Here is a 57,671-nt window from a genome sequence, read left to right as displayed (position 1 = left end):
CGCCATGGGTCATGCGCCACCGCTACCAGAGCACCGTCGTCACCCCGCACGGGAAACGTCGGTGCTTCGAAGCGGTCCAGCGCACCCCGTCCGGCACCGTGTTCACCGCCAGGTTCGGAGGGATCCCGCTACGCCGCCGCCGACACGTCCGTCTCATCGACGGAGCGTGGCCGACACGGCGGGGAACCCAACTCATCGCCCGGCTCACCGCCGGGATCTGCGAACTCTGCGACGCACGCGACGGGATCACCGTCCACCACGTCAAAGGACTCGCCGACCTCAACCGATACAGTCCGACGGCCGCACCATCATGGGTGCAAGCCATGCGGGACAGCCGACGCAAAACCCTGATCGTCTGCGCCCGCTGCCACGGCGGCATCCATCAGCAGCCGCACACGCAGTAGCAGCACCGGAGAGCCGGATGCGGGGAAACTCGCACGTCCGGTTCGGGAAGCGGCTCAGGGAAACGGACCGGCCAACCGGCCGACACCGCGCCCTGAGCCGACTTCACGCCCAGCCTGCATCAGCAGCTGGCCGGCCTGCCCTGGCGGCTCGTTCCCGTCGCCGACCGGGACACCGACCGCGGGCACGGCCGCCGCGAGATCCGCACGCCGAAGATCCTGTCCGTCTCCACCGGCATCGACTTTCCCAACGCCGCCCAGGCAATCCAGATCCGACGCCGCCGACGCCGGCTCGACGAACCCAGACGCTTCACCACCGAAACCGTCTACGCGATCACGGATCTCCTTGCCCACCAAGCGAAACCGTTCCACCTCGCCGACTGGATCCGCGGGCACTGGTCCATCGAGAACAAGGTCCACTGGGTCCGTGACGTCACCTACGACGAAGACCGATCCCAGATCCGCACCGGCACCGGCCCACAGGTCATGGCCGCACTCCGCAACGCCGCCATCGGCGCGCTCCGCCTCGCCGGCGCCACCAACATCGCCGCCGCCACCCGCCACCACGCCCGCGACGCCACCCGACCACTGGCCCTACTCGGCATTCCCTGAACGATTTTGCCGGGACCCTGGATGCCGCATCGTGCACGCTCTTGCCGCTGTCCGATCTTTAATCGTAGGTTCAGGGTTCGAGTCCCTGGCGGCCCACCATCTGACCTGAGTTTTTACGCTGCCGATTTGTCCGATGTGGACAGTGGTTGCTCGCCGCTTGCTTCTTCCCGCTCCGGCCTTTCCGTGACCCTTTCGGACGTGGTGCGGGGCTTGACCTGCGGTTCACGCTTCGCGGGTCGTCCTGGAGCGCCGAGTGTTGCGGATCGGGTGCCGCGGTCGCCGTACTCGTTGCGCCGCTTCTTGATCTGCTTCCGGACGGCCCGTGCCGCGGTGAGGACAAGCTCGGCGGTGGCCGCGGCGGCTCGCCGCTGCGATTCGGGCAGGACGCTGGTGTAGGTGTCCGCGGTCAGCACGATGCTGGCGTGGCCGAGCTGGTCCTGGGCGGTTTTACAGTAAGGTCCGCGCCGGCCTGATGGGCGAGGGACGCCGCGCCGTGGCGCAGGTCGTGTAGGCGGACCGGTGGCAGGTCGGTCGTGCCGCGGAGGCGGCAGAACCGGTGCGTGACGTAGTTCGGGTGGAGTAGGCGGCCGTCGGGCGGGTGAAGACGTAGCCGGTGTCCTGCCACTTCTGCCCGGCGGCGAGAAGTTCAAGCCGCTGCCGGCGGGCGTGGTCTCGCAGGACTTGGACGATGTGCCGGTCAAGGGCGATGACCCGGCGGCTGGCGGCGTTCTTCGGTGGCCGATGAGGATCTGGTCGCCGATGCATGTGACCTGCTGGGTGATGGTGCCGTGGTCGAGGTCGACGTCGCGCCACCGCAGGCCGACCGCCTCGCCGCGGCGCAGGCCGCGCAGGGCGATCAGCCACCACAGGGCGTAGAGCCTGTCGGCGGCGACGTGGTCGAGGAACGCGGCGAGGTTTTCAGCGGTCCCCACGGCGACGGGTGCCCGGACACCGTGGTCCTGCTACGCCTCGATCCGCTGCCTGGTCCACACGACAGCGTGTGGGCGGGGTCGGCTGGGCAGTTCGACGCGCCTGGCGGGGTTGTCGGTGATCATGTCGCTACGGACGGCGGCGTTGAGCGCGCCGCGCAGGGTGGCGCAAATGCGGTGCAATGTCGCCGGGGCGAGGCGGTCACCCGTTCGGGCGGTCTGCTGTGCGAGGTCGGCAAACATAGCGGTGAGGTGCCGGACAGTGACCTCGGCGAGGCGGAGTCCGCCGAGATGTGGAATGAGGTACTGCTCCACGTGCTGGGTGTGGACCCCAGCGTCGTCGGCCGGATCGACGTCCTAATGGTCAACCAGTACCGCAGCCACCGCCCCACGGTCCAGCGCTGGCCGGTGAACCGTTCCAGGGACTGGTCCAGAACGCGGGTGGCAGCAGCCTGGGACGGCAATCCACTTCGGCGAACCTGGGTGGAACTGCCTCGGATGTCGCGGACGCGGCAGTCGAACTGCCGGCTGCCATGCCCGCGCTCGACCAGTCGGGGGCAGGTGCGGTTCCGGCGACGGCCGGCCTGACCGGTGGCACCGCAGGTGCAGGACTTGAAGATCACACCGCGACTGGCCATGAGGCATCTCCACATCGAGTGGGGTCGGCAGACACCACCCAGGCTGCGACTCGGGATACCAGCGCGGTCCGGGTTACCGAACTCGCACCCGATAGGGGATAGCAACCGCAGGACGCGTCACTGAGACCGCTTGATCGATACCACGGCTTGATCACATTTCCGCACATGCCGAAGAGTACATTTCCGATCTTGGTTGTGCCGCTTACCGGGCAGCATTGAGGATTTCCGGTTTCCACCCCAATTCGCCCGACCAGCTGGGATGCGCATGCCTGAGATTGGCCTGCTGACCGAGTTAACACCTCACGGTGTTACCGGAGCCTTCGGCGTTGCAGTCGCCTTGGATGTTGACGCTCGGCGGAGGACTGATCGACTGGTCCGACGCCCCGAGCATGGCAACAATCGCCAAGCAAGACCGACCGCGAACAGCTCCCCACTCGGACCATCAGCGCTCGCTCAACCACTACAGTATTCGATTGTTCGAGGACTGCGAGGTGAGATCGGGTGGTCCGGGAAACTGGCGGTGTCGGCTCAACGTCGGTCATCGGTGGTCAGCTTTCGAAAGATTGAAATCTTTGAGCCAGCGCTTGCCTCGGCGAGCCCTGAAGCAGCAGGAATGCCGTTGGGGCAGTCAGTCGCAGCGGCGGCGTACTCCAACCTGGGACCGAGCGAGCGCGACCAGCTGATCGGGTGGGCCCGACACAAGGAAGAGAGGGCGGCCGTCCGAACGGCGCGCCCCCTGAGGTTTCTAGTCACCACCCCCCGAAGGCTCGGGTCTAGAGCCGTCAGTCAGCTCAGGCGATGAGTCTTTCGAGCTCTGGTCAGAGCTCCCGAATACGATTCGGATCTTGCCACCGACTTTTAGCGCCGTCGCTTCCGCTTCGAACGTAAGACTCTGCCGGGTTCGTGTTCTGTTTAGGCTCGACACAAGAACCACAGCACCGAGGAATACGCCCAGAAAGAGAACCGCGGCAAATACCGCGATCTCTCTCATGCGGATGACTACCTAGCGCTGAAACGATGTTGCCACGCTAGATTCCCCCTTCCTTGTTCAATACCGCCCTGCTGGACTCCCAACTTCTGGAGGATGTACTCAAGGATAAGGGCTGAACCGATGCCAGAAACGCCGGTAAGGGAAGCTCCTACATTCTCGGAGTCCCCGACCGCCATTCGAGCCCCACATCGGTTACAGTGCACCGAGACGAAAAGTTTCCCCCGCTCGCGCGGGGCGGTCTCTTCACAGGCCATGCCCGTTAGCGCAATCCTTGAACAACAGTTTCCTTGTAAGCATTATAGCCGATGAGTTTAACACCCACTATGACGGCTGCCGCATCGAAGATGCCGGCTAGGCGCAGTCGCGTACCAACAATCGAGCGTAACGTCGCAGGGATCTGCTGATCACGTGCGCGATCGTAGCCGATAAGCGTGCACGTGACCTTGGCTGAGTGAGGGCTGTCCGTCAGAGTTAGACGGTGACGGGAGTTGCAGGTCGGTGAGCGCGCTGCTCCGGTTAGAAATCTCAGAAGGGATCGAATGAGCAACTGGTGGGAGCTGTGCGAGGCCGCGATCCCAGACAACATGGACCTTGCACCTTCGGCGGACACTCCCGGCGGGTTCCGCGGGTTTTTCATTTAATCCGTAGGTTCAGGGTTCGAGTCCCTGGCGGCCCGCTCGTTGACCTGCGGTTTTGCGTGCCCGGTCCGTCCGATGTGGACGATGGTTGCTCGCTGCGTGCTGTTGCCGCTCTTGCGTTTCTTGGGCCGAGCTGGGCGCGGTGAGGCGCCATGGCCTGCGGTTTCGCGGTTCGCTGGCCGTTCTGGAGCGCCGAGTGTCGCGGATCTGGCGCCGTGATCGCCGTACTCGTTACGCCGCTTCTTGATCTGTTTCCGGACGGCGCGGGCAGCGGTGAGGACGAGCTCAGCGGTGGCTGCCGCGGCTCGGCGCTGAGAGTCGGGTAGGACGCTGGTGTAGGTGTCGGCGGTCAGCACGATGCTGGCGTGGCCGAGCTGGTCCTGGATGGTTTTGAGGTCGGTGCCGGCTTGGTGGGCGAGGGACGCGGCGCCATGCCGGAGGTCGTGCAGCCGGACCGGTGGGAGTTCGGCGGTCTGGCAAAGGCGGTGGAATCGGTAGGTGAGGTAGTCCGGGTGCAGTGGCCGCCCGTCCGGGCGGGTGAACACGTACCCGGTGTCGTGCCAGTGTCGGCCGGCGGCGGTGCGTTCGAGGCGTTGCCGGTTGGCGTGGTCACGGAGGGCCTGCACGGTGTGCCGGTCCAGGGCGATGACCCGGCGGCTGGCCGTACTCTTCGGTGGTCCGACGTAGGTTCGCCGGCCGGTGCAGGTGATCTGTTGGACGATGATGGCGGTGCCGTGCTGGAGGTCGACGTCGCACCAGCGCAGCCCGGCTGCCTCGCCCCGGCGCAGGCCGCGCAGGGCGATGAGCCACCACAGCGCGTAGAGCCGGTCGGCGGCGACCCGGTCGAGGAACGTGGCGAGGTGCTCAGCGGTCCAGACGGCGACCTTGTCCCTGGTGCCGTGTTGCCGCCATTGCTGGACGCGTTCAGGGGTCCATACGACGGCGTGCGGCCGCGGCCGACCGGGAAGTTCGATCCGGCGGGCGGGGTTGTCGGTGATCAGGTCGTTGCGGATGGCGGCGTTGAGCGCGCCACGTAGCGTGGCGCAGATGCGGTGCAGGGTCGCCGGGGCGAGAGGTTCACCGGTGCGGGTGGTCTGTTTCGCCAGTTCGGTGAACATGGCGGTGAGGTGCCGGACGGTGACGTCGGCGAGGCGGAGCTTGCCGAGGTGCGGGATCAGGTACTGCTCGACGTGCTGGGTGTAGACCCGCAGCGTGGTCGGCCGGATCGAGGTGCGGGTGGTCAGCCAGTAGCGCAGCCACCGTTCGACGGTCCACCGCTGGCCGGTGAACCGTTCCAAGGACTGGTCGAGCACGCCGTCGCGGGCCCGGGTGGCTGCGGCCTGGGATGGGAAGCCGCTGCGGCGTACCTGGGTGGAGCGGCCACGGATGTCGCGCACCCGGCAGTCGAACTGCCAACTGCCGTGCCCGCGCTCGGTCAGGCGCGAGCAGGTGCGGTTGCGGCGCCGGCCTGGTCGACCGTCGATGTCGCAGGTGCAGGACTTGAAGATCACGCCGCGGCTGGCCATGATGCACCTCCACGCTGAGCAGGTCGCGAGCCGTCACCTCGAGGTTGCGCCTCTACGGCTCGACTCGCCGAACTTGCACCCGGCACAGCGTCCTCCCGTTCGTGGACTGGGGCAGTGTCAGCCATGAACAGCGCGAGTTCGTGTTGTGCGCGGCGGTGTCGGCGGTGCTGCCCCTGCCGCCCAATCCCCGGAGAGTGACTTCCGTGGATCCGTCCGTCAGTGAACGGCAAGATTCGGATCCCCGACGAAGGAGTTTCAGTGACGATCTCCGGCGCCAAGACAACTGGCAGCCCAGCCGCGACCGCGTTCTTCATCTTCGCCGCGTTCTGGGTCCTCGCCGCGATCCTGGTGGGTGTCGGCCTGTGGCAGGAGCCGCCGTCGACGCCGTACGGGGACGAGCCGGACGTCTTCGCCGAGAATGCCGGCGCGGTCACCGCGATCGCTGTGTGCGCAGTCGGGGCGAGTGTGTTCCTCATCGGCGGGTTCTCGCCGATCTGCTGGCGAAGCGACTGACGGTCATCACGAGTCCCTGACGGCCTCGACTCGCACCTGCCAAACCTCATCGACGAAAGGAGTCTCCGTGTCGTTCGCCCGTGTCCAACCGGCGGCGCGCAACACCCCGGGTGCCACGTCGGCCTTGTACGTGATGACGTTCGCGTGGGGGCTGTCCGGCCTGCTGCTGTGCGCGGTGCTGTGGCGGGACGGGAGCGGTCTGGACGAGGAACCGACGACGGTCGCCGACAACGCGTTCCCGCTGCTGGTGCTTGCCCTGTGCTGGTTCGCGGCGACGGTGAGCTTCGCGTCCGGGGCGATCCTGCAGCGGATGGCGACGTGGCAGGCGGCCGAGGTCGAGGTCGATCGTGGCTGATCATCCCGTTGTTCAGCAGCCAGGGGCCGCAAGGGTCGTGTCTACCAGTGCTCGCTGACGCTGCTGCCGCATCGAGGTCAGCAGTCCGAGCTTCGTACGTATCCGACGACAGCCGACCCGGACCCGAGCCAGATCCTGTCGGAACTCGCCGACGTAGGTTGGATTCCGGTTCGCTGACGACGGTCTCGTTCCCGGACTCGTCGGTAGTCCTCGGCGTCGACCTGTTCCGGCGCTGTACGAAGCCAGACACCCCCACGGACCTCAATCGTCGGACTCGCACCGTTGGCGCCGGCATTCCGCTGAGTAGGTTTCCGCACATGTTTGATATGCAGGCAATCGTGAGGCTCCTTATTCTTGGAGCGCAGCGCCTCGATTGCACTGCATATCACGCGTTATGCGGCCCGCCAGGGCGCAGGTAATCGAAGATTACCCGCATAATGCCGATGAGCGCGCACGTGACCTTGGCCGATTGTGTCTGTCCGTCAGCTGTCGGTACCCAGTCCGCAAGCCACTGACGCACACCAACCTGGCGTGCGGACAGGGCAAACGCACTCGAAGAACAACCGCATGTCACGATTCCCCAGCATCGTGAGGACAGTGGTCATCAACGACCGTCCTTCTGCTCGTCGGCGTATTCGTCGGCAGCACGCCCGCGTTCGCCGGGAGCTTCACGAACAACTACGACGGTCAGGACTCGTACATCGGCAGCGGCTCGACCACGCTGAACTACTCCAACGGTCGCGCCGCGTTCGACGAGACCATCTGGACCGACGCCGGAACGAATGTGGGCTCGCGGCCGAACTGGCCGTACATGATCCGCATGAAACAACGTGTCCGGCACGCAGGTGTGGAGCGCCTCGCAGGCAAGCTCGGCGTCGGCCAGGCCGTCGCCTTCCTCCGCGAGGTCGACGCCCTCAATCAACGCCGCTGCACCCGCACCGTCGACCTCGTCCGCGAACTCGCCGGCGGCTCCCTGACCGGCGTACGGGTAGCCGCCCTGGGCGCCGCGTTCAAACCGAACTCCGACGACATCTGCGACGCCCCGGCGTTGGACGTCGCCAACACCCTGCACCGCGCCGGCGCCCTGGTCTCGGTCTTCGCCCCGGCCGCCCTGGACAACGCCCGCCGCCTGCACCCGGACCTCGGCTGCGGCACCAGCGCCCTGGACGTCGCCTGCAATGCCGACGCCGTTGTCCTGCTCACCGAGTGGTCGAGTTCCGCGAGATCACCCCCGCAGCGATGGGCGCCGTAGTGGCCCACCGCCGGATCGTCGACAGCCGGCAGGCCCTCGACCCACATCGGTGATGTGCCGAGGGCTGGGAGTACCGTGCCCTCGGCCGCCCCTGAAACGGCGGTGGGCCGGGACTTCGACGAGTTCCGGCCCGCCGTGATTGCGTCGGCAGGTTGTCAGCGCGTGGTGACGCTCATCAGGCCGCGTTTGCCTCGTGCCTGCTCGTAGGCGCTGCCGCAGGTGTGGGCGGCGGCGGTTGCCAGTCGGTACGCAGCCGCCGCCTCGGTCATGGCGCCGGCCTGGCGGTAGGAGTCGCCCAGGGCGTTGAGCGTCATCGCTGTATCGAGCCGCAGATCGAGTTCGACGAACTCGGTCAATGCTTCGTGCAGGTGGGTGACCGCGTCGTCGAGTCGGCCGAGGTGCCCCTCTGCCAAGCCGATGCCGCGCAAAGTTATGGCCGCGTTCCGGCGCAGCCCGTGCTGCGTGTAGAAGGCCTGCGACGGCGCGATCTCAATGAGGAACTGGGCGAACCGGCCCTGCGAGAACCGCAGCCAGGCATGGTTGGCCTGGGCGGTCGCCGCGCCGTGGTGGTCGCCCGCGCCTGCGGCCAGGCCGATCGCTATCCGGTACTGCCGGCCCGCTGCGTCGAGCCTGCCGAGCTCCAGGTACGCCAGGCCGAGGTTCGTACGGGTGGACGCCTCGGCCCTCGCGTCTCTGATCCGTCGGGTGGCGGCCAGCGCGGCCCGATGGGTGATGAGCCAGTCACACATCGGCTTGGCCAGGTAGTAGTAGCCCCGCAGGGTGTACGCGAGTTGCCAGCACCTGGCGTCCAGGCCGTGCCGCTGCGCGGCCAGGCAAACGGAGACGAGGTTGCCACGCTCACGGTTCAGCCACTGCAGTGCTACGCGGTAGTCGCTGAGTTCGTCCGGCACCGCATGGTTGTGCGCCAGATCGAGCGGCATCCGGTACCGGTCCGGAGTGATCGCCGTATCAGCTCGTTCGGCAGCGCGTAGGTAGTACTCGGTCAGGCGCTGCCACGCTGGTTGCTGGTCACGTGCGGTTGCAACCACGACCAGCGGATCGCTGGCATCGGGGGTAGTGTCGAGCCACGCGGCCGCCGCAAACGGGTCGAGGACGATGTGTCCCGGCACGTCGTTCATGGGCGCCTCACGAACGCCATGGTGTGGGCAACGATCGAATTCCAGGCTTGCTCGTCAACCTTGCGGATGTCAAGGATCCGCCCCTCGGCGGCAAGTTCCTGGCCGCTCGGGGTGCGCTGACGGACCAGCCGAACCTGCTCCTCGACCGCTGCGCAGTGCTGTTGCCAGGCGCCGAGCACGTCGACCGAGACCCGGGTCAGCACGTTCATCTCGGTCATCAGCTTCTCGGCGTCGGCGTACAACTCGGCGACGGCCAGCTCGATCTGCGGGATCGCCTCCCGCTTCGCCTGCTCCGCGTGGATGCCGCGCATGACGGCGGTGTCACGGACCCGTTCGTACTGCCCCATTGGGGTAGCCAATTTCATCGTCATCGGCATGACGTCGACGAGCACGAACAGCCCGATCAGAAATAGCGATACCAGCCATACCTGCGGGTCCTTGCGCTCCAACTCCGCGAGGGCAGCGACTCTGGCCAGGTAGTCATCGCTGAACGTGGCCTCGATCGCGGCGATGTCGGCCTTCGACCGTCCACGGATCTCTTCGATCCTCTGCTGCCGGATCAGCTCCGCTGCGGCGTCGACCTTCTGTGCCGCGGCGATCTTTTCGTCAAGGATCCTGATTTCCTGCTGGACGTCGTCGATGCGGGTGCCGAGCTGCACACAGTTGCTCCCGCAGCCCGCCCGCCCGGATGAGATGCCGCACCCGGTCTCCTTGCTCGGTGCGTTGCTCTGCTCGTAGGTCTGCAACTTGACCAGACATTCCTTCTGCGCGACCTGCTTGTCGCGCGCCTCCTGCAGGGGTGCGGCCGTCGACTCGACCTCCGACACCGCGTCGACATCCGCGTCGGCGAGATCTACCCGGGTTGCGACGGTGGTCCTGCGGTGCTCGTCGATCGTCTGGGTGATGCTGTCCTCGAACCACAGCAGTGACAGCGGGTGCGCGACTGCGGTCCCGACGACCAGCGCGAAGATGAGCCGCAGGAGCACCGTCACCGTGGTGCTGACCCAGTGCCGGACCTCGGATTTGTGCATCGTCGAGACCAGGTACCGGTCGATCGCCAGGACGATCAACCCCCAGACGGTGCCGCCTCCGAGGCACAAGGATGCCAGGTCTGTGACCAACGACAGTGCGTACGCCATTCCGAGGCTGCCGAGAATGGCGGGAACCAGCACGAGCGCGCCGATTCCGGCGAGCCTCATGCGTTCGGACCTGTGAAGTGCGGCGCAGTTCCTCAGGACATCTTCGTCCGCGCCAGACAGCCAGAGAAAGGACCGCTGCATCGGTTACTGCCGTACCTGGCCGACGCGAGCGCTCAAGGACTGTGCGAAACCGTTCAGCAGCATGTCGGTGCTTTCGAAATACACTTTGATCTGCTGGTTGACCGACTTGTACGCGGGCTCGTAGAGCTCGGGGCGGCCGCGGAACTGCTCAATCATGTCGAGCTGCGGTGCCATGGCGTTGAGGAACCGCTCCCGTCCCTCGTTGACCGCCGTGTTGAGCAACGTGATCTTCTCGTTGGCGAAGCGGGTCAGTTCCGTCTGCATGTGCATGCCCTGTGCGGCGATGAGCGCGTCGGCGCGCTTCCGGGCGATCTCGATTTGGGTCCGGGTGTAGACCTCCAGCAGTTCCCTCCGGGAGTCGCTGAGCTGGCGCAGGTTCTGCACCCCGATGCGCTGACGCTCCCGTTCGAACTGGGTGGGGAACATACGCTGCCAAAGACCGCGCCGGTTCGCGGCCTCGAGTGCCGCCTGCCGCGACTCGGCGTTGGCCTGGCCGATGTAATCACGCATTCCGGCCGCGACCTCGCTGAGGTCTTCAAGGCTGGTGCCCGGCATCTGTGAGATTGGCTCGATGGTCATCGACATCACCGTTCCTCAGGTTCAATACAAGGATTTCTATTTCATCCCTGTCGCACTGGTGGGTACTTTGATAACGTGCCTGATATTGGCTTCGGAAGGGCCGTTGATCAGGCAATCGTGGCGCCCCTCAAGTGCCGCTGCCAGTGTTTCCTTGTTGCCGACAAGAAGAGGAAACAGCTCATGACTGCACCTTCCGATGGCAAGATCCCGAAGGACTCACCGGGAGCCCACCTTCGCCGCTTCCGGATCGACGCACGGATGTCTCTGGCCGACCTGGCCGGCAAGACGCACTACAGCAGGGGATATCTCAGTAAGATCGAAAACGGTCTCAAGCCGCTGAGCCGGGAAATCGCGCAGCGGTGCGACGACGCTGTCGGTGCCGGGGGCGCCCTGCTGCGGCTCGTGCAGGGCCAGCCTGCCGTCCGCCGGCGACGCCAGGTGCCGGTGATCCGAATCGTCGACCTGCCGCCCGCATCGACCTGGTTCTACGGCCGTGACGCCGAAGTGGCCCGGATCGTCGCATTGTTCAGCTCGGAACGCCCTCGCGCGTCGGTCATCGCGTTGTTCGGCCTGCCCGGCGCGGGCAAGACCGAGTTGGCCGTTCAGATCGCCACGCACCTGCTCGACGCGTATGACGGCTGCCTCTTCGTCGACCTGCGCGGCGACCAGGGGCCGCTCGCAACAGACGACGTGATGAACAAGGTGCTGCGTCGCTTGGGCCTGCCCGGTGAGCTGATCCCACACGACGCCGATGAGCAGACCGCGTTGTACCGGAGCACGGTCCGTGATCACCGGCTGCTGCTGGTGCTCGACAACGCTGGCGGCGTTTCCCAGGTCAGCCCGCTGCTGCCGCCGGGCGGGCGCTCCGACGTCATCGTCACCAGCCGCGTCCGGCTGTCCGCGCTCGATGAGGCGGAGCACATCCAGGTCGGCGAGCTCGACCCGATGGCCGCCCGCCGGCTGTTCGCGAGTGTCACCGGCATTGACGCTGCCTTTGACGACCCGGCGCGCAGCAAGCAGGTGGACCGGATCGCCACGCAGTGCGGGTTCCTCCCACTGGCGGTCCGGGTGGCGGCGGCTCGGGTGCGGGGCGGATCGGATGACGGCCTGGACCGGCTTGCGGTGCAGCTCGACGAGGCGCCACGGCTCAGCGTGCTCGACGACGGCACCCGCAGCGTCGGCGCGGCGTTCGCATCGGCCGTGGCGGCATTGCCGACCGAGGTCGCTCACGCGCTGGCTCATCTGTCGCTGTATCCCGGACGCGAGTTCGATGAGCGGTCGGCGGGGCTGCTCACCGGGGCCAGCACGGCGCCCGGCCACGACGTGGCCCGCCTGCTGGAAGGGCTGATCGATGCGTGCCTGCTCGAACGGCGGTATGCCGGCAGGTTCGCATTCCACGATCTGGTGCGGCTCTTCGCGGCGGAGCTCGCCCGGGCGCTGCCACCCGAGGGTGCCAAGGACCGGTTCTTGCAGGGGTACCTGCAGATGGCCCAGCACGCTGACCTCATCGTCACCCCGAGCCGGTTCCGGGCGGCGAAGGTGCAACCGGGGCCGGCCGACTGGTATGCGACGTTCGCGGACACGGTGGCGGCAACGCGGTGGTTCGACGACGAGCAAAGCGCATTTGTCCGTGTCTGCGAACTCGCCGCTGTGGATCGTCCCGACATCTGCTGGCGGCTCGCGTATGCGCTGCGGGACTACTACTTCCGGACGAAACGGTCGGCGCCGTGGGTGCGCACCCACGTATTGGCGCTCGACGCGGCCACGCGGTGCGACGACGCGTGGGCGATTGCCGTCACCTGCAACAACCTCGGTCTGGCATACGCCGAGACAGAACAGTTCGAGCAGGCCGCCACGCAGTACGCGAGGGCGCTAGAGATCTTCGTCAGCCTCGACGACGGGTACGGCGCGGCCAACACCATCGGCCACCAGGCCTGGCTGGCGCACTGTCTCGGTCACCAGCCGGCGGCGATCCGACTGGGCCTTGAGGCGCTGCGGTTCTACGAGCGCCACGATGTGAACCGCAACGCAGCCATCACCCTGCGGACCGTGGCGCTGGCCGAGGCCGCGGACCGCGAGTTCGATGCGGCGCTCGGCCACCTGTACCGGGCTCGAGAGATCTTCTCAGCCGCAGACCTGATGCTGGACGAGGTGATGACGCTCAACTGTATCGGTGAGGTCTTCTCACAGATGTCCGAGCTGGCGCGGTCGGCGAAGCACTTCCGCGCTGCACGCCGGCTGGGCCGTACCGTCGGAAGCACCTTCGAGCAGGCCAGGGCACTCTGCGGGCTGGCCGGCGTCGAGGCGGCCGCCGGCAGGGCTCAGCATGCGGCGCTGCTCGTGGACCAAGCCCACACCCTGCACACCGGCTACCGTCCCGTTCCCCGGCAGGCCACCCGCAAACGGGCGTCAGGAGTTGTTGATGAGCACCAAACGGTATGACGTGTTCCTGTCGCTTGCTGGGCCGGATCGAGACGCTGTCCGGCTGCTGTACGCCGCATTGAGCAGTGCGGGCCTGACCGTCTTCATCGACGAGCTGGAGATCCGGGAGTATCACGGCATCACCGCCGAGATCGAGCAGGCACTCCACCATTCGAAGGCGCTGATGGCGTACTACTCGAGGCATTTCACCAGCCGAACCGCGTGCCAGTACGAGCTGACCGCGGCGTTCCTGGCCAGTCAGCGGGAAGGTGACCCGACCAAGCGGGTCCTGGTGCTCAACCCGCATGAGGAGACCGATCATCTGCTCCCGGTAGAACTGGCCGAGGATAAGTTCGACCGGCTTCCCCCACCGCACGACGCCGCCACGATGGCGAAGGTGGCAGCCTTGATCGTTGCCAGGGTCCAGCCCCTGGACGGTTGTATCGGTGGGGTGCCGTTCGCGCAACGTCCCAGGTGGTACGGGCGGCGGGAGGGTTCATATGAGTTCGTCGGGCGGTATCGCGAGCTGTGGCTACTGCATTCCGCCCTGCACCGGCAGCGGTTCGGCCTGACGCAGTACGCCTCGTCCGGCCCGCTGGCGATGCTGATTGGCATCCCCGGGATTGGGAAGTCGGAGCTGGCGGCCGCCTACGCGTGGCACTTCGGCGCGGCGCACCTGGGCGGGGTGTACTGGATCTCTCTGGCCGGCAGCCCAGCCGACCCCGACGCCGTCTCCGCACGGTTCGTCGACGCGCTCCGGTCGCTGCTCGCCCAGGTCGGGCTCGACGTCGGCGAGGCCGGACCGGACCACGTGCGCGGCATGTTCGCCGAACTCGTGGCGGCGAAGGCGGAGCCAAGCCTGCTCGTCGTGGATGACTTTCCCGGCGTCGCGCTCGGCGATGAACTGGCGGTGCCCGCCGGCAGCCGCCTGCACACTGTGCTGGTCACCAATAGGGCTGCCTTCGACGGGCCGGCGACCCCGGTCGAGATCGGGCCGATGACACTGACGGACTCGGTGGAGGTGCTGCGACGATACCGGTCCGGCAGCGACGCCGAGGTGGAAGCGCTCGCGAACAGGCTCGATGGGCATCCGATGGCGCTCAAACTCGCCGGTCGTCAACTGCGGGATCTGAGCGGGATCCTGTCCTATCCCCAGTTTCAGCAGCGGCTCGACGGCGACGCAACTGCGATGGCTCCGGTACGAGCGCTGCTGCGGGACCGAATCGCCATGCTCGACGGCGCCGGCAGGCGGGCCTTGTGGCTGTCACTCGTGTGCTCGCCCGCGGCCGTGCCGACCGTCCTGCTGCAACGGATACTGGGCGCCGATGCGGAGGCCGCGGTCACCGCGCTGCGTCTGGGCTTGATCGGCACTCCGGCGGACGACGCCTGGCAGATTCACAGCTTGGTCCGAGACACGGCCGCAGAACTGTTGCTGTCCGCCCCGGCGGCTGCGTCGTTGGACACCGTGGCTGCAGAGACTGCCGACGCGGTGCTGGACCTGCTGACGGCGTCCGGCCTCAGTCCCTCCACGGAGTCACGGCTCGTGCAGCACGCCGGTCACCTGTCGGCCCGGCCCGGCCTCGGCTCAGCCGTCGTCGAGGCGCTGCTCCGTCGGGTCACCGAGCATTACGACGCCCGGGGCGAGGCGGTCCTCGGCATGCCGTTCCACGTCCGCTTGGCTTCGCTGCTACCCGCGGACAGCGACGTCCTGGCGGCCGCGTCGCGGTGTCTGCTCCGCAGCGGGGAGTTCACGCAGGCGGAGGAGTACGGCACCCGTGCTGTGGCGGCCGATCCGACCCCACGAAACCGGCAGCTCCTCGCGGAGGCGCTCGACGCTCAGGCCAGATACGTCGAGGCCGACCGGCTCTGGACCGAGCTGAACCCGCACTCGATCGCTCGGTGCCGGGCGCTGCGCCTGCGCGGCAGGCACACCGATGCCCGCCGGGCACTCGAAGCCCTCATCGCCGAATTGCTGGCCGAACCGGACCGATTTCACGACCTCCAGGCCGCGCAGCTGGAGCTGGGCCGAGCGGAGATGGAGACCGACGCGCAGCCGTCGGCACGCAAGCGGGCCCGGGCAGTGATGGCGGCCTACGAGGCCCGAGGCCTGCCCACCCACATGCACGCCGTCGAGGCAGCCAGGCTCTTCGCCGACACCCGACTGAGCCTGGCCTTCTGGGATCTCCGCACTGATCCACAGGTCTGGCGGGACGCTGCCGAGGACCTCCGCACGCTGCGCGACACCTACAACCGCACGCACGGGCCTCGCAACCATCTCACCCTCAGCGTCGCCGTCGCCCACGCCGAGGCGCTGATCGCCCTCGGCAAACCCGGCGAGGCGCGACGGGCCATCAAGGCCGTCGAGGCGGACCTGACCGACCGGCTACCCCTCCTCGATCCGGTCCTGCTGCGGTCTCAGGTGGTGCTGGGCTATGCGGCGGCGCAGTGCGGCCGCAGCGAGGACGCCACCGGCCACTTTCGCCGGGCGTACGAGGGCCAGCGCGACGTGCTCGGCCCGCAACACCCGCACACGCTCCGCACCCAGCTCAACCTCGCGATCAACCTGAAGCTGACCGGGCACTCCGCGGAGGCGAACCGGATCTTCCACCAGGTGCGTCGCGCCGCACCCAGCGCCGTCGGGCGCAGCACCGACCTATTCGGCCAAGCCTTCGTGGCCTCCGTGCTCGGCCCGCTACCGACCTCCCTCTGGCGGCTGCTCGGCAACAAGCCCAAACCTGCCGCAGACTGCTGACCGACGTTTTCCGCGTTTCCTCTTCGGCCGTGCGACATGCAACGGCTTCCTGCAGGCGAGCTGAGAGCAGAGTCTCGAAGAAGCGGAACCGACCGCCGAACATCGATCAGCACAAATACCGAGCGTCCGGTTGCCGCACCGCATCCACCGATCTGCAGGGAGTAGATCTATGTCCAACAGGACCACAACCCGCCGACGCCTGGCCCGGCTCGCCGCCGTCACGGGGGCCGCGGGAGTCGCCGTCGCACTGATGGGCGCGCCGGCGTTCGCGGCCGGACCGTACATCAGCTCGAACTCCGGCGGCGCCAACATCCGCAGCTGCCCGAACACCGGGTGCGGCACCTACGGCTTCTGGGGCAACGGCACCGGCGTGACGATGGTGTGCTACACCGACGCGCAGTGGGTGTACCCGCCCAACTCCAACTACGCCTCGAACCGCTGGTTCTACGTCAACAGCCCGACCGGCGGCTACATCCACTCCTCGCTCGTCGCCAGCCAGGTCTCCACCCCGCACTGCTGACGATGTTCGACGCGGGCCCGGCGAGCCATCATGGCCGCCGGGCCCCAGCATGTTCAGTCTGCTGGCACTTGTCGAACTGGCCGGCGTTGTCCGCCCCGATGCGCGTGCGGCGCCCTCGGCGCACGGCAGATGGCTGCTGACGGAGGGATGTGCACCGGCTCGGCGTCGCGGTCGTCGCCTACCCATCCGCAGTCGGCCGGTTGGTGATCGCGGGTTGCTCCATAGTCGCTCGGATGTTCACCAGCCTGGACGGACGCACGCGGACAGAAAAGGGAAAGCCCAGAGCTGCCGCCCCCCTTTAATCCGTAGGTTCAGGGTTCGAGTCCCTGGCGGCCCACCACTTGACCTGCGGTTTTGCGTTGCCGGTCTGTCCTGTGTGGACGGTGGTTGCTCGGTGCGTGCTTCTTCCCGCTCCTGCGCTTCCTCGGTCCTTTCGGGTGAGGTGCGGGGGCTTGACCTGCGGTTTCACGGTTCGCGGGCCGTTCCGGAGCGCCGAGTGTTGCGGATCTGGCGCCGTGGTCGCCGTACTCGTTGCGCCGCTTCTTGATCTGTTTCCGGACGGCGCGCGCCGCGGTGAGGACGAGCTCGGCGGTGGCCGCGGCGGCTCGCCGCTGTGATTCGGGCAGGACGCTGGTGTAGGTGTCGGCGGTCAGGACGATGCTGGCGTGGCCGAGCTGGTCCTGGACGGTCTTGAGGTCGGCGCCGGCCTGGTGCGCGAGGGACGCCGCACCGTGGCGGAGGTCGTGCAGCCGGACGGGTGGCAGGTCGGTCGTGCTGCGGAGGCGGCAGAACCGGTGGGTGACGTAGTTCGGGTGGAGTGGGCGGCCGTCGGGGCGGGTGAAGACGTAGCCGGTGTCCTGCCATTGCTGCCCGGCGGCGAGCCGTTCGAGACGCTGCCGGCGGGCGTGGTCTCGCAGGACCTGGACGGTGTGCCGGTCCAGGGCGATGACTCGGCGGCTGGCGGCGCTCTTCGGCGGCCCGACGAGGATCTGGTCGCCGGCGCAGGTGACCTGCTGCGTGATCGTGATGGTGCTGAGGTCGAGGTCGACGTCGCACCACCGCAACCCCACCGCCTCACCACGGCGCAGGCCACGCAGCGCGATCAGCCACCACAGGGCGTAGAGCCGGTCGGCGGCGACATGGTCGAGGAACGCGGCGAGGTGTTCGGCGGTCCACACGGCGACGGGCGCCCGGACACCGTGGTCCTGCCACGCCTCGACCCTCTGCCTGGTCCACACGACGGCGTGTGGGCGGGGTCGGCTGGGCAGTTCCACACGTTTGGCGGGGTTGTCGGTGATCATGTCGCCGCGGACTGCGGCGTTGAGCGCGCCCCGCAGGGTCGCGCAGATGCGGTGCAACGTCGCCGGGGCGAGGTAGTCCCCTGTGCGGGTGGTCTGTTGTGCGAGGTCGGCGAACATGGCGGTGAGGTGCCGGACGGTGACGTCGGCGAGGCGGTGTCTGCCGAGGTGTGGGATGAGGTACTGCTCGACGTGTTGGGTGTAGACCCGCAGCGTCGTCGGCCGGATCGACGTTCTGGTGGTCAGCCAGTGCCGCAGCCACCGTTCCACGGTCCAGCGCTGGCCGGTGAACCGTTCCAGGGACTGGTCCAGGACGTCGTCGCGGGCTCGGGTGGCAGCGGCCTGGGACGGGAACCCGCTGCGGCGGACTTGGGTGGAGCGGCCTCGGATGTCGCGGACGCGGCAGTCGAACTGCCAGCTGCCGTGCCCGCGCTCGACCAGGCGGGGGCAGGTGCGGTTCCTGCGGCGGCCGGCCTGGCCGGTGGCGCTGCAAGTGCAGGACTTGAAGATCACACCGCGGCTGGCCATGAGGCATCTCCACATCGAGCGGGTCGGCTGACACCACCCAGGCTGCGACTCGCGACGCAAGCACGGTCCGGGCTTCACCGAGCTCTACCCGATGGTGTCGGCAACGCCGGGCACGTCTCCGTGATCGCCTGCCCAAAGACCGGGGTTCGCTTGATCACACCTCCGCACATGCCGATGTCCGGAAACGTGATCAGGGCACGCAAGCCAAAAGCGGCGAACCGCTTCCCGTGCTCTACCGGCCGATGGGCACGCTGTCCGTCAGATTCGCTACGGGCGCACCGGTGTCGTCGGGGTTGAGCATGATTCCGTTGCTCGGCGCTACGCCGGTTGGGCCGCTCGCCGCGCAGATCCGCCTGCGCTTCGCCGGTGGATTACCGCCACCGGCGACGTTCCGTACGCCGTTCAGTTGGGAGGGAATCTCGTGACCGACGATGTCGACGCCGGCCTGCCCCGGATTCGGGTGCTTGTCCTCGGCGCCTCGGGGTCCGGCAAGACCGTGTATCTGGCCAGCCTGGGTCGTCGGCTGGGGGTGCAGTACCCGGAGGTCGGGTTCTATCTACGTTCCCCGCTGACGCAGGCCGGTCGGCTGCGCGACGTGTACTCGCAGGTGGCCGACTCGGGCCGGCCGTGGCCGCCGCCGAGCAAGGTGGCTGACGGGGAGGTCTTCAGCTTCACGTGTGCCATCCAGCACGAGGGCGCAAACCGGCCGGTGTTCACCATCGACTACCAGGACTACGCCGGTGAACTCATTTCGGCCGACGGCGACGCCTCGGAGGCCACGGCCGAGTTCGACGCCGACATCGAGCGAGCACACGTGCTGCTGTGCCTGCTCGACGGCCAGCGCATGGTGGAGTTCCTGGCCGACGAATACGACGGGCGCCGCTACTTCGAGGAGACGATGCAGCCGGCCTATCAGAAGCTCCAGGAGCACTCGACCGGTAAGCCGATGCACTTCGTTCTGACCAAATGGGACCTGGTGGCCGCGGACTGCGCCGGTGACCCGGACCAGCAGAGCGCGAAGCTGGCGCTGGTGGCCGACCGGCTGCGCCAGATCCCGGAGTTTCACCAGTTGGCCGGCGGCCATGCGGCGCCCGTGCGGCTCATCCCGGTCAGCGCCGTCGGGTTCGGGTACGCGCGACTGGAGGACGGCAAGGGTGCCGTGAAGATCCCGGGTCGATCGGCCTATCCGGTGGACGTGGAGATCCCGCTCACGGCGATCATGCCGGACCTGCTCGACCAGGCGCTGGCGGCGATTCAGGAGAGGGCCGGCCGACACATCGCAGCGCTGTCCCCGGGCGCCGCGCAGCAGTGGGCCGAGCGGATCGCCTGGAAGGCCGGCGAGTCCCGGGCCAGCATCGCGGCGGTCGCCACCGGCCTGGTCGAGCGGCTGAGCGGCCGGCCGGCCGGCGCCGCGACCAGGATCGCGGTGGACAGCGTGGTGCAGCAGGTGATCGACGGGCTGATGCGCGCCCTGAGCCGCCGCCAGAAGGCGATCGACGACATCCACGGAACCCTCGACGAGGCGGAGCAGTTCCGGAAGCTGGCAATCGAGCGTTTTCGTGCCGCGATGCAGGCGTACGAGGGCCGGATGCCGGCCAGCGTGCTGCGGTCGGTGGTGTAGCCCATGTGGCCGTTCCTCGTCGCCCGCGGCAAGTCCCACGGTCAGCGGACACTGCTCTGCCCAGATTTCCTGATGGAACACCGGATGTTGCTGCGCGACCGGATTCCGTCAGCCGACGGGCGGATCAGGACGCTCGAATTGAGCCCGCCCGGCACCGACCCGGTCACCGTATACCTCAGCGAGGTCCAGGCACCCGGCCAGGTCACTGACCAATACGGCCGGGAACTGACCATCTCCTACGGCGTGATCGACCTCAGTGATCGCGACCGCCCAGAAGACCTGGACACCCTGATGGCGGCCGCGCTCGACCAGGCCAGCACGGTGTACCGGGAGTTCCTGGCCGACGAAGACAACTTCGAGACCCGCCCGTCCAAGCCGCTGCTCGATGTCGTGCCGGCCGGGGCTCCTGCGCCGGTACGGCCGAAGTTGCCCAAACCGAGGCCGGACCAGACCGATCCGCGGATGCTGTTGTGGATGCTGGTGCTTGCCGCGCTCGGCGTCCTAGCCCGCCTCTTTCACGATGAGTTGATCATGCTGGTGTGACGGGCTGTTTGGGTCGGTTGGTTGCCGTGGGCAGGTTGAGGTGCCCGATGCTGGATCGGGTTCCTCCGTGGCTTTCGCTAGTTGGGGCTGGGGTTGCTGGTTCAGGTGATCGGTCGTGGGAGTTCGGCGAGCTGGGTGAAGGCGTTGACCAGATCTGTTGCCCAGGGCCAGGTTTCGGCGATGCGGAGCCGGGTTCGGCGGCCGCTGCGGGTGATTCGGGCGGCGACGTGCAGGAGCCGGTAGCGCAGCTTCTTCGGTTCGGCGGTGGCCAGTTCGTGTTGGAGCAGCAGGGTTTTGGTCCATGCGAGGAGGTCGATGGCGGTCAGGGCGAGTTCGAGCCAGGCGGCGTTGATGGCGAAGTCGCGGGAGGGGAAGCGGCCCAGGCCGGTGTGTTTGCCGCAGCGGATGCGGTCTTCGACACGGGCGTGGCCGCGGTGGCGGGCTTCGAGGTACTGGATCGGGCCGCCGCCGCTGGTGGTGCCGTGGGGGGTGTCGGTGATGACGAGCTGGTGGCGCCAGCCGACGATGTGGTCGAACAGGGACAGTTGCGCCCCTGGGTGAGGCAGTTCGCGGCGGACGATGACCCGGGTGCCGTCGGGGTGGGCGGTGGTGTCGATCAGGTCGGTGATCTCGCAGATTTCGGCGTGGTCGCGCAGGTCGGCGTCTTGGTCGAGGGCTGGGATCCACAGGTCCGGCTCGTCGATGATGCGGGCGAGGACGGCGCGGACGGGTTCGGTGATGGCGAGACCGACGGAGAAGCGGATGTCCAGACCCTGGTGGCGCAGCGCGCGGATGTGGGCCAGGAACTGGCTGCTGGACCCGGCGGTGTCGGCGCGGACCAGGATCGGCTGACCGTAGCGGTGCTCGTCAGGGATCTGGGCCAGGCACGCGTCCAGGACCGTGATGTGGTCCGCGGCGGTGTTGCTGCCGGCGTTGCCGGGCCGCAGGATGCCGGCGAGGGCTTCGTTGGTGTTGTCCAGGAACCCGAAGATCGGGTGGTAGCCGTATGTGTGCTTGAACGTCGGCGCGGCGTGTTCCTTCTCGGAGTGGCAGATCACCACGCTGGCGTCGATGTCGATGACCAGGCCGGGGATGTCGCGGCCGGCGGCGCGGGCGGCCGGGATCGCCCGGCCGGTCTCAGCGGCCTGCGCCCACGCCAGTTCCCTCGCCTGGGCGCGGGCGGCGCGCAGTGCGGCCAGTTGCGGTCCGCCGGTCCCGGCCAGGACCCGCCACGCCGTCGGGGTCGAGGCGACCGGCCCGAACACGGCCGGCTGCTGACGCAGCACGGCCAGATCGCTGATGCATTGCCCGCCGTCGGCGAGCATCACCGCCACGTCGACGGCGACACGGCCCGGGTCGTGGCCGGTGTCCCGACGCCGCAACCCGATCAGGGCGTCGCTGAACGCCTGCGTCAGACCTGTCGCATCGGCGAGTTCGGCCAGGAGCCGGGTCCCGGCGTGGGAGACCACGCCGGTGCCGTCGGCGGTGACAGTGAGTTTCGGTCGGGTCCGGGTAACCTGCATCCAGAAAGTGCCTTCCGTACGGGCGTGATGAGACCTTCGACAAGCCTCATTGTCCCAGTTCAGAAGGCACTTTCGCGTTCCACGTCCACCTGGTGAATCACCGATCCTGAAACACCCGGGCTAGCGGTCGTAGTGATCCTGATGTGGCTCTACCTACGGGCGCGGCGCAGCTGACCCCGTCCAACTCGCACCGGCGCCGAGCTCGGCATGTTCCTGCCGCTCGCCGTGAGCGTGACCGGCGCCGTGTTCGGCGTCGAGGACCCGTACACGACCAGACCTGCGATCTGGCGAGCCGGGGCCGCGACGTCGCTGCCGCTGCTCGACCCGGAACGTTCGTTCTTGCACTACGGCAACAGCGTCAGGCCGTACGGCTGCATGAATGCTGCCGGAACCGCGGCGGTCGGCACGCCGCTCGCGACGTTGACGAAGGACTCAGGAGAGGCGAAGTGCCCGTACGACATGGGCGCCGGCGGTGTTGAGGGTGTCTGGCCGACCTTTGACGCTCGCCGGCTTCGCGCAGTCTTCGCCGAGATCATCCAGCGCAGATGCACCGACGCCGAGGCCGGCCTCGTCCTCGCCGACGGCTGATCCGGCGGCATCGGAGGCTCCGTCCGTCAGTTCGGTTGCGACGGCCCTCAGGTCTGTCATGACCGAACCGAGCGCTGCACTCGGCGAGAGCAAGCCAGGAGGCGTGCATGGCAACACGGGTCTGGCAGGCACCCAAACAGAGGACCGGTTCCTCCCCGGAGAACACGCTGGACCTGGCCGGAGTAGCACCGCCGATCACCACCGCGGCCCCGGCGCCGGCGTGGCGGGTCAGCCGCAACCCGCTCACCCGCTTGTTTCTGTGGAGCGCCGGTGTCGACCCGACTCTGCTGCACAACCGGGTGGAGCAGTACCGCTACTCCGCCACCGGCATCTTTCTGGTGCTGGTCGCGTCGGTCTCGGCCCTGATGTTCGCCGTGTTCGGCTCGGTCATCCATGGCGCCTTCAATCGGTGGCTGCTGGCGGCCGCGGCCGTGTGGTTCATCATCATCTTCTGGACCGACCGGTCGATCGTGGCCGACCCGGACTACGGTGACCTGAGCGACGCCGACTCCGGTGACCCGGAGGCCAAGCGGCGCCGGTTCCCCCGCCCCGGCCTCTACTGGCTGCGGTACTTGTTCCGGTTGACCATCGCCCTCGGCGGCGCGTTCCTGGTCACCGAGGCGGCGCTGCTGCTGATCTTCGCTGCTGAGATCCAGGACCAGATGGCGGCCGAGAAAGTACCCCGGCTAACCGCGGCCCGCGATCCGGCCCGGCGGCCGGAGACCGCGCAGATCAACACTATCCAGCAGCAGATCGACGCCAACAACGCGCGCCTGACCACGGCCGAGGCGAAGGTGACCGACGCCAACCAGCGGCTGGCTGCCGAGTCCCGCGGAGACGGTGGCTCCCGTCGGCGCGGCTTCGGCCCGGTCGCCATGGAACTACAGAAAGAGGTCAAGGCACTGTCGGCCGCCCGCGACCAGGTCCAGGCAGAGGTCACCAGCCAGAACGCCCAGCTGGGCCAGAATCGCAAGGCCCTGGAGGCGACCCGACAGCAGAACATCGACCGGCAGGTCACTGAGATCAACCAGAACCAGGGCTGGATCGAGCAGGAAGCGGCCCTCCAGGCGTTCCTGCACGAGCACCGCGGCGAACCGGTGGTGCAGGCGGTGCCGTGGGCGCTGCGCGGCATGTTCGTGGCGCTCGACCTGCTTCCGCTGTCGCTCAAGCTGTTCTCCCGCCGCACCCTCTACGACCGTCGGCTGCGCGCCGACGCGTGGCTTGAGGCGTACCGGCTGGAGCGATTGCGCCAGGCCGGCAAGGACGCCATCCTCCTGACCGCCGACCTGGCCCGGGTCCGGGCCAACACGATCTACGACCTGGCCCGTGAGCAGGAACAGTTCCGCCGATCGAGCCGCATGAACCATCTCGGCCCAGCCGACTGGTAGACCGGCCGGCGTCTCACCGAAGGAGTAGAGGTGTCCCCAGACAGTGTCCCGACCGCGCCGTTCCTGCGGCTGGTCGAACGGATCCGGGCACAGGCCCAGCACGCCGACCTGCCCGCACACCTGCGAGCGCAACTTCCGGCGCTGTTGCGGGCGGCCGACGACCTGGAAATCGCCTGTGACGAGCCGATCTCGATCGCGTTCGTCGGCGAGTACAGCACCGGCAAGTCCTTGCTGCTCGGCACGTTGCTGGGCACGCCGGAACTGCTGCCGGTGGCGAACGAGCCGACCACCGGCAACGTGACCGCATTGCAGCTGGTGCCCGGCCCGGCCGATGCGCCAGTCGAACTGCGCGACGCGTCGCTCAGCCTGCTGTCGTTGGAGCAGATCAGCGCCTGCGCCGCATTCATCCTGCGCAAGATGACCGCCGTGGTCGCCGCGCGCGGACTGCGGATCGAGACCGATACCTTGCAACGCTACGACCCGGTGAGCGAAGGCTGGTCCCGGTTCGAACAGTGGTGCCGCAAGCATCTGTGGCCGCCGCCCAGCGACACCACCACGCCGGCCGAGGCTCGCATCGAGCTGCGTGACTCCGCGCTTGAGCTGGTCCGCATCCGCGACGCGCTGCAGCGCGGCAAAGAGCTGGTCGGGGCGACCCGGCCAGGCGCGCCGATCCCGATCACCCGCGAGGACATGGGGGCGGCGCTGCGGATCGGCGGCACCCGGCAGATGGTGGACTCGTTCCCCGAACTGGTGCCAGCGGCACCGATCAGCGTCGGCGCCGGACTCAACCCGAGTCGGATCGCCGAACTGTTTCCGCTGATCCGGCGGGTGACGTTCCGGGTGCAGATACCGGCCAACCGGTGGCCGGCGGTCGGGCTGATCAACGGGCACAGGGTCGAGTTCCTCGACTTCCCCGGGCTGAACGCGCGCGGCGCGGCCCGCGACGACTGGCTGGCCGCCAGCCAGCTCGACGGGGTGCACACGATCGTGCTGGCGGTCCGGGCCGATCGCCCCGAAGTGGAGGTGGCCACCCGATTCCTCGGCCTGCTCGACGGGCACGGCCGGACGCGAGCCGAACTGGGCGACGCGGTGCTGACGGTGGCGAACCTGTTCGACTTGACCCGGCCGCCGAACGAGCCGGTCAGTACCGTCGAGCGGCTGCGCGACGGCAACTTCGGTTCGGTGTATCGGACCGTGCGCGACCTGACCGGCGGCAAGCTGGACCGGGTGGCCTTCACGTCCTCACTGGTCGCCATCGAGCGTTACCGGATGCCGGTCGACCCGCGCGGTGAACTGGCCTACACCTTGGGCGCCATCGGCAAGGACTTGCAGGACAGCAGGAACCGGTGGACCTCGGCGGCCCGGCACCTCGCGATGGGCAGCCCACAGCACCCGCTCACGCGGGCAATCGAGCAGTTCGCGCAGGACGGCGGTGTCACCGCGCTGCGCGAGCTGCTGAGCGACCACGTGCGCCGGCACGGCGCGCAGCTCAAGGTGGCCGGCCTGGTACGCCGCTCGGCCGGCCTGCGGCAATTGGTGGAGCGGTTCGCCGCGGCCGACCAGCCTCGCGCGTATGCGGGTGCGCCCAGCTCGTACGACGAACTGTTCGCCGACCTGGCCCAGGCAGCCGACGACCTGGTGTACGCGGTGGAGGACTTGCGCGCCGACACGCTTCGCGAGACGTTGACGCTCAGCGTGGCCGCGCACGTCCACCGCTGGTCGCTGTGGTCGGCCACACTCGCCACCGCCAACGGCAGCGGTGTGCTGAGCGGCATCGCGGCGGCACGCCAGCAGGCTGCTCCGGTCGAGAACGACTTGCGTAACCGCCTACGCCCACCGGCCGCCGGCCAGACCGTCGAGCCCGTGCAGTCGCACGGCACCGCCGCGCCCCAGCTGCTGCTCAGGACCGAGGATCTGCGCAAGCCATTCCAGGACGGGCTGGTCGCCGCGGCCAGCCAGGCCGAACAAGCGATCGGCGATCTGTTCGACGGCTGGATCGAGACACAGAACAAGGCCCGGAACCTCTTGCACGAGGCACTCACCGAGCCGGCTGCCCGCAGGGCGCTCCAGGCCCAGTTGGCCGTGGTCGCGCCGGTCGACGGCGGCGCCCGGCGGATGGAGAGCCTGGCGATGATCGCCGAACTGAGCTGGACCAAGCAGGCGGTCGAGGGCACGGCCGACAAGATCTGCGCCACGCTTCCGGTAGGGCCCGAAATGGTGGACGGCGTCGAGCTGGACGACCTGTTCCCGCTGCGGCCGCGGCATCTGATGCCCTGGCACGAGCATGCGCCGAAGTTCGACACAGTGCGGCAGAACCAGGCTCATCGGCACGAGGTCCGGCTGCTGCGGGCACGGCAGGAGGTCGTCGACGCGTTGGTCCACCTGGTGACCGCGCGGGCCGTCGACGAGCTCGATCGGATGCGCGACGCGGTCCGGGACGTGGTGCGCGGCGCCAAGGCCGACATCCCTGACGACGCTCAGTTGCTGGCCATCGCCGACGCGATGGCGGACACGGAAGCGACCGGACCGACCGGCCGATCACCCTGGCGCGACCTGCTCGACGACTGGCCAACCGACGACTCCTCGAACCCGGAGGCAGACCAGTGACCCTCGACCTCGTTTTCGCGCCCGACGGCCCGGCCGAACGGCTGGACCGCAACTCTTACCGGCTGTTCGCCCGGGACGGGCACTACTCCCTGCCAGCGGTGGCGGTCCAAGTCCAGGACGGCCGCGCCGAACGGGTGTGGGACGTGTTCCTCGCCGGGATCGCGCCTGAGACCGGTGCGCTCGGGCAATTCATCCGGCGCAACTACCCGGCCGTGCCGTGGCAGACCCGAGATGTTCGCGGCACCGTGACCGCCGCTGAGGCGATCGCGGTGCCGGTAGAGCTGGTCCTGGAGCCGGGCCGCCGCCAACCTCCTCCGCGCGCGATCACACTGACCTGGCGGGCCAGCATCGGCGGTCCCCAGCCGTCCATGGTGGACTTCCCGCTGACCATCGACTTCGCCTCCGTCGGCGAGGCACCATCCGGCGCGGGCGTGGTCAATGCCGACCACGACCTGAACCCGCTGCCGGTGCTTCGACCGCGCGACGGTGGCCCGTTCATGAAGCCGATCGCCATCGACTTCGGCACGTCGAGCACCACGATCGCGATCGCCTTCGTGGAGGACGAGACGGCCGCCGGGCTCAGCGAGGAGCAGGATCTGGTACTCCGCAACGAGTTGGCCGACCTGTTGCTGGCCGAGGGGCCGAACGAGCCGGAGCTGGAGGCTGAGTGGAGCACGCTGCGTGGCCGCTGGGCCGAGACGGTGGGCCGGGCGGTGCGCACACCGCACAAGCTCACCGCCGCGCAACTGGCCGAAATGTTGTTCAGCAACGACGAGCGCAACGGCATCGTCACCGGCCAGGACGAGAAGCGCGACGAGCTGCGCGACCGGCTGTGCGCGGTGCTGGCGCCTGCTGTGAACACGTCCGACCAGCTGCGAACGTGGCTTGCCGGGCGGCTGCACCAGTGCTTCGAGCGGACGTTCGACACGCTGCCCGTCGAGGCACTCGGCCTGCGCTTGGTCCGAGTAGACGAGGACATGACGACGTCCGGCGAGGGGTACGAGATCGGCAGCGTGGCCAGCGTGGTGGCGGCCGGCCGGGCCGCGCCCGACGTCCATCTGGGCGAAACCCGGCGGCGTACGCACGAGCGGGACGTGGTCGAGGTGTATCCGTCGCTGAAGCGCTCGCTGCTCGCCCCGGCCGAGCTGGCGCCGGAGGTCAGCGGGCTGGCCTGGAACCCGGCGCCGCGGCCGCCGGTCACCACCGACTTCCTGCTGGCGCACGTGTACCGGCGGCTGATCGAGCGGGCTGTCGGCCACGACGCTGAGCTCAACAAAGGCGTCCGGCGAGGCGTCGAGCAGGTCCTGGTGACCTACCCCACGACCACCCCTCCGGTACACCGAGAACGGCTGCGGAAGATCATCACCGACAATCTCGGCGTTCCGTTCGCGAACTTCACGTTCGACGAGGGCGTCGCCGCCGCGATGTTCTTCCTGCTCCGCGACCTACGTGGCAGCGTGTCCGACGGGATCGAGCGCTACCGGTCGCGCTCCCGCCGTGTCGCCGAGCGGCCGGTCACGGTCTGGCGCCGCAACCTGCTGGTTCTGGACATCGGCGGCGGTACGACCGACGCGGCGCTGCTCGCCATCGATCTGGAGGACCGCACGCCCGATCTGCCCGAGCCCGCGAAGGCCGGCCGGTTCTACCTGATCCGGCCCCAGGTGCTCGGGTCGACCGGGCACCCGCAGCTCGGCGGCGACCTGCTCACCCTGCGGGTCTTCTACTGGCTGAAGGCCCAGTTGGCCGACCAGCTCCACAAGGCGCTGCCGGAACCACGCCTGGCCGAGCTGATGCACAGCTGGCCTGGTGCCAGCCAGGCGGCCGACGGCGGCTACCGCCCATTGACGCCGCTGTTGCTGCGCTACCAGAAGCCGGGCGTGGGCAACGAAGACGTGATCGCCGCACTCCGCGAGCTGCTGCCCACGCATACGCCCGGCGCCTCACCGGGTCTGCTGTTCCGGCAACTGTGGAGCCTGGCCGAGCGGCTGAAGGTGACGATCGGCCGGTCCGACGACCCGAGCGACAAGGCCGAGCCGAACCCTGGCGACGTGCAGGCGTTCCTGCGCGGCGCGGCGAGCCGCAACTCGATCCTGCTCAAGGACGGCATCCCGGACGTGCAGATCGTGCTCACCGGGGCCGATTTCGAGCAGCTGATCCGGCCGGTCATCAGCCGGTCGGCCGAGATCGCGGCCGACCTGGTCGCCTCGCGACTGCGCAACGAGCGCCTGGACCAGGTGGCGCTGTCCGGCAAGTCCAACGGCATGCCGCTGGTCAAGCGGATCGTGACCGAAACGCTCGAGAAGCGCTTTGCTGAAGAACGCCAGCAGCACGGCACCGCCGCCAGTTGGGACGGCGAGGTGGTGGTCGAGCACCGGTACGCCAAGCAGGCCGCATCGCTCGGTGCCTGCTGGGCCCAGGAGCAGCACGGCTCGCTACAGGGCAAGGGCGAGGCCGGCGAGAACGTGCGGGCCACGCTGCTCAAGGGCGTCACCCGGATCGACATCGACGTGGACAACCTGCTGCTGAGCTTGCCCTGCTCGTTCGAGCTGCACCAGGGCGCCGGCACAGCCGGGCTGCCACTGCTGGCGGCTGGCACCCCCTACTCGATCGGCGACCGACGGGGCAACCTCTGCGTCCGCAGCCCCTGGTTCGAGCTGCCCCGCGACGCCCGCATCCGGCGCGTCCTCGGCGCCGGGCACACCATCGAGTGGGGCCGGTTCGTGTTCCAGGAGAAGGCCGACGCGCTGCGCCGCAGTCTGGGGCTGGACATGCCCAACGAGCCGCCCAGCGACCTGTACTTCCAGCTGCAGATCGACCAGAGCCTCAACCCGCTGCTGTTCCTGACCCGAGGCCAGGTGCCCTTCTACGTTGCCCACGAGGCACCGCACGACCTGCGGCCACAGCTCGACAGCGGCTGGGTCGACCGGAACGGCTGGCTCGAAAAGCAGACCACCCCCATCTTCGCGGTACCGCTGGCCGATCCAATTGCCAGTGCCGGGCCGGAGCAGCCGCCGACAGCCATCTTCCCGACCGCCCCCGGCGGCGCGCCCCGGTTCACCACCTCGATCTTCGAGTTGGACCCGCGTAGCGCATCGATACGCGTCGCGATTGCCGAGACGCCGCTGCCGGGTCTGGCCGGCGCGGCCGAGGCCCGCGACCGGCTCAGCGGCTGGCGGTTCGAGGTACCCGATCGCAGCGGGCGGCACCGGGAGCTGGTTACCGTCGCGGTGCCGGACGGCGCATACGACCCGTCGGTCCGCTACTACGCGTCGCTGGACGCGGCCGGCCGGCTCCGGGTCCACCGGGGCTACCCCAGGTACCTGGTGACCACCCGGCTGGACGAGATGCTTCGGCACCCGGGTGCGGTGTACCGAACCGCAGTCGACTCCGGCGACCACCACCTCAACGCCGACTGGAACCCGTTCACGGGGGAGCACTGATGAGCGAGCTGGAAGATCTGGTGACCCGCCTGACCGGAGCGGTCCAGAAACACGGCGACACCGCCGACCAGATGCTGGGCGAACTCCTCCGCACGGCCGACCTGGTACGGACCCTTGCGTTTCAAGCCCGGCACGACGACGATCCGGCCGCGGCGGCCGGAAGAGCGTTGGCCGAGCGGCTGACCCAGCTCGCGTTTCTGGCCCCGGCACCGGACGAATCAAGAATTCCGGACGCGGACACCGCTGACCCGCCGCCACTGCTCCGGGAGCCGGTCAGTGCCGCGGACCAGGCGGCTTACCAGCTCCGCGAGCTGGTCGGCCGCTTCCATCAACAGCAACGGCAGTGGTTACCTGCGGCGACGCCGCCGGAGGAACCGGCCACGCTGTGGGTCTGGGCCCACCTGATGGCGCTGCGCGTCGGCGAGGCCGACCGGGTGCAGTGGTTGGCCGAGCTGCGCAACGTCGCCATCGACGGCATCGACGGCATCGATTTCCTGATCCCGTCGGCCGCCGTGTTCGGGGTTCAGCCGGTCGAGCGGCCTAACGAACCGTCGGCCGAGATGACGGCCATGCTGGACGCGCACCGCGAGGACTCGGCCGCTTGGCATCTGGGCACGCTGGCCAGCATCGTGCTGCTGCTCGCTCAGCACGACTTCGGGCTGCACACGGCGCTGCTGCCGGAGCACCGCGGCTGGGTCGAGGTGACAGACGAACTGCGTAGCTCCTACCGCGAGGCGTTCAAGCAGCAAATACCGACACGGCCAACGGACGTCCCCGGCGCCCAGGACGACTGGTACATCCGGGTCGACGAGGCGGTCCGGTCGCTGGCGCCCGACCCGTTCCCGGCACCGGACAGTTGGTGGCAGACCACCATCGTCGATGGATGCGACGATGGCATCCGGAAATACGTGCCCAGCGCGGTCATCCCGTCCGGCAGCTATCCGCCGAAGCAACTGAACCAGAACCTCGTCGACGAAAGCGAGGACGTGCCGGTGACGAGCGACCAGCACAGTCGGGTGCTCTGGGTACTGCGGACGGCGTATCTGGCCAACAACCCCTATGCAAAGGTTGGGCGAGTGGTCCACGGCGTCAAGCGGTGACGGTACAGTGCCGACTCCGCGTGTCCGTGCGTCACGCGGAGCCGACGGCACCCTCGCCCGGCATGCCCGGCGCGAAAATGTCTCGGCTTGGCTCGCCGGCCGCCGCGATGCCGAACTCGCTGCGGCGGTCCATGCCGCTCTCGTCGGTCATGGTCACATCATCGCCGCCTCGTAGGACAGGCGGCCAGCGGTTCGAGCATCCGCTTCTGCCGCTGTCCGATGCGCACTGGTCCGGCTTTAGTGCTCGTTTGCCTGCGCGTCCACGACTGGCCCCTTGGTGATCGCGGTTGCTCCGTGGTTGCTCGGATGTTCACCAACCTGGACGGACGCACACGGACAGAAAAGGAAAAGCCCCCCGAGGTCCCACCTCGAGGGCTTGCTACGCAGCGTCGACAGCGCCAGGATCAGCACGGATGCACCGGGACGATCATCGACTCGACACGGACGATGCTCCGTTACCGTCTGAACCCATCTAAATATTCAAAATTCGGACTTTTAATCCGTAGGTTCAGGGTTCGAGTCCCTGGCGGCCCACGGGCTTGGGCGCCCCCTGCTCGCTCGTCCCTTCGGGACGGCTCGCCGGGGCGCCCGTCATTCCCCGCGCACGGCTTCGCCGGGCTCCCCATCGGGGGAGCTGCGCTCCACCCGCGCCCCCTCAAGACCGTCCCCACCCGGACCTGTCTCAGCGGCCCGACTCTGTGATCCGGGTAGGACGCTCGCCTGGGCTGAGTCGTGCGATCGCAAGGTGGTGGGTTGCAGGCTGGCGCAGCGGCTCGCTGGTGGGTGGGTGGCTGGGTCGGAGCAGTACCGCAGGATGGTGGGCTCGGGGAGCTTGCGGGGGCCGGATCTGAATGCGACGACCAGCACCACCGTGATGACGACCAGCATGGCGACTGCCGTGAGGATGGCGCCGGCGATGAGCCAGCGCGGCGCCGGGCGGCGTGCATCGGTACGCATGCGCCTAGTTTTTCGCTCATCGGGTCGGGTGCGGGGCACGCCACGCGCCTGGTCGGGTGGGGGTCCGGCCAGGCGCGTGGTGGGTCGTGTTGCGGCGGTCAGCCTGGGTAGCGGATCAGGCCGATCGGGCTGGACGCATGGGTGACGGTGCGCAGGGTGCCGGTGTCGCGGGCGATCAGCTCGATGGTGACGGAGCCGACGTGGAACGGGTCGGTTTCGCTCGGGGCGAGGTGTAGCAGGAGCGGGCCTTCGGGGTGGACGCCGAGGACGTAGCGGGCGTCCGGCTGGCCGTGCTCGAACCCGCCGTTGGAGGGGCGTTGGGCACCTGGGATGTCGTCGGGCAGTGGGTACCGGTGGGTGAGCCGGCCGGTCTCGAGGTCGAACCCGACGAGGAAGGTGTTCTGCCCGACGGCCGAGCCCGGGTCGGCCGTGTCGTGGGTGCGCATGAACAGCGTGCGGTCGTCCGTGTCCAGGATCGGTGCTCCGAAGGACTCGGGCAGCGTCTCCGTGGGGCGCAGGCCCAGGTCGGTCGTGGGGATGTCGCGGATGATCCGCCCGGTCGTGCCGTCGGCCAGGCGCAGGCCGGAGAAGGACGACTCGGGCAGCGGGCACAGCAGGAGCTCGCCAGAGTTGCGCACCGCGCACACCCGGGCGGTGCGCGGCAGGTCCGGCGGCGCCGTGCTGCGGGCCCCGGTGGTGAGGTCGACGGTGTACGTGACGCCGGACCGGCTGGAGGTCTGCACCACCAGCCGCCGGCTGTCCGGGGACCAGCTCGCGCCGGCGGTCGTGTCCACGCCGGCGAACTCCTGGCGTGCGGTGCCGGCGAGGTCCCGCAGCACCCACGATCCTTCGGAGCGGAGCACCAGCAGCCAGCGGCCGTCCGGCGACATCCCGTCCACGCGCAGGCCGTCCACCTTGTACTGGCGGCCGTCCGCGGCGACCAGGGCCCAGCGTCCCTGGTCGCCGTCGTCGTACAGGAAGGCCAGCGCGGCCGGGCCGACGCCGCGGTCCTCGGGGAGCGCCGGCGCGGACCTGTCCAGGGTCAGCTGCCGTGGCAGGCCGTCGGCGGCCGGCGACGGGCCGCCTCCGTTGCTGAGCGGCCAGGCGACGCCGACCAGGCCGGCGACCACGAGCAGGGCCGCCGCGACCGGCACCAGCCGGGTCAGCGTCCGGCGGCGCTGGACCACCCTTACGGCACGGTCGGTCACGTCGTAGACGCGTGCGTCGTCGGCCGCGTCGACCAGCGCATCCTTCAGGGACATCATGCCGGCACCTCCGAGTCCTCGATGAGTTCCACCAGTTCAGGAGCCACGACCCGTAGCCGGGCGAGGGCGTGATGGGTCTGGCTCTTGACCGAGCCCACCGAGCAGCCGAGCGTGTCGGCGGTCTCGGCCTCGGACAGGTCCTCGAAGTAGCGCAGGACGATCACCGCACGGTGTCCCGGCGCCAGCCTCGCCAGCGCGTTGCGCAGCACGATCCGGCGCACCGTGTCGGCGGACTCGTCCCGCCCGATGTCCCGCTCCGGCGGGTCGGCGGCCAGCACCTCCCGGCCGCGCCGGCTCCGCCACGACGAGACGTGTTCGTGGTAGAGCGCCCGCCGCACGTAGGCGTCCGGCGTGCCGCCTTGAACCACCCGGCGCCAGTGCCGGGCCACCTTGATGAGCGTCACCTGCACCAGGTCCTCGGCCGCGTGGTGCTCGCCCGTCAGCAGGTACGCGACCCGTGACAGGCGCCCGATCCGTGCCGAAACGAACTCCCGGAAGCTTGCCTCATCGTCCACCGGCACCCCCTCATGACTGTGTCGCCCCGGTACACGAGGGAAACGGTCTCTGAGGTTGGCAGCCCGTCCGACCAAAGCCGAACCGGACCTGGACGGCCAAAGCCGAACCGGACCTGGACGGCCAAAGCCGAACCGGGCCCGGACGGCCAAAGCCGAACGGGCCCGGACGGACGGATGGCCTACGCCTCGAGCAGCCACCACGCGATCGGGACGCCGCCGGCGGGGGCGGCGGCGTTGAGGTGCAGGCGGAGCTCGCCGGTGGCCGGGTTCGGCACCGCCGCCTTCACCCAGACGGCGGTGCTGCGCTGCGCGAGCGCGAGGGCGCGGGTCGAGGCGTACAGGTGCAGGCCGGTGACGGTCACGCTGCTGGCGCCGGCCGGCACGGTCGCCAGGCCGCTGCGGCTGAAGCGCGTCTGGCCGCGGACGGAGAGGGCGGTCTTGCTGTACTCGTCCGGGGCGGAGGCGACGACGCCGATGCCGCCGAGGTCGCCGGCGACGCCGATGACGCCGTAGCCGATGTCGCTGCGGCCGATGACGCCGTTGCCGTTCGAGGAGTACCCGAGGACGCCCGCGTCGAAGCCGGTGGCGTCGACGGCGACGGTGGCGGTGTTGCGGACGTCGAGCGTGGCGGCGTCGGAGGTCGAGCGCAGGACGGTGGACTCGGTGCCGGCGTTGTTGTCGGCGCCCTGGAGGACCGGGTCGCCGGGGGCGGCGGCGGCCGGGGTGGCGGTGGTCATCGCGGCGGCGACCGCGGCAACGCCGCCGGCTCCCGCTCCGGTGAGGATGCCGCGTCGGCTGAGCCGGTTCGATGGCTTCTGGTTGGCCATGACTGATGCTCCCCTCGTGTCGTGGTCATCGCGACCACGTCCAGCTTCCGGGTGGGGAAACCCGAGGTCGAGCGGCTATCCGTCTGCGTTCCCGGCGGAATAGTGGTTGCTTGACAATTCAAAGACTCCAATTCGAATTCAATTTTCCACTGTACCGGAATCATTCATGGCCTAACGATGGCGGCCCTGGACGGGGGCAGCTGGGGCCGCCGGCCCTGGGACGGGGGCCCCGGCGGGGTGGAGTTGCTCGGGTGGAGGAAAGGGTCGCCGGTCTTCCGCGCGTCGGGCGCGCCCGAAACGATCGGCGTGACATTGTTTGGCCCGAATCAACTGCCCGAATACACCCATTTGGGCAAATTTGGGAGGATTTGTGGAGAGAAAGACCGTGAAGGGGCTCGCCCTCTTCACCGCGGCGGCCACGGCGTTGGTCGTCGTCCCGGCGACCGGCGCCTCGGCCGCGCCCGGTGCGGACACCGCGGGAGCCGCCAAGATCACGTGGGGTCAGTGCGAGAGCCCGGGCCTGCAGCGGCGGGGCGCCGAGTGCGGCCTGCTCGACGTGCCGCTGGACTACAGCAAGCCCAACGGCAAGAAGATCCAGATCGCCGTCTCGCGGATCAAGGCGAAGGTCGCCGCGAAGGACTACCAGGGCGTCATGCTCGTCAACCCGGGCGGCCCCGGCGGCTCCGGGCTGACGCTGTCGGTGCTGGGCGAGTACGTCCCCAACGGCGCCGGCCAGGCGTACGACTGGATCGGCTTCGACCCGCGCGGCGTCGGCTCCAGTGTTCCCGCGCTCTCCTGCGACAACGACTACTTCAACGGTCCGCGTCCGGAGTACATCCCGTGGAACCAGAGCATCGAGAAGACCTGGCTCGACCGGTCCAAGAACTACGCCAAGGCCTGCGGTAAGGCCGGCGGCGCGCTGCTGGACCACATGACGACGGTGGACTCCGTCAACGACATGGAGTCGATCCGCAAGTCGCTCGGCGCCAGCCAGATCAACTTCTACGGCTTCTCGTACGGCACCTACCTCGGCCAGGTCTACGGCACGCTGCACCCGAAGCAGGTGCGCCGCATGGTGCTGGACGGCAACGTCGACGTGCGCAAGGTCTGGTACCAGGCGAACCTGGACCAGGACGTGAACTTCGAGCGCAACGAGCGCATCTGGTTCGACTGGGTCGCCAAGTACGACTCGGTCTACCACCTGGGCAAGACCGGCACCGAGGTGCAGCTGCGCTGGTACGCGGAGCAGAACAAGCTCCGCAGCAAGCCGGCCGGCGGCGTGGTCGGCGCGGACGAGTTCGCCGACATCTTCCTGTACGCCGGCTACTACCAGTCGACGTGGCTGGAGCTGGCCGAGGCGTTCGCCGGCTGGGCCAACGACAAGAACACCGACCTCATCGTCGCGGCGTACGAGAACTACGTCGCCCCCGGCGACGACAACGGCTTCGCGGTCTACAACGCGGTGCAGTGCACCGACACCCAGTGGCCGCAGAGCTGGAACACCTGGGAGCGCGACAACTGGCGCACGTTCCTCAAGGCGCCGTTCATGACCTGGGACAACGCCTGGTACAACGCGCCGTGCCTCTTCTGGCCCGGCAAGGTGTCCAAGCCGGTCAAGGTCGACGGCTCGAAGGTCCAGAGCGTGCTGTTCGTCGGCACGACGCTGGACGCCGCCACGCCGTTCGAGGGCAGCCTCGAGGCGCGCCGCCGCTTCCCCAACAGCGCGCTGCTGGCGGAGGTCGGCCAGACCACGCACGCCAACTCGCTCAACGGCAACGAGTGCGTCGACAACGTGATCGCCGACTATCTCGCGACCGGCAAGCTGCCGGCCCGCAAGCAGGGCGACAAGGCCGACGCCACCTGCGACCCGCTGCCGCAGCCCGACCCGACCGAGGTCTCGCTGCAGGCGAAGTCGCTGCGGGCCGACAGCAGCGCGGTGCGCGCGCCGCTGTACCCCGTGCACCACTAGATCGCGCTACACAGCAGCGGGGCCCCCGGAGAACCGGGGGCCCCGCTTTCGTACAGGAGCTACTGCTGGACGATGAACTCGACCCGGCGGTTGATCGCCTTGGCGGCGTCGCTGGTGTCGGGGACCTTCGGGCGGGACTCGCCGAAGCCCTTCGAGGTCAGCCGCTCCGGCGCGATGCCCAGCGCGACCAGCGTGTCGAGGACCGTCTTGGCACGGGCCTCGCTCAGCGTCTGGTTCCTCGCCTCGGTGCCGGTGCTGTCGGTGTGGCCCTCGATGCTGATCCGGATGCTGGGGTTGGCCTTCAGGATCGAGGCCACGTTGGCGACGACCGCCTGGCCCTGCTGGGTCAGCGTCGCCTTGTCGTTCTCGAACTCGACCGTCGGCAGCGCCACCAGCTGCGTCTGCACCTGCTCGGCCTTGGCCTCGCCGATCGCCAGCTCGTTGCGCACGATGCCGGTGACCTCGCGGGCCGCCTGCTCGGCCTGGTCCTTGACCGCCTGCGACACCACGGTGCCGGTCAGCGTCACCGTGCCGCCCTGCAGGTCGACGACCCCGGCCTTGGTCTCCTTGCCGAGCGCGACGAGCACCGGCGCCAGCGCCGCGATCTTGACGCCGTCGGTGCTGCGCTTGGCGTCGACGGTCACCTCGTCGAGCACGTTCTCGCTGCCGAAGGCCGTCTTCACCGCGTCGGCGAGCGCCGACTTGGCGGCGTCGTCGGCCACCGTACCGGTGAGCGTCGCCTTCCCGGCGTCGACGAGCAACTTCACCGCGACCGGCGACGGCGGCACCTCGACCTTCGGCGGCGCGATCACCGTCACGACCCGTACGCCCTCCACGGCGCGCGAGACGTCCTCGGCCTGCTGCTTCTCGTCGGCGGAGCCGACGCGCACCGTGCCGTCCCGCCCCGTGAACGACACCTGCGCGTCGATCCCGGCGTTGCTCAGCGCGACCTTCGTGTGGTCGGTCAGCACGTTCTCGACGTGGTGCCGGAAGGGCACCTCCATGCCCGCCGCGAGCGCGGCCAGCCCGACCACGCCGACCACGATCGGCACCACCGGGTTGACCCTGCGCAGCTCGTGCCGCACGGTCCGGGTCGTCGTCGTGCCCGCCATCAGGCGGACCCGGCGTCGCTGCCGGCGGCGGTCTCGGCGGTGCCGCCGAGCGGAGGCTTCGCGGTCGGCTCCCGGCCGGCGATCAGCCAGTCGGTCAGCTCCTTGAACTCCTCTTCCTTGCCGTCGGCGAGCAGTCGCGCCTGCCGGGCCCAGGTGACGATGCTCGGGGCGAACCGCAGGTCGGCCGCCTCGATCGCGGTGCGCAGCGTGTCCACGTCGGACTCGGCGAGCTTCACGTAGGTCCGGATGCCGGCGGCGAGGAGCGCGGCCGACATCTTCGGGCCGATCCCCTCGATCCGCTGCAGGTCGTCCGGCGGCCCGTCGTCCACAACCACCGCCGCGACGACCGGCTCCGGCTCTGCCTCGACGACCGGCTCCGGCTCGGGTGCGACGACCGGTTCGGGCTCCGGCTCGGGGGCGATCCCGGCAACCGGCTCCGGCTCCGGCTCGGGTTGCGGCTCCTGTACGGGCTCGACCGCGGCAACGGGATCCGGTGCCACGACGGGCTTCTTGGGGGTCGGCTCACGACCGGCGATCAGGTAGTCCGTGAGCTCCTTGAATCCCGCCTCGTCGCCGTCCGCGAGGAGACGCGCCTGGCGGCTCCACGAGCCGATGCTCGGTGCGAATCGCAGATTGGCGTTGGCGAGCGCGTCCTCCAAGGCGGACCGCTCGGCATCGGCCAATTCGGCATAGGTGGCGATGCCCGCCGCCTTCAGCGCCGCGGCGATCTTGGGGCCGATGCCTTCGATCCTGGCGAGGTCGTCCTCGGCCTTGGGCGCTTCCGCCGCCTCGGGTTCGTCCCCGAGGACCGGCACCGCCGCGAACGCGGACTCGACCTCGGCGACCAGCTCGTCATCCACAACGACCGGGTTGTCCACAGCGGGCGTCTCGGCCGCGGCGACCGGCTCGGGGTCGGGAGTAGGTTCGGATTCGGCAGCGGATTCGGCTTCGACGACGGGCTCGACGTCGGCGACCGACTCGGTCTCCTCGACCGCGACGGGCGCCGGGTCCTCGACGACCGGGTCTGCTGCCGCGGGCTCGGCCGGCAGCGGCTCGGCCGCGGAAGCCGCGACCGGTTCGGGCTCGGGCTCGGGGTCGGCTTCCGCGACGGGCTCCGACTTCGCGAGCGCGACCGGCTCGGCAACGGGCTCGGTGACCGGCTCCGCGACAGGCTCGGGGTCGGCGACAGGCGCCGGCTCCGCGACGGGCTCGGCCGGCGCGGCGGCGACGAGGGGTTGGGGGGTCGCGGGGGTGGTGGTTTCCTCGGAACGGATCCGGCGCACCTGACGGCCCCACCAGAGGTAACCGACGAGCAGGCCGAGGAGGAACGCAACGATGATGAACAACAGTGACTGGTTGATGAACCAGGTCACGACGGGCCTCCGGGGGGAAAGTGACCGACGCGTGATGGGGGAAGTTTGCGGGCAGCTTTCCATACCTCAATGGCTTCGCAACAGAGCCGGAAAGACGGCGCGACCTGCCGGTTCTGTTCGATCACGGCGGGCGCGGGCGGAGCACGGGAAAAGGTTGCGGAGCATTTGCGCTGATGAGAGGGCATGTGACGGGGCGTGACCGCCAGGACGGCGGAAAATCCGTGCAACCGTTGATGTGGTGCCGATGGAAAGCTTGGTGCTGAAGCTCACGACATGGCGGGTGAACTGGAGGTCGACGAAGGATGGGCAAGACGACACGGGTCCTGACCCTGGCGGCGGTCGCGGCTGCGGCGGGTGGGGTGGCGTGGGCGCTGCGTGACCTTCCGGCGCAGCTCGGCGCGGTCGCGTCGGGGGCGAGGGCGGAGCGGATGCGGCGTTCCCCGCAGTTCGGGGACGGCAAGTTCGTCAACCCGGTGCCGGCCGAGGCCCTGCCGGACGGCGCGATGGCCGACGCGTTCCGCCAGCTGATCTTCGGCCAGCAGCCGCGACGGCCGAGGGGAGTGATCCCGGTGGTGCGGCCGGTGTTCCCCGCGAAGCAGGACGGCGACCTGCACGTCACGTGGCTGGGGCACTCGACGGCGCTGGCGGAGGTCGAGGGCGTGCGGGTGCTGTTCGACCCGGTGTGGAGCGAGCGGTGCTCGCCGACGTCGTTCGTGGGGCCGAAGCGGCTGCACCCGATGCCGCTGGGGCTGGAGGAGCTGCCGAGGATCGACGCGATCGTCATCTCGCACGACCACTACGACCACCTGGACCTGGCGTCGATCAAGGCGCTCGCCAGGACGCAGCAGGCGCCGTTCCTGGTGCCGCTGGGCGTCGGCGCGCACCTGGAGCGCTGGGGTGTGCCGCTGGACCGGATCATCGAGCTGGACTGGGAGGAGTCGGTGGAGGTCCGGCACGTCCGGCTGACCGCCACGGCGGCGCGGCACTTCTCCGGCCGCCGGTTCACCCGCGACGGCACGCTGTGGGCGTCGTGGGCGGTCAAGGGCGAGCGGCGCAGCGTGTTCTACACGGGCGACTCCGGCTACTGGGGCGGCTACAAGGAGATCGGCGAGCAGCACGGGCCGTTCGACGTGTCGCTGATCCAGGTCGGTGCGTATGGCGACGCGTGGCCGGACATCCACATGAAGCCCGAGGACGGGGCGAGCGCGCACCTCGACGTGCGGGCCGGGGTGCTCATCCCGCTGCACTGGTGCACGTTCAACCTGGCGGTGCACGCGTGGTCGGAGCCGGTCGAGCGGCTGCTGGACGAGGCCGCCGCGCGGGACATCACGCTCGCGATCCCGCGACCAGGTGACCGGCTCAACATCGACGCGTTGCCGTCAGTTGAACCGTGGTGGCGCCCCATTGCGTAAGGATTAAACGAGCAGCTCAGGGCACGTGTCGGGGCACACATGCAAGGACCCGACAAAAGGCTGGCGGATAGGCGGCCTCCCGACGTACTGTATCGATACAGAAGGAACTGGATCGATGCAGAGAAGGGAGGAGCCCGACCATGAAGGCGACGTTGCAGACCATCGCCGACGAGCTCGGCGTGTCGCGCAGCACGGTGTCCAATGCCTACAGCCGGCCGGATCAGCTCTCCCCCGAGCTGCGCGCCAGGATCCTCTCCGCGGCCCAGCGGCTCGGCTACTCGGGGCCCAACCCGACGGCGCGCTCGCTGCGCAGCGGCAAGGTCAACGCGATCGGTGTGCTGCTGACCGACAACCTGTCGATGGCGTTCACCGACCCCTACGCGGTGGCCTACCTGCGCGGGCTCGCGGAGGCGGCCTCGGCGCGGGAGACCTCGCTGCTGCTGCTCAACCTGCCCAAGGACGAGGCGGCCGGCCGGCGCGTCATCAGCAACGCCGCCGTCGACGCCTTCTGCCTCTACTGCGTGCCCGACTGGCACTCGGCGCTGGAGCTCGTGCGCTCCCGCGGCGTGCCGATCGTGATCGGTGAGGACCCGCAGGCGTTCGGGCCGGAGGCGAGCTACGTCGGCATCGACGAGCGCGCGGCGGCCCGCCGGCTGGGCGAGCACATCGTCAACCTCGGCCACCGCGACATCGCGGTGGTGGCGCACTGGATCGTCGACGACGGCGTCACCAGCCAGGTGCACGCCGACCCCGACGACCTGCGCTACTACGTGACCGGCGAGCGGGTCCGCGGCTTCCGCGACGCGTTCCTGGCCGCGGGCGTGCCGTGGGAGCGGGTCGTGCTGATCAACGCGGCCGCGAACCAGCGCGAGGAGGGCGCCGAGGCGGCAGCCCACGCGCTCGACCGGCTCGACCGGGCGACCGCGATCCTGTGCACCTCCGACGTCCTGGCCCTCGGCGTGCTCGACGCGCTGCGGGTGCGGGGCCTGCAGGCCGGCCGGGACGTCTCGGTCACCGGCTTCGACGACATCCCGGAGGCGGACGCCGCCGGGCTCACCACCATCCGCCAGCCCAGCGTCGAGCGCGGGCGGCTCGCGGGAGAGCTGCTGCTCGACCCGCCCGAAGACCCGGCGCTGCGTCGCCTGACGCTGCCCGTGTCCCTGGTGGTCAGGTCGACCACCGGACCCAACACTGCCAAGGAGAAGTCATGACCCCGATCGCCCTGATCATGTCACTGGAGGCCGTCCGCCTGGAGGCGAACTCGGCCATGCCCAACGCCCCCGTCATCGACGACCGTCGCCGCGAGTCGGCCACCATGGGCAAGATGCGCAACTTCACCGCGCGCACGCTGCGCCGCGCGGCCGACCGAGTCGAGCCCACGCCGGCCCTCACCTACGGGTAACGCGGGGCCGGACCGGCCGCGAAACCTGAAGCACGCCTGAACGACAGAAGGGCCGGGGCAACCGCCCCGGGCCCTTCTGCGTGCGGCTAGAGCGCCGCGTAGTCCGGGGTGTCCGCCCGGGCGGCGCTGGCGCGGGCGCCGAGGCCGATCGCGTCGTAGTCCTGCCGGCTGGTGGCCCGCAGGATCAGCGCCCAGATGACGCCGATGACCGCGACCGCACCGTACGCCGCCGGGAACGCCCAGACGGCCGCGTTCTCGGTGCCGGGGGCGAAGCCGAGCAGGCCGCCGAAGTTGTCGACGACGAGCCAGATGATGTACCCGAGTGCCACCGACGACAGGATCGGCGCGATCAGCCGGGACCAGGCGCCTTCGCCGCGGGCGTCCTTCAGGAAGAACCCGATGACCGACAGCGAGGTCGCGAAGACCAGGAACAGCACGCCGACGCCGCCGGAGGTGCCCAGCCAGAAGAACAGGTTGAGCATCGGGTCCCAGCCCTGGACCGCGAAGAGCACGAGCACGACGAGCGCGATCACGGTCTGGAAGATCGAGCCGGACGACGGGGCGCCGGAGCGGGCCCGGGTGCGGCCGAAGAACGCCGGGAGCACCCGCTCGCGGCCGAGCGCGAACGCGTAGCGCGCGGTCGTGTTGTGGTAGCTCAGGGCGGCGGCCGCGATGCTGGTGGTCAGCAGGACGAGGCCGAGGTCGGCGGCCCAGGCGCCGCCCTTCTCAGCGAGGGTCGGGAAGAACGGGCCGCCGGACTCGGCCATCTCCTGCGCGGCCGGCACGGTGGCGTCGACGCCGATGCTGACCGCGGCGGCCCAGCTGGTGACGGCGTACGAGACGACCATGACGGCCAGGCCGAGGAACGTGGCGACGGCGACGGTCCGGTTCTTGCCCTTGGCCTCCTCGGCGAAGACCGGGGCGGCCTCGAAGCCGACGAACGCGGTGACGCAGACGGCGAAGGCCGGGCCGGCCGCGTCCTTCAGCGAGCTCCAGTTCCACGGCTCGAGGCTGACGCCGCCCTCGGCCGGGTTGCTGAGGAAGATGAAGTCGAAGATCGTCACGGCGATCAGCTCGGCGCCCAGCAGGACCATGAGGACCTTGCTGTTGACGTCGACCCGCAGCAGGCCGAGCACGGCGATGACCAGCCACAGCGCGAGCGCCAGGATCCACCAGTCGACGTTCAGGTCGGCCTTGTCCGCCAGGATCAGCGAGGCGTAGAAGCCGAACGCGCCGTAGAGGCCGATCTGCAGCAGGTTGTAGGCGAGCAGCGCGACCAGGGACCCGCCGACGCCGAGCGGCCGGCCGAGGCCCTGGGAGATGTAGCTGTAGAACGCGCCGGCGTTGGTGATGTGCCGGGACATCGCGACGTAGCCGAAGCTGAACACGGCCAGCACCACGGCGATGATGACGAACGCGAGCGGGAAGCCGGTCACGCCGACCCAGCCCCAGGCCGACGAGACCAGGGCGCCGACCACCATGAGGGGGGCGGCCGCCGTGAGGGCGAACATGATGACGGACGGCACGCCGAGACGGTCTCGGGCCAGTGCCTGGGATACCACGCTCGGTCGCGCAGGCGACGTTGCGGACATCGGTCCTCCAGGGGTTTTGAGGGGGAAGGGGAGAGGAAAGTCCGCTAGCCGCGCTGCGACAGCACCGAGTCGCCGACCGCCGCCTCGACCTGGAGGATCAGGTCGCGCAGCGGTGGCGGCAGTGCGCCCACCGCTTGTTGAAGTCTTCTGATGCTGGTCTGGTCGGTGTCCCACAGGACGTGACCGGTGAGCCCGGTCGCGTCGGCCAGGCCGGCGAGGGTGGTGTCGGCGACCCGCATCGGCTCCTGCCCGGTGAGCAGGCGGCGCAGCCGCACCACCCGCCCGGCCGGCAGGTTGATGTCGGTGGCCACCCATCGGGTCGTGGTGCGCAGCAGCCGCCGCACCTGGGTCTGCTCGACCAGGCCGACGCGGGCGAGCCGCTGGCCGACCGCGTCGACCGCGGTCTGGCCGAGGAAGAGCAGCCAGGTGCGGATCTCGCGGTGCTGGGTCTCCGCGACCATGGTGGCGAGGTTGGTGTGGGCGAGCGGGTCCGACGGAGGATCCCGGTTGATCACTCGCAGCCGGGCGCCCTCGCAGACGATCCGCTGCTCCAGGACGAGCTCGCCGAGCATCGCTCCCGCGAGGCCGAGCTCGACCGCCCGCTGCGACAGACGGGACCGGCCGTCCCTGTCGTCGTGCGCGATCAGGAAGAAGTCATCTGCAAGCAGCATCCGCCCGCACTCCTCGAAGAGGGCAGGGTGAAGCGCGCCACGAACCCCAGCCTGGCGCGAACCGTCACCGCACATCCGTCTTCAGCTCAGTTTGGATCCGAAAGATCTCACGGACCCAACGCGAAAGCATGCACTGCGGGACAGTGCCACCGCAACTTATGTAATGAGGATTTTGAATGATTGTCTTCAGACAAGTGATATTGACGCCGGACACAGCCAGCGGAGGCTACCGAGCGTGAGGTGCAGTAATTCGGGTCCAAACGGCACCCATTCACACCCTGGGTAACATTCGGATCCGTACGGCCGAGGCATTGTTGAGCTTTATCCGCTGCTTATTGCGGTACAGAAGTCAATGATCGATATCGCACTGGGTAGTCGGCGCCGGACACGCCAGACGGCCGGCTCCCACACAGCGCGTAATGAGAGCCGGCCTCACGTTGCGGAAGCGTCAGGTGGCCGCCTCGGCGGCCTCGTCGACCGCCTCGAGCAGCTCCTCCAGGGCATACCCGCCGTCGTGGCGGACCCCGTTGATGAAGAACGTCGGCGTGCCGTTGACCCCGCTGCGGACCCCACCGACGAAGTCGCGGCGGACCCGGTCGAGGTGGACGTGCGCGCCGACCTCGTCGGCGATCTCCTCCGACGGCAGGCCCAGCCGCTCGACGCCGACCATGAGCTGGCGCGGGTTGATGCTGCGCTGGTGCTCGAAGAGCCAGTCGTGCGCGGGCCAGAACCGCCCTCTGGCCGCGGCCGCCTCCGCCACCTCGGCGGCCAGCTCGGCGTAGGGGTGCACGTTGGTGAGGGGGAAGTGCCGGTACGTGTAGCGGACCGTCTCGTGCCGCAGCCGCAGCAGGTCCCGCACGATCGCGTGCGCCATGCCGCAGTAGGGACACTGGTAGTCGCCGTACTCGACCAGCGACACCGTGCCCTCGCCCTGCGCGTGCTCGTCGGGCCCGACCGGCACCACCAGCCGGGCCACCGTCACCTGGAAGGGGGTCGTGGTCACAGCACCGGCCGCCGTCCGCTGTCGAGGCCTTCGAGCGCGTTGAGGATGCCATCGGCGCCGGGGTTGACGCCGGCGGCCGTGACCTGGCTCCAGGCCACCATGCCGTCGCCGTCGAGCACGAACAGGGCCCGCTCGCAGACCCCCGCGCGATCGTCGTAGACGCCGTACCGCCGGGCCACCTGCCCCTTGGGCTCGAAGTCGGCCAGCAGCGGAAAGGTGATCCCCCGGTCTTGCGCGAACGCCCGATGCGACCAGACGTTGTCCACGGAGATGCCCAGCACGCCGGCGTTGTAGCGCTCGAACTCGGGCATGACCGCCTGGTACAGCGCCATCTGGTCGCCGCAGACGGGGCTCCAGTCGGCCGGGTAGAAGGCGAGCACCGCCGGGCGGCCACGGTACTGGGCCGTGCCGACCCGATGATCCGGTGCGACGGGCAACTCGAAGTCGGGTGCACGCTGTCCTGCGTGCAGCGCCGGGGATACAGAACCGCTCATTCCTCAACGGTTCGCCGGGCTGCGGCGGGGCGGGTCACTCCGACGGGGTGACCGTGGTGACCTTCAGCGGGCTGCCGGTGCACTGCGACTCGAAGCCCGGGTCGGGCAGGCCGGTGACCTTGACCCGCTGGCCGGCGCGCAGCCCGGCGGCGGGCGGGCCGATCAGGACCCACACCATCTTGTCCGTGACCAGCTCGACGCAGGCGCCGGCGACGCGGACCTGGCCGGTGGTGGTGAGGACGGAGAAGTCGTCGGTCGGCTCGTGCGGCGCGGTGGTCTTCGGCACCCCGGACGGCAGCGTGGTGAGCACCGAGGTGTCCGGGCCGGGCGCGGACTTCGACGGGGAGGGCGCGGGCGTCGAGGGCGCGGGCGAGACGGAGGGCGCGGGCGCGGCGGCGGTGTCGGCGGCCTTTTCGGCGGCCTTGTCGGCGGACTTCGCGGCGCACCCGGTCAACGCGACCGGCAGGGACAGCGCGGAAACGGCGAGGAGGAGGCCCAGTGCTTTGTTCATGGCACTTGGACCTCCTCCGGCCGCGCGCGGTTCCGCGCGATGTCGAATCAGCGGCTAGGACCTCAGCCGGTGATGCGGACCTTCACGCTGGTGCCGTTGGTCGACAGCACCTTGATCTTCACACCGTTGTTGGGGACCTTGACACCGTAGTACGTGCTGGTGGCGGGGTCCTCACGGTAGTAGTTCTTGCTGTCGTCGAACGTGGCGACACCGTTCTGGCCGCGGATGTAGCTCGAGGTGCTGTTCGGGCCGTAGTGCAGCGAGAACGAGCCGGCCTTGGTCAGGCCGAACGTCGCGTCGTAGCCCTGGATGCGCGGACGCCACGGGGTGCCGTCCAGCTTGTAGACCAGGTCCGGGTGCGCGTCGATCGGCAGGATCAGGCCGCCGCCGTGGTGCTGGCTGGTGTTGTTGTCCGAGAACGAGGTGTCCCAGTACGTGACCAGCAGACCCTGCTCGTACGCGAAGTGCTCGACGAGGTCGGGCTTGTCCGCGAACCCGAAGTTGTACGGCCCGGTCTTGAGGTACTGGTCCCAGGACGTGTACTGGCGGTTCGAGGCGATGTAGAAGTTGTCGTAGGCGGTGGTCAGCGTGCTGCCCACGGCGGTGAACCCGACCGCGGTCCAGCCGTTGGCACCGGCCTCGGCACCGTCGGCGAAGACCGTGGTGGCGCCGTTGGTCACCTTGATGTCGTCGGCGAAGAAGCCCATGCCGCCGGCGGCACCGTCGGTGAAGTAGTGGAACCGCAGGCCGACCGTCTTGCCCGCGTAGGCGGACAGGTCGAACGACGCCGGCACGAAGCCGTTGCTGGCACCGTCGATGCCGTTGCCCTCGGCGGCGGTGGTGATCGTGCCCGGGATCGACTTGAAGCCGGTGCCGTCGTCCACCTCGACGTAGGCGTAGTCACACGCGTCGGGGCCGCAGTCCTCGATGTCCCACGCCGCCTTGAAGCTCAGCGTCGTGGTCCCGGCCGGGATCGCCACGCTGCGGGTCAGCGAGTTGTTGAGGTTGTCGCCGGAGCCGCTCCACCAGGACTTGGTGCCTTCCGGCGGGGTCGGCAGCTGGGTGACGATCTGCTTCTTCGGCAGGACCACGACGACGGCCTGGGCCTTGTTGCTGTTGTACTCGTGGGGCCCGAGGTCGAGCGTCTTGTTCTGCCCTGCCACGACGATCTCGTAGTCGAGCCAGCCGAGCTGCAGCTTGTCCCAGGCGCCGAGGTCGGCGGCCCGGTCGCCGATGTTGTTGTCGCCCGCCTTGCTGACCCGGCTCTGCGCCATGATGGTCCACCAGTTGACCGGGTTCTCGGCGTTGCCGCCGGCGCCCGAGGTGTCGTAGTGGTCCGGCAGGCCGAGGTCGTGGCCGTATTCGTGCGCGAACACGCTCAGGCCGCCGTTCTCGGGCTGGATCGTGTAGTCACGGATCCACAGACCGGTGTTGCCGATCTGCGTGCCACCCATCTGGTTGAACGTCGGGCCGCTGGTGAAGTTCTGGAACGCCGCCCAGCGGTGGCTCCAGATCGCGTCCTCGCCCTGGTACGGGTCGCCATCGGCCTGGTCGCCACCGGAGTGGACGATCTGGAAGTGGTCGATGTAGCCGTCGGGCTCGTTGAAGTCGCCGTCGCCGTCGTAGTCGAAGCGGTCCCACTGGTCGTAGGAGGCGAGCGTGGCGGCGATGTCGGCGTCGGTCTTGCCCTGCGCCTTCTGGCCCGAGACCCACGCGTCGACCGCGTCACGGATCAGGTTCCAGGTGTTGCTGCAGACGTTGCTGGCGCACGGGTAGCCGTTGCTGCGGCCGTACCGGGCCTCGTTGTACGGGACCTTGACCCAGTCGGTCACCAGACCGTCGACGCTGTAGCGCCCTGACGACTGCTTCTCGTAGTACGTCTTCAGGGACTCCGCGCCGCTGCCGGTCGCGAAGTACTTGTTGTAGAAGTACTGCTGGCTGAAGTCCTGCTCCCAGAGGGTCGAGTTGTCGACCGACCGGTCCGGCTCCGGGATGGCGTTGTGCAGCGGCCCGTCGAACACCGTCGGCCCGGGGGTGGCGGCGCTCGTGTCCTGGTCCGGGTAGCTCGGGTGCCGCTGGTTGCCGAACTCGGCGAGGACGACGAAGATCTTGTCGGTCTTCTCGCGGCTCAGCTCGACGTACTGGTCGACGCGGGCCTTCTTGGTCTTGGTGTCGCCACCCTTCCCGACCTGGCCCTTCTTGCCGATCTTGACGACCGTGCTCGATCCACGCTTCTCCGGCGTCGCCTGGCCGCTCAGGATCTGCGAGATCGCGACCTCACGGGATTCGCGCCGCTTGTCCTCCAACGGGTTCGGCAACTCGTCGGAGGGTGACGCGGCGTCGGCTACGGAAGGTCCCCCGGCTGACGGCACCGCGTACGCGGCACCACCCCCGGCGAACACCCCCATACCCGACGCAAGCGTGAGACTCAGAAGTCCCACGGTCAACTTACGCACAGGTACCTCCCTGGTGGGGCTAAGCACCAAGGCATGATGTCGATGCCTCGATGCACCTGTCGCGAGAGACTAAGTGGTCCTTGCAGGGTGTAAAGATCCACATCGGGGTAAGGGTGGTGGTGCGAGGGTCAAAGCAAGGGTGAACCCGGCTATTGAGCGCGATCTCTCAATGCGGCGAGGTCCCTGACGATCACGTGCAGGCGACCGGTCTGGATCAAGCCCTCCTCACGCAGCGTGCGCAACGCCTTCGTGACCGCCTCACGCGACGACCCCGTCCAGCCGGCGAGCTCGTCCTGCGACAGCGGCAGGCTGATCCGCAGCCCCTCGTCCGTCTGCTCGCCGAAGCGCTCGGCGAGCTCGACGAGGCGGGCCGCGACCCGCCCGGTGGTGTCGTAGGCGCCGAACTCGATCCGCTTGCGGTCCGCGTCGCGGAGCCGGCCGATCAGCTCGCGCATGAGCAGCATCGAGACGCGCGCGTGGCCCAGCAGGTAGCGCTCGAACTCCGGTGACGGCACGGCGAGCGCGACGACCGGTTCGAGGGCGGTGACGGTCGCCGACATCGGGCCGCCGTCGACCGCGGACAGCTCGCCGAGCAGCGCGCCGGGGCCGCGCACGGCGAGGACCACCTCGGTGCCTGAGGCGGTGTCGGAGGAGACCTTCACGCGGCCGGCCTTGAGCACGATCACCGACTCGGAGCGGCTCGCCTCGCGGTAGATGACCGCGCCGCGCTTCCACTGCCGCCGGTGCCCGGCCGCCTCCAGCGCGGCCTGCTCGTCTGTATTCAGCAGGTCGAAGAACTCGGTCACGGGTTCAAACTCTGCACCACATATGCCCGGACTGTCTGTCGGCGTCCTTTCACTTCGAGGTCGCCGAGGGGGGTCGCGACCACGCCGCGCAGCGCGTCGTGGGTGGCGCCGCCGATGACGACCTGACCGGGCTCGGCGATCGTCTGCAGGCGCGCCGCGACGTTGACGGCGTCGCCCATCGCGTTGAAGCCGCGCAGCAGCTCGCTGCCGATGTTGCCGACGAGCGCCGGGCCGGTGTTGGCGCCGACCCGGAAACGCGGCCAGCCGGGGTGCCCGGCGGCGATCACCCGCACCGCGTCCTGCATCTGCAGGGCCGCGCGGACCGCCCGCGTCTCGTGGTCGTCCTGCCGGGCGGGCGCGTTGAACAGCGCCAGCAGCGCGTCGCCGACGAACTGCACGATCGTGCCGCCGTTGTCGAGGATGCAGGGGACGGCGACCCCGTGGTACCGGTTGAGCATCTCGACGATCTCGCCCGGCTCGACCGCCTCGGAGAAGGTCGTGAAGCCGCGCAGGTCGGCGAAGAGCGCCGTGACGTCGACCAGCTGGCCGCCGAGCGCGGCCTGCCCCGGGTCGGCGAGCAGCGCGGCCGCGACGTCCGGCGACATGTACTGCCGGAAGAGCGTCGACAGCTCCCCGTACAGTCGCGCGTTCTCCAGCCCGATGGACAGCTGGTTGGCGAGGGTGGCGCGCAGCTCGGGGCGCCCGGTGGCGGGGATCCGCACCCCGCCGGCGACCTTGCCCTTGACCGTCAGCGGCAGCACGTCGGCGCCGGTCACGGCGGTGACGCCGCCGGAGACGAGGCCGACCTCGACGTCGCCGAAGGACGGGCGGACCGCGTCGACCGCAGAGCGCAGGAACTCGTCCTCGCCGGCGCCGACGCGGGCCTGCTCGCCGACGGTGACGAGCGCGCCGAGCCGGCCCGTCAGGTCGCGCTCGGCGAGCAGCGCGGCGGCGGCCCGGTCGAGCACCTCGGCCTGCTTCTCGGTGAGCCCGAAGCGCTCCGCCATCCGCGCCGCGAGCCGCTCCGGCCGGCCGCCCGCCTCGGACTCCTGCAGGGCGGTGACGAGCTCCTCGAGCGCCTCGGTGTACTGCGCCCGGATCCGGCGGGTGGTCTCGGCGACCGCGATCCCGTCGAAGAGCCCCGCGGCGCTGCCTTCGCGCCGGTACTGCACGTAGGCGGAGTAGCCGACGAACAGGAACGCCACGGTGAGGATCAGGTGCCACTCCCACCACGACAGCCGCCACTTGTCGGCCAGGGTCACCGCCAGCATCGCCTCGGCCAGCAGCACGAACGCGGTCACCACCGACAGCAGCACCACGCCGGGCGCGCGCCGGTACCGCAGGTAGAAGCGGACCGCGGCGACCAGGTACAGCGCGACCGCGGCATACGAGGCGACGACCATCGGCCCTTCGACGTCGCGCACCTGGGTCTGCCGGTTCAGCGGCGGCAGGTCCAGCACCGACACGACGATCCAGGCGAACAGGACGGCCGCCAGGAGCGGGCGCAGGGCCAGCTGCCACCGGGTGATGCCGGGCGGGAGACGTACCGACGACGCCAACGCCAGCAGTGCACCGATGATCAGGCCGACCGCCATCGCCATGTCGAAGCCGGCGTTGGGGTGCGCGATGAGGACCTTCGGGGTGGCGAGCGCATGCGCGAACAGGAAGCCGGCGCCGGCCAGGAACACCAGCGAGACGAGGAACAGCCGCCCGTCCTGCCGGCGGTGCGCGGCGACGCTCATCGCGGCGCCCACCGCGACGTTGACCGCGGCGACCACGAGGACCAGCCAGAAGTGCGTGTCGTGGTGCTGCCAGATCAGGTCCGCCCCCGGACGGGTCAGCAGCAGCCACAGGCCCGCGAGGGGCAATGCCAGGTGGCTCGCCCAGACCACGACACGAGGCATCGAACGCACCCATTCTCTAGCTGGTCACTTTGGCGACATTGCAGCAGTTGCGTTGTGCGTCTTTGGACGCAGACACGGTACGCCAACCTCGGTCTCATATTCATCGAAGCACCTGACGGGTGCGATCAACTGTGGGAGTCACCGATGAGGTTCAAGGCACCGCTCGTCACGCTCGGCGCCGGACTTGTTGTCGCCGGCGTTCTGTACACGCTCAACGTCGACCTCAGCAACGATGTCGAGAAGAACCAGGCCTCGGCCTCGGCCAAGCAGACCGGGACCGTCGCCGCGCCGGCCTCTTCGCAACCGGCCGCCGACCCGCCTCCTTCGCAACCGGCGTCCAGCGCGCCGGTCGGCGACGGCAGCGGCAACGCCGGCCAGCAGGGCACGGTCACGTACGCCGGCGCGGTCGACGGCGGGGCCGCCTCGCTCGCGATCGTCGTCAACAACGGCAAGGCGATCGCCTACGTCTGCGACGGCAAGAAGGTCGAGGCGTGGCTCAACGGCACCATGGCCAACGGTCAGGTCGAGCTCACCGGCGCCAAGGGCAGCCTGAAGGGCACGTACGGCGGCGGCCAGGTCAAGGGCGACGTCACCGCCGGCACGAAGTCGTGGGGCTTCACCGTCAAGGTGGCCGCGGCGCCCTCGGGCCTGTACCGCTCCGCCGCGTCGCTGCGCAGCAAGCTCGACGCCAGCTGGGTCGTCCTGCCGGACGGCCGCCAGGTCGGCGTGCAGACGAAGAACGGCGAGACCAGCGAGGCGCCGCCGTTCGACGTGAACAGCAAGACCGCCACGGTCGACGGGACCAAGGTCCCGATCGAGGCGGGCAACCCCAACGCCAGCTCCGGTTACTGAGAGGAGAGCCGTCACCATGTCCCCGGATGAGACCCAGACCGCTCCGGTCGTCCAGCCCACCAACTCTCAGCCCACGAACAGGACGGCCGCGACCCTCATCGTGCCGGTGCTGGTCGCCTGTTTCGTCGCCGGCGCCCTCGGCGTCTACGGCAAGGTGCACGAGCCGACCGGCATCGCGGTGAACGTCGCGGGCTTCTCCAGCCCGCAGACGGTCAAGGTGTGGCTCGCGACGCTCGCCTTCGCGCTCGCGGTCGTGCAGCTCTTCACCGCGCTCGTCATGTACGGCAAGATCCCGCTGCCGAACGCGGGCTGGCTCGGCGGCCTGCACCGCTGGTCCGGCCGCCTGGCGTTCATCGCGTCGATCCCGGTCGCCCTGCACTGCCTGTACGCGCTGGGCTTCGCCGACTTCGACACCCGCACGCTCATGCACTCGCTGTTCGGCTGCTTCTTCTACGGCGTCTTCGCCGCGAAGATGCTGCTCCTCGCCAAGAAGGGCGTGCCGAACTGGGCACTGCCGCTCTTCGGCGGGCTGGTCTTCACCGCGCTCTCCGGCCTGTTCGTCACCTCCGCGCTGTGGTTCTTCACCACGTTCGGCGTCAAGATCTGAAAGGGAATCGAAGAACCATGAGCAACACGACTCGACGGACCCTGATCGCCGGCGCCGGTGCGGCCGGCCTCACCGCGGCCCTCGCGGGCTGCGCGGCCTACGGCGACACGGGCACCTCCTCGGACGGGGCGGCACCCGCCGCGACCGGCGGCGCGGACACCGCGGCGGCGGCCACCGGCGGCGGCACGACCGGTGGGGGCGGTGGGGGCGGTGGCTTCGCGAAGACCTCCGACATCCCCGTCGGCGGCGGCAAGATCTTCGAGGACCAGAAGATCGTGGTGACCCAGCCGACCGCCGGCCAGTTCAAGTGCTTCACCGCGGTGTGCACGCACGCCGGCTGCGTCGTGGGAGACGTGTCCGGCGGCACCATCAACTGCCCGTGCCACGGCAGCAAGTTCAAGGTCGCCGACGGTTCGGTCGCCAACGGGCCGGCCGGCAAGCCGCTCAAGGCCGTCGCCATCAAGGTCGACGGCGACTCCATCGCCAAGGCATGACTCCCACAGGGTCGGGTGCCCGGGATCCCTCGCGGATCCCGGGCACCCGGCTGTGTAACCCGTTGGTGGCCCGTCGGCGTTCATAGCGCTGATGGAACCGGACGAGCACGACTTCGAGGCCTTCTACCGGGCCCGGACGCCGGCGTTGCTGCGCACGGCGTACCTGCTGACCGGGGACCGGCACCTGGCCGAGGACCTGGTGCAGGACGCCCTCGCCCGCACCCACCGGGCGTGGCGGCGGCTGCGCGACGGCGGCAACCCCGAGGCGTACGCCCGGCAGGTCATGTATCACCTGCAGGTCAGCCGGTGGCGGCGCAGGCGCGTCCCGGAGTCCCTGCCGGGTGACCTGCCCGAGCGCAGCGACGGGCGCGACCATGCCACGGACGCGACCAGCCGGCTGGCCTTGCGACTGGCACTGCGGCAGGCGCTGCTGACGCTGCCGGCCCGCCAGCGCGCGGCCGTGGTGCTGCGCTACTTCGAGGACCGCAGCGAGGCGGAGGCCGCCGAGCTGCTGGGGTGCCGGGTCGGCACCCTCAAGAGCCACCTCGCCCGCGGGCTGGCGGCGCTGCGCAGGGCACTGCCGGACGACCACGCCGGCACGGCGACGGAGGGGATGTTCCGATGAACCTGCACGATCGCCTGGACGACCTCGCCGGCGAGATGGCCGGCACCGACCTGGCCGGCCTGCGGCAGCGGGTTGACCGCGCGTCGCGGCGGCTGCGGATGCGCCGGACGCTGGCCGCCTCGGCCGCCGGGGTGGCGGTGGCGGTGGCCCTGACCGGCGGCGCGGCCCTGCTGAAGGTCCGGCACGAGGACACCCGGCCGGACGTGGTGCCGGCCGTCTCGGCCACGCCGTCCCGATCGCCGTCCCTGCCGTCGTCCGCGCCGTCCTCCTCGCCCTCCTCGGCGCCGCCGTCGCCCGCTGCCGCGATCCCGGGCGCGCTGTCCTTCCTCACCCTGAAGGCCGGCAAGGCGATCGAGCTTCACCGGTACGCCGGCGGAACCCTGCAGACGGTGAACTTCGGCACCGCGACCGGCGAGGACATGTACGCGACGCCGTCGCCCGACGGGACCCGGCTGGCGATCAACACGTCCCCGGACCGCGACCGGATCGCCCCGGGCGACCTGGTGGTCGCCACCAGCGGCGGCGCCCGTCACGTGGTGGCGAAGAACGTCCGGTGGGACGGCGGCAACACCGTCGTCTGGACGCCCGACGGCTCGGCGCTGGTCGCGGGCGGCGTCCGGTACGACGTGGCGACCGGCGCGGCCCACCCTCTCCCGGACCGGCCGCAGTACCTGGCGTACTCGCCGAGCGGCGTGACGACCGCCTACCTGTTCCAGGGCAACGACCTCAAGGTCTCGACCGAGGGCGCGGGCGCGACGCGGACGGTGCCGGTCACCGGGCTGGACGAGTGCGAGCGCACGGCGGGCTGCCCGACCTCGGTGCAGGCGGTCTCCGACAGCGGCCTGCTGGTGGCGCTGGGCAACGTCAACAGCGACCCGAGCCACGTGTACCGCACGGTGGTGGTCTACAACACGGTCAAGCGGATGCGCCTGCAGCTGGGCGCGTTCGAGCACGTCTGGTTCCGCCCGGACGGCGGCCTGGTCGTGGTGACCGCGACCGAGGTCAAGGTGCTCGACCAGGCGTTGAAGGTCACGCACACCTACCCGCTGCCGGCGCACGACCCGGCGGCGGTCATGTTCTACCGGGCCTGAGGAAGTCGAGCAGGGACTCGGTGAACGGCGGCCCGTCCGACCACAGGACGAGCGTGGGGCAGGCCGGCGGGGGCAGCGGGACGGCGTCGACGGCGACCAGCCGGTCGATCTTCGTCGGGTGCTCCGCCGCCAGCGCCGCCGCGACGTGGCCGCCGAGGTCCCAGCCGACGACGGCGAAGCTGTCGTGGCCGAGCGAGTGCATGAGCGCCAGGCTGTCCAGGACCATCTCGTGGACGAGCGCCGGCCAGTCCTCGTCGGTCGCCCGGGCCGACGCACCGTGGCCGCGCAGGTCCGGCCGGACCACGGTGTGGTGCGCGGCGAGGAGCGGGGCGAGCTCGTCCCAGACCTCCAGGGTGCCGGCGTGCCCGTGCAGGAGCAGCACCGGCGGGCCCGAGCCTTCGCGCCGGATTCGAAGGGTCACGTCCCAGAGGTCGACCCATTCATCGAACACCCTCATTTCATACCCAACTGTCGCGGGCCTCCGGTAGGCCCAACCACGGAAGAGGTAACCGACTTTCGTCAATATCGAGGAAAGTCTGTTGCTTTCGAACGAAAGACGTTACTGTCTGGCGCACATCGATGTCCTCCAGTCGGCGGGAGGCCATCGGGCAGTCCGCTCACAGGAGGTCCGGTGAAACACCCCCACCGCCGACGATGGACCGTCGGCACGTCAGCCCTGGCCCTGATCGCGTCGAGTCTCGTGGGTCTCGCGACGTTCGCGACCGTCGAGGCCGCCGCCCCCGCTCCCGCCGCCGCGGCGCCGCCGCCCGCCAGCGACTTCGAGAAGGTCAAGCTCGACGGCGGACTGACGATGGGCGAGCCGATCGAGCTGGCCGTCCTGCCCGACGGCAAGGTCATGTACATCAACCGGGGCACCACCGCCGCCGGCGGCCAGGTCCGGCTGTACAACCCCACCACCCAGTCCACGACCGTGGCGCTGACGCTCCAGCTGGACGCGCGCTTCGAGGACGGGCTGATCGGCATCACGCTGCACCCGCAGTTCGCCACCAACCGCTGGGTCTTCATCTTCTACTCGCCGAAGGTGACGCCGCTGGTCAACCGGATCTCCCGGTTCACCTTCAACCCCTCGACCAACGTCCTCGACCCCGCCAGCGAGGACATGATCATCGAGTGGCCGACCGAGCGGAACCTGTGCTGCCACTCGGCCGGGTCGATGACCTGGGACAGCAACAACAACCTCTACTTCGCGGTCGGCGACAACACCAACTCCGGCGGCGACTCGGCCGGCATGGCGCCGATCGACGAGCGGACCAACCGCGACCCGCAGTACGACGCCCAGCGCACCTCGGGCAACACCAACGACCTGCGCGGGAAGATCAACCGGATCCACCCGGAGAGCAACGGCACCTACACGATCCCGGCCGGGAACCTCTTCGCGCAGAGCGCGCAGACCCGGGGCGAGATCTACATCATGGGCACGCGCAACCCGTACCGGATCTGGGTCGACACCAAGGCCAACAACACCCTCTACTGGGGCGAGGTCGGCCCCGACGCGGGTGCGACGGTCGCCAACCGCGGGCCGGCGGCGTTCGACGAGTTCAACCGGGCGAGCGGCCCCGGCAACTACGGCTGGCCCTACTGCGGCGGCCCGAACGTGGCCTACAACGACTGGGACTTCGCGGCCAACGCGCCGCGCGGCTGGTTCCCGTGCGGCGGCAGCACCGGGCCGGTCAACAACTCACCCCGCAACACGGGCCTGCAGCAGCTGCCGGCGACCAAGCCGGCGCTGGTCTGGGAGCAGCACGGCGGCAGCGTGCAGTGGCCGCAGCTGGACAGCCCCGGCGGGTGCGGCTCGCCGAACCACACCGAGGTGTACCACTACGACCCCAACCTCAACTCGTCGGTGAAGTGGCCGCAGTACTACGACAACAAGTGGATCATCTCCGAGTACTGCCGCAACTGGGTCAAGATGGTCAACTTCGACAACAACAACCCGGCCACCGGCAACCCGGTCTCCGGCGGGATCGAGCCGGTCAACGCGGGCATGCCCTTCGTGCACCCGATCGACTGGCAGTTCGGCCCCGACGGTTCGATGTACATGCTGGAGTACGGCAGCGGCTACTTCTCCGGAGCCGCCGACGCCGGCCTGTACAAAATCAACTATGTCCAGGGTGGACGGTCGCCGGTCGCCAAGGCCACCGTCAACAAGGACAACGGGCTCGCGCCGCTCGCGGTGACCTTCTCCAGCGCCGGCTCCAGCGACCCTGACGGCGACGCCATCACGTACGCCTGGGACTTCGACAACAACGGCACGACGGACTCCACCGCGGCGAACCCGTCGTACACGTACACGACGAACGGCGCGAAGCAGGCACGGCTGACGGTGCGCGACCCGGCGGGCCACACCGGCACGACGCTCGTGCCGATCACCGTCGGCAACAACCGGCCGACCGTCACGATCTCCGGCGTCCCGGCGGGCGGCATGTTCGACTGGAACGACAACTTCACGGTCACGGCCTCGGCCACCGACCCGCAGGACGGCCCGATCGACTGCTCCAAGATCGTGATCGCGGTCGCGCTCGGCCACCAG

The 57,671-nt window shown here is 69.4% G+C and carries 47 protein-coding genes and 1 pseudogene (2 of these 48 only partly in view); 27 read left to right on the top strand and 21 right to left on the bottom strand.

The window, feature by feature from the left end:
* The 3 genes and pseudogenes from ACQEVZ_RS27725 to ACQEVZ_RS27715 form a co-directional block, all read left to right on the top strand.
* A protein-coding gene (locus ACQEVZ_RS27725) for a hypothetical protein (RefSeq protein ID WP_433371629.1) crosses the window boundary here: on the top strand, positions 1-404 show its 3' portion. 19 nt of this gene lie to the left of the window's left edge; only the last 404 of its 423 coding nucleotides appear in the window; its start codon lies off the left edge, out of view; it ends in the stop codon at positions 402-404.
* A 114-nt stretch (positions 405-518) separates the two neighbouring features.
* A pseudogene (locus ACQEVZ_RS27720) lies at positions 519-854 on the top strand (ISAs1 family transposase); the annotation flags it as partial.
* 33 nt (positions 855-887) lie between these two features.
* Positions 888-1,013 (top strand): hypothetical protein, encoded by a 126-nt coding sequence (locus tag ACQEVZ_RS27715; RefSeq protein ID WP_433371626.1) that lies wholly within the window; start codon positions 888-890, stop codon positions 1,011-1,013.
* A 113-nt stretch (positions 1,014-1,126) separates the two neighbouring features.
* Here the strand turns inward: ACQEVZ_RS27715 and ACQEVZ_RS27710 are convergent, their stop codons facing one another.
* Positions 1,127-1,426, bottom strand: a complete 300-nt coding sequence (locus ACQEVZ_RS27710; RefSeq protein WP_433371623.1) for a hypothetical protein — start codon at positions 1,424-1,426, stop codon at positions 1,127-1,129.
* 321 nt (positions 1,427-1,747) lie between these two features.
* On the opposite strand from ACQEVZ_RS27710, the gene ACQEVZ_RS27705 reads away from it, so the two are divergent.
* Positions 1,748-2,530: a hypothetical protein gene (locus ACQEVZ_RS27705; RefSeq protein ID WP_433371620.1), complete on the top strand. Its 783-nt coding sequence runs from the start codon at positions 1,748-1,750 to the stop codon at positions 2,528-2,530.
* Between the two features lie 1,678 nt (positions 2,531-4,208).
* Here the strand turns inward: ACQEVZ_RS27705 and ACQEVZ_RS27700 are convergent.
* Complete coding sequence (locus tag ACQEVZ_RS27700; RefSeq protein WP_433371617.1) at positions 4,209-5,735, bottom strand: tyrosine-type recombinase/integrase; 1,527 nt, start codon at positions 5,733-5,735, stop codon at positions 4,209-4,211.
* Between the two features lie 258 nt (positions 5,736-5,993).
* On the opposite strand from ACQEVZ_RS27700, the gene ACQEVZ_RS27695 reads away from it, so the two are divergent.
* From ACQEVZ_RS27695 to ACQEVZ_RS27685, 3 genes are all read left to right on the top strand, one after another.
* Positions 5,994-6,248, top strand: a complete 255-nt coding sequence (locus ACQEVZ_RS27695; protein WP_433371615.1) for a hypothetical protein — start codon at positions 5,994-5,996, stop codon at positions 6,246-6,248.
* A gap of 67 nt (positions 6,249-6,315) precedes the next feature.
* Positions 6,316-6,603 carry a hypothetical protein gene (locus ACQEVZ_RS27690; RefSeq protein WP_433371612.1) on the top strand — a complete coding sequence of 96 codons (288 nt, stop codon included), beginning with the start codon at positions 6,316-6,318 and terminating at the stop codon, positions 6,601-6,603.
* An 820-nt stretch (positions 6,604-7,423) separates the two neighbouring features.
* Positions 7,424-7,855, top strand: coding sequence for a UDP binding domain-containing protein (locus ACQEVZ_RS27685; protein ID WP_433371610.1), 432 nt, complete (start codon positions 7,424-7,426; stop codon positions 7,853-7,855).
* Between the two features lie 155 nt (positions 7,856-8,010).
* On the opposite strand, the gene ACQEVZ_RS27680 is transcribed toward ACQEVZ_RS27685, so the two are convergent.
* The 3 genes from ACQEVZ_RS27680 to ACQEVZ_RS27670 are packed head-to-tail and all read right to left on the bottom strand — an operon-like array spanning position 8,011 to position 10,853.
* On the bottom strand, positions 8,011-8,994 hold the full coding sequence (locus ACQEVZ_RS27680; protein WP_433371607.1) for a tetratricopeptide repeat protein: 984 nt from the start codon (positions 8,992-8,994) through the stop codon (positions 8,011-8,013).
* On the bottom strand, positions 8,991-10,274 hold the full coding sequence (locus ACQEVZ_RS27675) for a DUF4407 domain-containing protein (RefSeq protein ID WP_433371604.1): 1,284 nt from the start codon (positions 10,272-10,274) through the stop codon (positions 8,991-8,993). Before ACQEVZ_RS27675 ends, ACQEVZ_RS27680 begins: the two co-directional genes overlap by 4 nt.
* A 3-nt stretch (positions 10,275-10,277) precedes the next feature.
* The gene (locus ACQEVZ_RS27670; protein ID WP_360567848.1) at positions 10,278-10,853 is read right to left on the bottom strand and encodes a hypothetical protein; all 576 of its coding nucleotides are present in this window, start codon (positions 10,851-10,853) and stop codon (positions 10,278-10,280) included.
* Positions 10,854-11,033: 180 nt separating this feature from the next.
* Here ACQEVZ_RS27670 and ACQEVZ_RS27665 point away from each other — a divergent pair, with 180 nt between their 5' ends.
* The 3 genes from ACQEVZ_RS27665 (at position 11,034) to ACQEVZ_RS27655 (ending at position 16,546) form a co-directional block, all read left to right on the top strand.
* Entirely contained in the window at positions 11,034-13,295 is a 2,262-nt protein-coding gene (locus ACQEVZ_RS27665; protein WP_433371601.1) for a tetratricopeptide repeat protein, read from the top strand.
* The gene (locus ACQEVZ_RS27660) at positions 13,276-16,026 is read left to right on the top strand and encodes a TIR domain-containing protein (protein ID WP_433371598.1); all 2,751 of its coding nucleotides are present in this window, start codon (positions 13,276-13,278) and stop codon (positions 16,024-16,026) included. Before ACQEVZ_RS27665 ends, ACQEVZ_RS27660 begins: the two co-directional genes overlap by 20 nt.
* A 169-nt stretch (positions 16,027-16,195) precedes the next feature.
* Positions 16,196-16,546 carry a hypothetical protein gene (locus ACQEVZ_RS27655; RefSeq protein ID WP_360567854.1) on the top strand — a complete coding sequence of 117 codons (351 nt, stop codon included), beginning with the start codon at positions 16,196-16,198 and terminating at the stop codon, positions 16,544-16,546.
* Positions 16,547-16,857: 311 nt separating this feature from the next.
* On the opposite strand, the gene ACQEVZ_RS27650 is transcribed toward ACQEVZ_RS27655, so the two are convergent.
* Positions 16,858-18,372 carry a tyrosine-type recombinase/integrase gene (locus ACQEVZ_RS27650; RefSeq protein ID WP_433371593.1) on the bottom strand — a complete coding sequence of 505 codons (1,515 nt, stop codon included), beginning with the start codon at positions 18,370-18,372 and terminating at the stop codon, positions 16,858-16,860.
* Positions 18,373-18,793: 421 nt separating this feature from the next.
* Between ACQEVZ_RS27650 and ACQEVZ_RS27645 the strand changes: the two genes are divergently transcribed.
* A complete protein-coding gene (locus ACQEVZ_RS27645; RefSeq protein WP_433371590.1) occupies positions 18,794-19,993 on the top strand; it encodes a hypothetical protein in 1,200 nt (399 codons plus the stop codon).
* 3 nt (positions 19,994-19,996) lie between these two features.
* Positions 19,997-20,536, top strand: coding sequence for a hypothetical protein (locus ACQEVZ_RS27640; protein WP_433371587.1), 540 nt, complete (start codon positions 19,997-19,999; stop codon positions 20,534-20,536).
* Positions 20,537-20,637: 101 nt separating this feature from the next.
* On the opposite strand, the gene ACQEVZ_RS27635 is transcribed toward ACQEVZ_RS27640, so the two are convergent.
* Positions 20,638-22,059 carry an IS1380 family transposase gene (locus tag ACQEVZ_RS27635; protein ID WP_433371584.1) on the bottom strand — a complete coding sequence of 474 codons (1,422 nt, stop codon included), beginning with the start codon at positions 22,057-22,059 and terminating at the stop codon, positions 20,638-20,640.
* A 207-nt stretch (positions 22,060-22,266) separates the two neighbouring features.
* Between ACQEVZ_RS27635 and ACQEVZ_RS27630 the strand changes: the two genes are divergently transcribed.
* From ACQEVZ_RS27630 to ACQEVZ_RS27610, 5 genes are all read left to right on the top strand, one after another.
* Positions 22,267-22,647, top strand: a complete 381-nt coding sequence (locus ACQEVZ_RS27630; RefSeq protein ID WP_433371581.1) for a hypothetical protein — start codon at positions 22,267-22,269, stop codon at positions 22,645-22,647.
* Between the two features lie 107 nt (positions 22,648-22,754).
* The gene (locus ACQEVZ_RS27625) at positions 22,755-24,035 is read left to right on the top strand and encodes a DUF4407 domain-containing protein (protein WP_433371578.1); all 1,281 of its coding nucleotides are present in this window, start codon (positions 22,755-22,757) and stop codon (positions 24,033-24,035) included.
* A gap of 144 nt (positions 24,036-24,179) precedes the next feature.
* Positions 24,180-26,642: a hypothetical protein gene (locus ACQEVZ_RS27620; protein ID WP_433371575.1), complete on the top strand. Its 2,463-nt coding sequence runs from the start codon at positions 24,180-24,182 to the stop codon at positions 26,640-26,642.
* Positions 26,639-30,082, top strand: a complete 3,444-nt coding sequence (locus ACQEVZ_RS27615; RefSeq protein WP_433371572.1) for a hypothetical protein — start codon at positions 26,639-26,641, stop codon at positions 30,080-30,082. Before ACQEVZ_RS27620 ends, ACQEVZ_RS27615 begins: the two co-directional genes overlap by 4 nt.
* On the top strand, positions 30,082-31,182 hold the full coding sequence (locus ACQEVZ_RS27610) for a hypothetical protein (RefSeq protein ID WP_433371569.1): 1,101 nt from the start codon (positions 30,082-30,084) through the stop codon (positions 31,180-31,182). Before ACQEVZ_RS27615 ends, ACQEVZ_RS27610 begins: the two co-directional genes overlap by 1 nt.
* Positions 31,183-32,237: 1,055 nt before the next feature.
* Here the strand turns inward: ACQEVZ_RS27610 and ACQEVZ_RS27605 are convergent.
* The 3 genes from ACQEVZ_RS27605 to ACQEVZ_RS27595 form a co-directional block, all read right to left on the bottom strand.
* Positions 32,238-33,404, bottom strand: coding sequence for a hypothetical protein (locus ACQEVZ_RS27605; protein ID WP_433371566.1), 1,167 nt, complete (start codon positions 33,402-33,404; stop codon positions 32,238-32,240).
* Positions 33,401-33,919 (bottom strand): SigE family RNA polymerase sigma factor, encoded by a 519-nt coding sequence (locus ACQEVZ_RS27600; RefSeq protein ID WP_344501088.1) that lies wholly within the window; start codon positions 33,917-33,919, stop codon positions 33,401-33,403. The genes ACQEVZ_RS27605 and ACQEVZ_RS27600 overlap by 4 nt, the downstream gene beginning before the upstream one ends.
* Positions 33,920-34,098: 179 nt before the next feature.
* Positions 34,099-34,746: a hypothetical protein gene (locus ACQEVZ_RS27595; RefSeq protein ID WP_344501086.1), complete on the bottom strand. Its 648-nt coding sequence runs from the start codon at positions 34,744-34,746 to the stop codon at positions 34,099-34,101.
* Positions 34,747-35,116: 370 nt separating this feature from the next.
* Here ACQEVZ_RS27595 and ACQEVZ_RS27590 point away from each other — a divergent pair, with 370 nt between their 5' ends.
* On the top strand, positions 35,117-36,715 hold the full coding sequence (locus ACQEVZ_RS27590; RefSeq protein WP_344501084.1) for an alpha/beta hydrolase: 1,599 nt from the start codon (positions 35,117-35,119) through the stop codon (positions 36,713-36,715).
* Positions 36,716-36,774: 59 nt separating this feature from the next.
* Here the strand turns inward: ACQEVZ_RS27590 and ACQEVZ_RS27585 are convergent, their stop codons facing one another.
* Together ACQEVZ_RS27585 and ACQEVZ_RS27580 are read right to left on the bottom strand one after the other, a co-directional pair.
* Positions 36,775-37,827 (bottom strand): OmpA family protein, encoded by a 1,053-nt coding sequence (locus ACQEVZ_RS27585; protein ID WP_433371561.1) that lies wholly within the window; start codon positions 37,825-37,827, stop codon positions 36,775-36,777.
* Positions 37,827-39,200, bottom strand: a complete 1,374-nt coding sequence (locus tag ACQEVZ_RS27580) for a helix-hairpin-helix domain-containing protein (protein ID WP_433371557.1) — start codon at positions 39,198-39,200, stop codon at positions 37,827-37,829. Before ACQEVZ_RS27580 ends, ACQEVZ_RS27585 begins: the two co-directional genes overlap by 1 nt.
* Before the next feature lie 302 nt (positions 39,201-39,502).
* On the opposite strand from ACQEVZ_RS27580, the gene ACQEVZ_RS27575 reads away from it, so the two are divergent.
* From ACQEVZ_RS27575 to ACQEVZ_RS27565, 3 genes are all read left to right on the top strand, one after another.
* Positions 39,503-40,612, top strand: coding sequence for an MBL fold metallo-hydrolase (locus ACQEVZ_RS27575; RefSeq protein WP_344501078.1), 1,110 nt, complete (start codon positions 39,503-39,505; stop codon positions 40,610-40,612).
* Positions 40,613-40,752: 140 nt separating this feature from the next.
* Entirely contained in the window at positions 40,753-41,823 is a 1,071-nt protein-coding gene (locus tag ACQEVZ_RS27570; protein WP_344501076.1) for a LacI family DNA-binding transcriptional regulator, read from the top strand.
* Entirely contained in the window at positions 41,820-42,014 is a 195-nt protein-coding gene (locus ACQEVZ_RS27565; protein WP_344501074.1) for a hypothetical protein, read from the top strand. Before ACQEVZ_RS27570 ends, ACQEVZ_RS27565 begins: the two co-directional genes overlap by 4 nt.
* 86 nt (positions 42,015-42,100) lie before the next feature.
* Here the strand turns inward: ACQEVZ_RS27565 and ACQEVZ_RS27560 are convergent, their stop codons facing one another.
* From ACQEVZ_RS27560 to ACQEVZ_RS27525, 8 genes are all read right to left on the bottom strand, one after another.
* Positions 42,101-43,540, bottom strand: coding sequence for an APC family permease (locus ACQEVZ_RS27560; protein WP_433371552.1), 1,440 nt, complete (start codon positions 43,538-43,540; stop codon positions 42,101-42,103).
* A 110-nt stretch (positions 43,541-43,650) separates the two neighbouring features.
* The gene (locus tag ACQEVZ_RS27555; protein WP_354890007.1) at positions 43,651-44,277 is read right to left on the bottom strand and encodes a GOLPH3/VPS74 family protein; all 627 of its coding nucleotides are present in this window, start codon (positions 44,275-44,277) and stop codon (positions 43,651-43,653) included.
* A gap of 448 nt (positions 44,278-44,725) precedes the next feature.
* The gene (locus tag ACQEVZ_RS27550) at positions 44,726-45,280 is read right to left on the bottom strand and encodes a DsbA family protein (RefSeq protein ID WP_344501068.1); all 555 of its coding nucleotides are present in this window, start codon (positions 45,278-45,280) and stop codon (positions 44,726-44,728) included.
* Positions 45,277-45,774, bottom strand: coding sequence for a redoxin domain-containing protein (locus tag ACQEVZ_RS27545; protein WP_344501066.1), 498 nt, complete (start codon positions 45,772-45,774; stop codon positions 45,277-45,279). Before ACQEVZ_RS27545 ends, ACQEVZ_RS27550 begins: the two co-directional genes overlap by 4 nt.
* Positions 45,775-45,808: 34 nt before the next feature.
* Positions 45,809-46,285: a hypothetical protein gene (locus ACQEVZ_RS27540; RefSeq protein WP_433371547.1), complete on the bottom strand. Its 477-nt coding sequence runs from the start codon at positions 46,283-46,285 to the stop codon at positions 45,809-45,811.
* Positions 46,286-46,347: 62 nt separating this feature from the next.
* The gene (locus ACQEVZ_RS27535) at positions 46,348-48,741 is read right to left on the bottom strand and encodes an immune inhibitor A domain-containing protein (RefSeq protein WP_433371544.1); all 2,394 of its coding nucleotides are present in this window, start codon (positions 48,739-48,741) and stop codon (positions 46,348-46,350) included.
* A gap of 149 nt (positions 48,742-48,890) precedes the next feature.
* Positions 48,891-49,547 (bottom strand): Crp/Fnr family transcriptional regulator, encoded by a 657-nt coding sequence (locus ACQEVZ_RS27530; protein ID WP_433371541.1) that lies wholly within the window; start codon positions 49,545-49,547, stop codon positions 48,891-48,893.
* The gene (locus tag ACQEVZ_RS27525; RefSeq protein ID WP_433371538.1) at positions 49,544-51,451 is read right to left on the bottom strand and encodes an adenylate/guanylate cyclase domain-containing protein; all 1,908 of its coding nucleotides are present in this window, start codon (positions 51,449-51,451) and stop codon (positions 49,544-49,546) included. The genes ACQEVZ_RS27530 and ACQEVZ_RS27525 overlap by 4 nt, the downstream gene beginning before the upstream one ends.
* Positions 51,452-51,595: 144 nt before the next feature.
* Here ACQEVZ_RS27525 and ACQEVZ_RS27520 point away from each other — a divergent pair, with 144 nt between their 5' ends.
* The 5 genes from ACQEVZ_RS27520 (at position 51,596) to ACQEVZ_RS27500 (ending at position 55,120) form a co-directional block, all read left to right on the top strand.
* Positions 51,596-52,303 (top strand): hypothetical protein, encoded by a 708-nt coding sequence (locus tag ACQEVZ_RS27520; RefSeq protein ID WP_433371535.1) that lies wholly within the window; start codon positions 51,596-51,598, stop codon positions 52,301-52,303.
* Between the two features lie 16 nt (positions 52,304-52,319).
* Positions 52,320-52,910 (top strand): DUF6529 family protein, encoded by a 591-nt coding sequence (locus ACQEVZ_RS27515; protein ID WP_433371533.1) that lies wholly within the window; start codon positions 52,320-52,322, stop codon positions 52,908-52,910.
* Positions 52,911-52,927: 17 nt separating this feature from the next.
* Positions 52,928-53,404, top strand: a complete 477-nt coding sequence (locus tag ACQEVZ_RS27510) for a Rieske (2Fe-2S) protein (RefSeq protein WP_360559261.1) — start codon at positions 52,928-52,930, stop codon at positions 53,402-53,404.
* Positions 53,405-53,495: 91 nt separating this feature from the next.
* Positions 53,496-54,029 carry a SigE family RNA polymerase sigma factor gene (locus ACQEVZ_RS27505; RefSeq protein ID WP_433371529.1) on the top strand — a complete coding sequence of 178 codons (534 nt, stop codon included), beginning with the start codon at positions 53,496-53,498 and terminating at the stop codon, positions 54,027-54,029.
* Positions 54,026-55,120 carry a hypothetical protein gene (locus ACQEVZ_RS27500; protein ID WP_433371526.1) on the top strand — a complete coding sequence of 365 codons (1,095 nt, stop codon included), beginning with the start codon at positions 54,026-54,028 and terminating at the stop codon, positions 55,118-55,120. Before ACQEVZ_RS27505 ends, ACQEVZ_RS27500 begins: the two co-directional genes overlap by 4 nt.
* On the opposite strand, the gene ACQEVZ_RS27495 is transcribed toward ACQEVZ_RS27500, so the two are convergent.
* On the bottom strand, positions 55,101-55,577 hold the full coding sequence (locus tag ACQEVZ_RS27495; RefSeq protein WP_433371523.1) for an alpha/beta fold hydrolase: 477 nt from the start codon (positions 55,575-55,577) through the stop codon (positions 55,101-55,103). The genes ACQEVZ_RS27500 and ACQEVZ_RS27495 overlap by 20 nt on opposite strands.
* A gap of 174 nt (positions 55,578-55,751) precedes the next feature.
* Between ACQEVZ_RS27495 and ACQEVZ_RS27490 the strand changes: the two genes are divergently transcribed.
* Positions 55,752-57,671: the 5' portion of a carbohydrate-binding protein gene (locus tag ACQEVZ_RS27490; protein WP_433371520.1), read on the top strand. It continues 960 nt past the right edge of the window; only the first 1,920 of its 2,880 coding nucleotides appear in the window; it begins with the start codon at positions 55,752-55,754; its stop codon lies off the right edge, out of view.

It is taken from the genome of Dactylosporangium sp. CA-152071 (assembly GCF_050936335.1).
GTDB classification, from domain to species: domain Bacteria; phylum Actinomycetota; class Actinomycetes; order Mycobacteriales; family Micromonosporaceae; genus Dactylosporangium; species Dactylosporangium maewongense.
Note: the sequence above shows the minus strand (reverse complement) of the source record. Positions and strands in the feature narration are given on the sequence as shown.

Excerpts from the sequence above, each read along its gene's own strand:
- ACQEVZ_RS27715 (WP_433371626.1), top strand. The coding sequence starts at position 888 with ATGGCCGCACTCCGCAACGCCGCCATCGGCGCGCTCCGCCTCGCCGGC.
- ACQEVZ_RS27700 (WP_433371617.1), bottom strand. The coding sequence starts at position 5,735 with ATGGCCAGCCGCGGCGTGATCTTCAAGTCCTGCACCTGCGACATCGAC.
- ACQEVZ_RS27685 (WP_433371610.1), top strand. The coding sequence starts at position 7,424 with ATGAAACAACGTGTCCGGCACGCAGGTGTGGAGCGCCTCGCAGGCAAG.
- ACQEVZ_RS27680 (WP_433371607.1), bottom strand. The coding sequence starts at position 8,994 with ATGAACGACGTGCCGGGACACATCGTCCTCGACCCGTTTGCGGCGGCC.
- ACQEVZ_RS27675 (WP_433371604.1), bottom strand. The coding sequence starts at position 10,274 with ATGCAGCGGTCCTTTCTCTGGCTGTCTGGCGCGGACGAAGATGTCCTG.
- ACQEVZ_RS27670 (WP_360567848.1), bottom strand. The coding sequence starts at position 10,853 with ATGACCATCGAGCCAATCTCACAGATGCCGGGCACCAGCCTTGAAGAC.
- ACQEVZ_RS27665 (WP_433371601.1), top strand. The coding sequence starts at position 11,034 with ATGACTGCACCTTCCGATGGCAAGATCCCGAAGGACTCACCGGGAGCC.
- ACQEVZ_RS27660 (WP_433371598.1), top strand. The coding sequence starts at position 13,276 with ATGAGCACCAAACGGTATGACGTGTTCCTGTCGCTTGCTGGGCCGGAT.
- ACQEVZ_RS27655 (WP_360567854.1), top strand. The coding sequence starts at position 16,196 with ATGTCCAACAGGACCACAACCCGCCGACGCCTGGCCCGGCTCGCCGCC.
- ACQEVZ_RS27650 (WP_433371593.1), bottom strand. The coding sequence starts at position 18,372 with ATGGCCAGCCGCGGTGTGATCTTCAAGTCCTGCACTTGCAGCGCCACC.
- ACQEVZ_RS27640 (WP_433371587.1), top strand. The coding sequence starts at position 19,997 with ATGTGGCCGTTCCTCGTCGCCCGCGGCAAGTCCCACGGTCAGCGGACA.
- ACQEVZ_RS27635 (WP_433371584.1), bottom strand. The coding sequence starts at position 22,059 with ATGCAGGTTACCCGGACCCGACCGAAACTCACTGTCACCGCCGACGGC.
- ACQEVZ_RS27630 (WP_433371581.1), top strand. The coding sequence starts at position 22,267 with ATGTTCCTGCCGCTCGCCGTGAGCGTGACCGGCGCCGTGTTCGGCGTC.
- ACQEVZ_RS27625 (WP_433371578.1), top strand. The coding sequence starts at position 22,755 with ATGGCAACACGGGTCTGGCAGGCACCCAAACAGAGGACCGGTTCCTCC.
- ACQEVZ_RS27610 (WP_433371569.1), top strand. The coding sequence starts at position 30,082 with ATGAGCGAGCTGGAAGATCTGGTGACCCGCCTGACCGGAGCGGTCCAG.
- ACQEVZ_RS27605 (WP_433371566.1), bottom strand. The coding sequence starts at position 33,404 with ATGATGTCCCTGAAGGATGCGCTGGTCGACGCGGCCGACGACGCACGC.
- ACQEVZ_RS27595 (WP_344501086.1), bottom strand. The coding sequence starts at position 34,746 with ATGGCCAACCAGAAGCCATCGAACCGGCTCAGCCGACGCGGCATCCTC.
- ACQEVZ_RS27585 (WP_433371561.1), bottom strand. The coding sequence starts at position 37,827 with ATGGCGGGCACGACGACGACCCGGACCGTGCGGCACGAGCTGCGCAGG.
- ACQEVZ_RS27575 (WP_344501078.1), top strand. The coding sequence starts at position 39,503 with ATGGGCAAGACGACACGGGTCCTGACCCTGGCGGCGGTCGCGGCTGCG.
- ACQEVZ_RS27570 (WP_344501076.1), top strand. The coding sequence starts at position 40,753 with ATGAAGGCGACGTTGCAGACCATCGCCGACGAGCTCGGCGTGTCGCGC.
- ACQEVZ_RS27565 (WP_344501074.1), top strand. The coding sequence starts at position 41,820 with ATGACCCCGATCGCCCTGATCATGTCACTGGAGGCCGTCCGCCTGGAG.
- ACQEVZ_RS27555 (WP_354890007.1), bottom strand. The coding sequence starts at position 44,277 with ATGCTGCTTGCAGATGACTTCTTCCTGATCGCGCACGACGACAGGGAC.
- ACQEVZ_RS27545 (WP_344501066.1), bottom strand. The coding sequence starts at position 45,774 with ATGAGCGGTTCTGTATCCCCGGCGCTGCACGCAGGACAGCGTGCACCC.
- ACQEVZ_RS27540 (WP_433371547.1), bottom strand. The coding sequence starts at position 46,285 with ATGAACAAAGCACTGGGCCTCCTCCTCGCCGTTTCCGCGCTGTCCCTG.
- ACQEVZ_RS27525 (WP_433371538.1), bottom strand. The coding sequence starts at position 51,451 with ATGCCTCGTGTCGTGGTCTGGGCGAGCCACCTGGCATTGCCCCTCGCG.
- ACQEVZ_RS27520 (WP_433371535.1), top strand. The coding sequence starts at position 51,596 with ATGAGGTTCAAGGCACCGCTCGTCACGCTCGGCGCCGGACTTGTTGTC.
- ACQEVZ_RS27515 (WP_433371533.1), top strand. The coding sequence starts at position 52,320 with ATGTCCCCGGATGAGACCCAGACCGCTCCGGTCGTCCAGCCCACCAAC.
- ACQEVZ_RS27510 (WP_360559261.1), top strand. The coding sequence starts at position 52,928 with ATGAGCAACACGACTCGACGGACCCTGATCGCCGGCGCCGGTGCGGCC.
- ACQEVZ_RS27505 (WP_433371529.1), top strand. The coding sequence starts at position 53,496 with ATGGAACCGGACGAGCACGACTTCGAGGCCTTCTACCGGGCCCGGACG.
- ACQEVZ_RS27500 (WP_433371526.1), top strand. The coding sequence starts at position 54,026 with ATGAACCTGCACGATCGCCTGGACGACCTCGCCGGCGAGATGGCCGGC.
- ACQEVZ_RS27495 (WP_433371523.1), bottom strand. The coding sequence starts at position 55,577 with ATGAGGGTGTTCGATGAATGGGTCGACCTCTGGGACGTGACCCTTCGA.